We start from the raw sequence: 57,671 nt of genomic DNA, 5'->3' as shown, positions 1-57,671 counted from the left end.
GCCTGGGGCTGGTCGGGGGCATGGGCGGCGCGGCGCGGCTTCGACAGCCTGGTCCAGGCGGCGAGCGGCATCGCCGTGATCGAGGCCGGGGCCGACGGCCGTCCCGGTGCGCTGCCGGCGCAGGCGCTGGACCACGGAACCGGATATCTGCTGGCCGCCGCAGTCCTGCGGGCGTTGAGCGACCGGCAGGTCACCGGCGGTGGGCGCTCGTTACGGCTCTCCCTCGCGGGCACCGCCTCCTGGTTGCTGCACGGCATCCGTCCCGCGCCGGTCGAGGGCGGCGGCTATGACGCCAGGCCCTGGCTGGCGCGGACCGCCTCGCCGTACGGGACGCTCCGCCACGCCCTTCCCCCGATCCACTACGAGGGTGCGCCCCGGACGTGGCGCCGCCCGCCAAGCCTCTGGGGCACGGACCGTCCCGCGTGGGCGGGCCACCGCCGCCGTCGCGCCGATGCGTGACTTCGTCCCGTAGTCGTGTGATGGGCTCCCACGACGCGCGGTGAAACACTTGCCCGTCCATCGGCGAAGGAGGGCGACCGTTCAAGCTACGGAAGGCACACGATGACACGAATTATCGGGATATGGCCGCAGTGACCCGGGCGCTTCCGGTCGAGGATGTCAGCGACGCGGCGATCATCGAGCAATCCCGGCGAGACCCGGAACGCTTCGCCGCGGTCTTCGACCGCTACTACTTTCAGATCCACGGGTTCGCCGCACAGCGGTTAGGACCGAGCCTGGCCGATGACGTGGCCGCGGAGACGTTCCTGGTCGCGTTCGACCGACGCGACCGCTACGACGTGTCTCGTGAGGATGCCCGGCCCTGGCTGTACGGGATCGTCGCCAACCTCATCGCCCGGCATCACCGGGCGGAGGCCCGATGGTACCGGGCGCTTTCCCGGACACCTCTCGCGCAGGCCGACGACGGCCACGCCGACCAGGTCGCGGGCCGGGTCGACGCCCAAGCGCATCGGGCGCCCCTCATGGCCGCGCTGACCAAGATTCCCAGCTCCTACCGGGAGGTGCTCCTGCTCGTCGCGTGGGGCGGGCTGAACTCGGAGGAGGCGGCCGAGGCGCTCGGCATCACCGGCGCGGCCGTCCGCGCCCGCGGGCGGCTGGCGCGGTGGGCACTGATCCCAGCGGTCGCCGCGGCCGTCGCCGCCGCACTCGTGATCGTGCCGGGTCGTTTCGGCGACCCCCGGCCGCCGATCACGAGTTCGCGGGACGTCCTGCTCGTCGCCGCCGACACCGCGGAGCGCACCCCTGAGGGCACTGGGACGTACTGGCACATCACCATCACCAAGAAGGGGTCGCCGACCCAGGAGTACTGGTACCGGCGCGACGGTCATTTCTGGATCAAAGGCAAGGGGATGAAAGGTGAGGGCAAGCTCCTCGAGTGGCCCTCGGAGCCTCAGCCTTTCGCGGTGGGGCCGTTGCGCATGAGCTTCGAAGAGCTGAGGTCGCTGCCCGCCGACGAGGACGCTTTGTACACCCGGCTCCGGGCGGATGTTCCCGAAAGTGGCGTGCGTATCAATGCGGGACAACCGATGACGGCCGCCGAACAGGACAGCCTCGCCACGATGGCGCTGCTCTCACTGATCGGTGAGGCGCCGGTCTCGCCCGAGGTCCGTGCCGCCGCCTATCGAGCGCTCGCCTCCCGGCCGGGAGTCGTCGACCTCGGCGAGACCGACGGCGGGCGACGCCTGCAGATCCCGGTGGCCGTCGGCAACGGCACCATGGTCGTCGACCAGGACACCGGGCGGATCCGCGAGACCTCCGTATGGGCTCCGCTCACCGGCGGACTGGCTCATACCCAGGACGGCGGCATGGTGACGATCGACGCCAGATGGACGGACCGGCTCCCGCCCGGGTGACGGCCCTGGACTCCCGTACGCTTGCGGCCGGGCGACGCCGACTCGGCGAGTCGGGCCAAGTGGGCGTGGACCGGCACGCGGGCGGGGCGGCTTCGCGTCAGGCCCGGCCGAGGACGCAGAACTCGTTGCCCTCCGGGTCGGCGAGGACGACCCAAGGGACGTCGCCCTGGCCGACGTCGGCGAGCGTCGCACCGAGGGTCTGCAGCCGGGCCACCTCCGCCGCCTTGTCGTCACCGCGGTACGGCAGCAGGTCGAGATGGACGCGGGTCCACACGGTCTTCTCGCCGGCCGTGCGGATGAACTCCAGATACGGCCCGACACCCTTGGCGGAGCGCAGCCGCGCGTGGTCGTCGCTCACCTCGTGCAGGGTCCAGTCCATCGCCTCGTCCCAGAACCTGGCCATGGCCCGTGGGTCCGCGCAGTCGACCACCACCGCGGCGATCGGCCCGGTGTCCTGGTAGATCGGCCGGGGCTCCAGCACGCAGAACACGTTGCCCTCCGGGTCGGCCAGCACCGTCCACGGGACGTCGCCCTGGCCCACGTCGGCGGGCGTCGCGCCCAGCTCTTTCAGGCGCGCGACCAACTCCGCCTGATGTGCCGCGGAGGTGGTGGCGAGATCGAGGTGCGCGCGGTACTTCACCGTTTCGGGGTCAGGGACGGTGACGACGTCGACGCAGACGGCGGTGGGGTCCGGCCAGTCGAAGCCCACGGGTTCGACGTTGGTCACACCGGGCCCCTCGCTGGAGACGCCCCAGCCGAGCGCCTCCGCCCAGAACCGGCCGAGCGCCGAGTCGTCCCGAGCCTTGAAATTCACCTGAACAAGCCGCAGCGCCATGCGGCCAATCCTAACCACCCGGCGTTCGGTCATGTCGATCTCGGTCATGGCGTCGACCCCGCCGGGCGGTGCGGTCCGCCGATCACCGTCCGCGTGTGCTCGGGGCGGGCTGGAGGCGGCGTTCGACTGTCTCGGCGAGTTCGAGGCCGTAGGGGTGGGGGTCGAAGCCGGGATCGCGGGTGAGACGTTCGGCGGCGGCGTCGATGGCGCCTCGGACGACCATCGCCAGGGTGTCGGGGTCGAAGTCGCTGAGTTTCGAGGCGTGTCGTTCCCGGGTGAGCAGGGCGGCCAGGTCGAGTGAGGCGAACTCGTCCCGTACGGGGTCGGCGGTCGCCATCAGATCTTTGAGACGGCGGCGGTCGCGGCTGCGGTAGGTGGCGCCGAGTTCGATGACGGCGGCGATGTCCGAGGGGTTGTCGGCCAGGAAGTCGATGTTGGCGCGGATGTAGGCGCGGATCCGGCCGATCGAGGTGGACTCGGCGGCGACGGCGGCGCTGACGGCGTCGGCCAGCCGGCTGTGGATGTCGAACGCCAGCGCCCCGACGAGGGCTTCCTTGTCGGGAAAGTAGTGCAGGATGGTGCCCTTGCTGGCCCCGATCCGTTCGGCGATGCGCGCCAGCGAGCTTTGCGCCCAGCCCAGCTCGACGATGGTGTCGATCGCGCCGCGCAGGATCTGGGCACGTCGGCCACGTTCGGTGAAAGTCATGCTCTCGGTGTCCGGCTGCTGCCACATGAGTGTGCGTGAGTCCTTCCGGTGTCATCGTGCGGGTGTCGCGGTGAGCTGCCGCACGGCGGCGTGAAGCCTATCTCCGCGTGCCCGGCGCCACCCGCCTCATGCCACTCTCCCGCATACCGACTAGACTATTCATTGACCATCTGGTCAAATCTCAGACCAGTCGGAATGCCGACGGGACTCCAGACGGCCGCCCATGACGACCGGCCGATCCCGACCGAGGAAGGACGTACGGCATGGATGTGACCGTCCGGACAGAATGCGGTGCAGTGCGAGGCGTCACGGAGACCGAGGTCACAGCGTTCCTGGGCCTCCCCTACGCCGCGCCGTTGCACGGCCCCCTGCGCTTCCTGGCACCGGCCCCGCCACCGCCCTGGGAGGGCGTACGGAACGCGCGGGCCTTCGGAGCGTCCGTTCCCCAGCCGGAGCATCCACAGGCGCCTGCGGCCGGAGCCGACCCCGAGTGCCTCACCCTCAACATCTGGACCCCGCAGCCCGGGGACGGCGGCCTGCCGGTCATGGTGTGGTTCCACGGCGGCGGATTCGTGGCCGGATCCGCGAACAGCCCCGACTTCGACGGAACCGCCCTGGCCCGCGACGGGGTCGTGCTGGTGACGGTCAACTACCGCGTCGGCTACGAGGGCTTCGGCTGGGTGGAGGACGCGCCCTGCAACCGCGGCGTGCTCGACCAGATCGCCGCGCTGCGCTGGATCCAGGACAACATCGCCGCGTTCGGCGGGAACCCGGGCTCGGTCACGGTGTTCGGCCAGTCCGCCGGGGCGACCTCGATCGCCGCGCTGGTCACGGCCGACGCGGCGAGCGGCCTGTTCCACCGGGCGATCGCGCAGAGCCCCGGCAACGTGTACGTGCCCTCGGACGAGGCCCGCGCCGTCTCAACCATGATCGTCGAAGAGTTGGGCGTCCGGCCGAGAGCCGACACGTTGGCGCGCCTGTCACCGGCGGCGATCCACGCGGTGCAGTGGAACCCCGTGGCGGTGATGTCCGCCGATCCGGGCGACTGGACCCACCCGCACAGCCCCTACGCCCTGGTCCTCGACGGAGAGCTGATCAGCGGGCCGCCCTGGGCCGCGATGCGGCACACCGGCAACGCCCACACCATCGACCTCATCTGCGGATACACCGCCGACGAGGCCCGCGCCTTCACCGCCGGGCTCGACCCCGCCGAGGCCGACCCCGTCCGCGCCGTACGCGGCCTCGGGCTCGCCCCCGAGGCCGTCGCGGCCTACCGGCGCGCCCAACCCGGCGTGACCGACCACGACCTGCTGACCCGGCTCCTCACCGATGCGATGTTCCGAATGCCCGCGCGCTGGTGCGCCCAGGCACACGCGGCCTTCGGCGCCCGCACCTACTTCTACGAGTTCGCGTGGACCGGCCATCACACGCCAGGGGCCTGCCACGGCCTCGACGTCCCCTTCGTCTTCGACACCCCGAACGGCCCCGTCGGCACCGAACTGATCGGACCGACCACGCCCCCCGAATTCGCGGGGCTCTCCGCCGCGATGCGAGGAGCCTGGACCTCCTTCGCCGCGACCGGAGACCCCGGCTGGCCCCGCTACCGGCCCGACGACGGGCCGACCCGCATCTGGACCACCCCGCCCGAGGTACGCACAGACCCGACGGCCACTTCGGCGGCGATCTGGGCACGACACGGCCTCCGCCGAATGACAGCGGACCGATGAACGGCGCGCTCCCCGGGGTGAGTCCAGCGGTGTGCGATCACACGGTCCGGACCCCGGTACGGATCGTCGGTCAGCCACGCATGTCGAGCGGCAGGTGCACCGTGAGGTGCGCGGACAGCGCGCGCAGGAAGTCGGGGGCGTCGAAGATCGCACCCGCGGAGGCGACGCCGGTGGTCCTGGTCCGGCCGGTGAGGATGCGGTCGACGGCCTCGACCGCGAGCGGCGCGCTGATGGCGTAGATGTCCTGACCAGCAGCGGCCACACGGCGCTCCGTATCACCGGACCGGACGAGGACGTCGACCACGAAGGTCTGCTCGGAACGACCCCGCTCGTCAACCGCGGTCGGCGCCGAGGGGTCGGGAGCGAACAGGTCCGCGGCCGCCTTGGCGGTCATGTAGGTACGCACCTCCGGAACCGCCAGATGACTGGGAACGGTGACGACGTCGGCCATGGAGAACTCGCCGATGACACTCTGCGGACCCAGCGGAGCCGGGAAGGGCCACTCCAGCGTCGGCAGAGCGTCATCGTGGTACTCCAGTTGCCCACCGGAGTAGCGGACCCGGCGACCACCCCGCCGCTGCGACGAGACCGTGCCCGAGGCGAGCGTTCCCGCGGTGGGGTGCCAACTGCTCAGGCCGTAGGCGACGTGCACCTCGTCCGCCGCCGTCCAGTCGCCCATCGCGGTGGTGACCAGCAGGTCGCCGAGACCGCCGTAGAAGGCCATCGCCGGCACCACCGCGATGCCCGCGGCACCGGCACGCTCGGCGAAGTGCGCGAACGTGTCGACGTTCGCCTCGATCTCGGCCGCCACGTCGACATACGGGATACCGGCCCGCAGCGCCGCCTCGACCAGCGGGCCGGCGGTCGAGGCGAAGGGCCCGGCGGTGTTGATCACGGCATCGGCGCCCTTCAGCGCGCGGTCGAGCGCGGCCGGGTCGTCGGCCGACGCCTGCCACGTCTCGAGCCCCGGCTGAGCCTGCGCCAGCGCCGTCAACTTGCCCTGGTCACGGCCGAGCAGCAGCGGAACGTACCCACGCGCACGCAACTCCGCGACCACGAACCGCCCGGTGTGCCCATAGGCCCCGAACACCGCCACGTTCCGACCCGATCCCATAGCCCTGCTCCCACCCGCTCGAAGTGACTTATGAGGGAAATCCTCTCCCCGGCGGCGCGACGGTGCCAGCGTCCGGAATGACATGAACCGTACAATTCCCGACATGAGTTCTGTCCCACGCTCCGTCGCGGTCGCCGCCACCGACGGGATGCTGCACTTCGAGCTGGCCCTGGCCTACGAGGTCTTCGGCTCCGCCCCGGACGCCCTGTCAGGCCCCTGGTACGACGTCACGGTGTGCGGCACGCACGCCGTCCGGGTCGGCCGGTTCCTGCTGGAGCCGGACCACGGGCTCGACCGGCTGGCGCAGGCCGACACCGTGATCGTCCCCGCCTTGGCGGACGTCGACGAGGACCCGCCGGCCGACCTGGTCGAGGCGGTGCGCGCCGCCCACGAGTCGGGCGCGCGGGTGGTCTCCCTGTGCACGGGCGTGTTCGTGCTCGCCGCCGCCGGCCTGCTGGACGGGCTGCGCGCGACCACGCACTGGGCCCACACCGCGGACCTGGCCGCGCGCTATCCCCGGGTGCAGGTCGACCCCGACGTGCTCTACGTCGACAACGGCAGCGTGCTCACGTCCGCGGGCAAGGCCGCGGCGATGGACCTGTGCCTGCACCTGATCCGCCGCGACCAGGGCGCGGTGGTCGCCAACGTGGTCGCTCGCCGCCTGGTGGTGCCGCCCCACCGGGCCGGCGGCCAGGCCCAGTTCGTCACCACACCGGTGCCCGCCCAGGACGGCCATCCCCTGGCCGAACTGCTCACTTGGGTGATGCGGCGGCTGGACCAGCCGCTCACCGTGGAGGACCTGGCCCGCCAGGCGAACATGAGCTCGCGCCACCTGGCCCGCCACTTCCGCTCGGTAACCGGCACCACGCCGCTGCAGTGGCTGGCGACGCAGCGGTTCCGCCGCGCGCAGGAGCTGCTGGAGACCACGGACGACAGCGTCGACACCATCGCCTCGGCCGCGGGCATGGGCACGGCGACGACGATGCGCCGCCACTTCCACCGCACGATCGGCGTGCCGCCGGACGCCTACCGCCGCACGTTCCGGGCGTGAGGCCGCGAATGACGCTCAGGGCACAAGTGCCGATCCGTCCGGGGTCCAGGGCTTGGACGCGCGAGCGCGTCGTCGGCCGCCGACCAGATCGGCGTGGCTTGGACGTGACGAAGCCCGGGTGCCGGACCACCCGGGCCTCGTCACGTGCGTTTCAGTACGGACGCTGGAGGTAGCGGCCGAGCGCCGGGTCGTACACGCGGCCCGACACCAGGACCCAGCCGTTCAGCAGGGTCGGATGGTACGCCCCGCCGAGCCAGCCGTACCGGGCCGGCTGGGAGGGCACGCCGAACTCGTCGTACCCGACCACCGTGGCCAGGCCGGTGCCGAGCTCCAGCTCGGTCCCGACGCTCCCGCCGTTGGTGAGCAACTGCAGGCGCACCGATCCGGTCGCGCCGGTGTGCGCGGCCAGTTCCCCGCCGATCCCGGCGACGTTGCGGACGATCGTGCCGTTCGCGGTGGTCCAGGAGGGCTTGTCGCCGTCCGTGCCATAGTGGTGGACGGTGACCGCGCCCGCCTCGTCCGTCTCCGAGCGGATCCGGCCCGCCGGGTCGCGGGTCCAGGCCAGGCTCTGCTCGCCGGAGGTCGTCTTGGCCGGCAGCCCGTCGGCGAAGTAGTCGATGGTACGCCCGCCGGGCAGCGACGTGGTCCGGCCCGCCGCGTCGTAGGCGTAGCCGTCGCCGGTCAGCCTGCCGTCGGAGGCGTAGCCGTAGCTGGTGATCGACGCGGCCGAGTCGTCGGCCACCGGGCAGTCCTCGTCCGACGCCTGCACCGCCAGCCGGGTCCTGTTGCCCGCGCCGTCGTGGTCGTACCGGCGCAGGGTGCACACCGGGAACGCCATGTCCAGCGCCGACGCGAGCCCGCCCGCCTTGTCGTAGCCGAGCTGCCGCTCGGCCATGAGGTCGGTCCGCATGCTCAGCAGTTCCTGGCCGTGGACGTTCCGGCCGACCTGGTCGATCATCACCGGGGCCTCCAGGCCGTCCCGGGTGTAGATCCGGGCGTAGCTCTGGCCGCGCTCGTCGTAACCAACCTGCAGGTGCAGGCCGCCCGGCAGGTCGCCCTCGGTCTGGCGGCCCTCGGCGTCGTAGCGCGCGGTGAACGTGCCCGCGACCGAGTCGGTCACCGAGGTGGCCAGGCCGCGCGGCTCGACCCTGGCGTCGTAGGCGTAGGTCCTGGTGGACGGGGACGAGTCCGTGACCTTGACCGGGCGGTTGAGGTCGTCGTACTCGGTGCGGGTCAGGCCGCCGTCGGCGTCGGTGTGGGAGATCGCCCGGCCGAGCTTGTCGTAGGCCGTGACGACCTTCTCCGTGCCGCGCCAGCGCTGGGTGGGCCGGCCGGTCGCGGAGTCGTACCCGAGGCCGATCTCGGCCTCCCCGCCCGCCTTGGTGGCGGTGAGGCGGCCGGCGGTGTCGCGCTTGAGGGTGGTGACCGTGCCGCCCTCGGTCACGGTGGCGGCCAGGCCGGCGGCGTCGTAGGTGTACGTGCGCCCGCCTTCCTGGCACACCAGGCCCGCCCAGTCGGACCGTCCGCCGCACGGCGCGCCGCCGGTCGCGGTGTAGAGCACGGGGTTGGCGGCCGTGGTGGTGACCGCCTCGCCGCCGGGGTCGCGGACCGTCTTGACCTGCTGCCCCGTGGCCCAGTCGTAGGTGATGGCGGTGGTGCGGACGTCCGCGTCCGGCCTGGTCTCGCGCCCGACGATCACCGCACCGGTCTTGACGGTGGTCGGCAGGTCGCGGGCCACCGCACCGGCCGGCCGGCCTTCGTCGTACGTGCGGACCGTGCGCGTCCTGGCGCCGATGGCGTACCCGGCGGGCAGGTCGTCCACGTCGGACTCCAGGTTGACGATGTGGACCGGGCTCAGCTCCGTCAGCTCGCGCCGCCCGGACGTGTCATAGACGGAACGGGTGGACAGCAGCTCGGCGCGCTCCTCGGGCTCGTAGCCGGTGATGGCCAGCTCGGCGAGGCGGAAGTCGGTCATGTCGCGCTGCGACAGCTCCCGGTTCGCGGCGGTGAGCTCCCGCACGACGTGGCCGAACCGGTCGTAGTCGGTGGCGGACAGGTGCCCGCCGGGCGTCAGGACGTTGACCGCCCTACCCGACTCGTCCAGGTACGTCACCGTGGCGGCGAGCTCCGGCGGCTGCACCGACGTCGCAGTCACGGGCGCCACGGCCTGGCCCCAGGCGGCCACCTCCCTGGCCGTCACGTCGGCCGGGCCGCCGGCCGCCTTCGTGAGCGGCACCCCGTACGCGACGGTGGTCTTCGCCTCGCCGGCGACCTGGTCCGCGGTGCCGGCCTTGAGCGTGGCCCGGGAGACCGTGCGCAGCCTCCCGTCGGTCTCGTACGCGAAGGTCCACGGCAGCTCGCCGGGCGGGGTGAGCGTGGCGACGCGGCCGGCGGAGTCGTACCCGTAGACGCTCTTCAGTGCCGGGCTGATCCGCGGGTCCCACGCCTCGGCGAGCCGTCCCGCGCTGTCGTAGCCGTACTGGGTGATCACCGTGCCCTGCAGAGAGACCGTGGTGAGGCGTCCCGCGGTGTCGTAACCGAGGTCCAGCGTGTGCCCCGACTTGGTGATCGACTTCAGCCGGCCCTGGTCGTAGACGTGGCCCTCGGGGGCGTACAGGTCGCCTTGCCTGGTGAAGGTGGTGACCTCGCCGCGCGCGTCGGTCAGCGTGTACGTGCCGGTGAGGGTCAGGTTCTCGGCCCCGGGCTCCGGCTTCCAGCCGTCCGCGGTCCTGGTGAACTGCACCGGCCTGCCGTCGGCCCGCGTCACCTCGACCGAGGTCGCCGAGGTCTCCTTGAGCACGGGCACAGGAAGCGACCAGCCGGCTTCGCGGGAGGAGGCGGTGCGGGTGAGCGTCAGGCCGAAGGGCCCGCCCGCGGTGGTCTGGAGGCGGTAGTCGCCGGTCTGGAGGTTGAGCACGCCCGGCCCGGCCTCCTTCGTGGCGGCCTGGGTGGCGCGGCGGTCCACCACGACCTCGACCGGCTGGGACTCCGCCGTGGTCGTGCCCGTGACGACCGCGCGCACCTGCACCGCGGCGTCGCCGAGCTGCGTGCCCGCGTCCCAGGTCAGGCCGGACAGCCTGCCGGGGGCGGCGACGGGCCACGCGGTCAGCGGCTTGCCGTCGGCGCCGGTGACGTTCGCGACGGGCAGGTCCGCCCAGGCGTCGGTCTCTGCGCGCCGGTACTGGAACTTGACCTGCGTGAACGCCGTGCCGGTGACGGCGAGGGGCACCTTGCCGGTGCTGCGCAGGCCGTTCACGGGCGCGGTGAGCGAGGCCACGGCCGCGCCGGTCCCGACGTTGAAGGTGTAGGCGGTCGTCGGGGAGGCGTTGCCGGCCTTGTCGATGGTGTAGACGCTGAGCGTGTGGGCGCCCGTCGTGGCCGGGGTGAGCTTGGCGGTGACGGCCGCGCCGGTGGTGAGCACCTTGGTGACGGCGCCGCTGTCGAGCTTGTACGCGATCCACCCGGCGTCCGTGCCGGCCGGGGTGAGGGTGAACGTGCCGGCCTTGCCGGCGTCGCCGTGGTAGGTGCCGTCGTTCGGGTAGTCGGCGGAGGTGACCGTGGGCGCGGGCGGCTTGACGGTGTCGACGGAGAAGTACGCCGTCTGCCAGAGCTTCGAGGTCAGCGAGCCGTCGTGGGCCCACGACCGGAACATGTACGACTTGCCGTTGGCCAGCTTGCCCGCCGGCACGTTCGCGCCGGAGAAGCCGTTGCTGGCCACGTACGCGCCGTAGAGGTCGTCGATCAGCATCGTCGAGCCCTGGTACAGGTCGAACTTGCCGCGGACGTTGCCCCCGTCGGGGTCGCGCACGTGGGCGCGGAGCTGCGGGGTGAGCGTGTTGGTCCAGCGGACGCCGTCATAGTCGCTGTACGGCGAGAGCCACGTGGAGACCGGGGTGCTCGGGTAGGAGTTGTAGGTCAGCGAGATGACCGGCACGTGCGCGGAGGCGTTGCCCGAGTTGAACCGCTTCCAGGCGTACTCGTCCGACTCGCTGGTGGCCCGCAGGCCCATGCCGGATTCCTTGTACTCCTCGTTGGCCCAGAACTGCGCCAGCGAGGTGACGTTGGCGGTGACCCAGCCGTCGGCGCAGCCGCTGCCGTAGCCCTTGGTCTCGCTGGAGGAGGCGTACTTGGTCAGCAGCGCCGGGCCCGGCCAGCGCGAGGACGTGGAGGCGCGGTTGGCCGACCAGACCTCCCACGAGCGGGTGTTGCAGGACCACGAGTGGAAGTTCCACAGCTTCAGCGTGGCCGAGATGATCTTCTTGCCCGCGATGCCGGGGGTCTTCCACGTGATGAACGACCGGGCGACCTGCCCGCTGCCGTTGTTGCCGATCTTGAGTTCGGTGGCGCCCGACTGGTCGGTCCCGTAGCCCTCCTGGACGAACGTGTCGAAGACCTGGCCCAGGTTGAGCGCGGGGTCCACGGTGACGGGATACGTCGTGGCGGGGTCGTTGAGGAAGGCCGCGTCGGGGGTGAAGACGAGGTCGTTGCCGGAGACCTTCATCCCCACCGGAGCCCGGCGCAGGCGTTCGCCGGAGATCGGGTGTGTGGTGGCGTCCCACATCTCCGGCGCGGGGATGGTGACGGCGACCTTGCCCTTGGCGTCGACCAGCTCCGCCCCGCCGTCCTTGGCCTCGCGCGGCTTCAGGCCCGGCGCCTTGAGCGTCAGCGTGTACGACAGCGGCGCGGCCGGGCGCGACCGGAGCAGCAGGAACTGCTCGGCGCCGGTCCTGGTGGCGGTGACGACCAGGTCGGCGCCCGGCATGGCCTGCGCGTACGTGGCCGTCTCACCGGACAGGCTCGGCGCCGGCAGGGCGCCCTTCCACTGCAAGGTGACCTTGGTGGCGCCCTCCCCGATCGTGATCAGGTCGGTCGCCGCGGTGTCCGCGGCGGCCCGCCGGGCGCCGAGCCCGGCGCTCCCGCCGCCGAAGCGCAGCTTGCGGCCGTGACCGCGCGGCACGATCTCGCCCGACGCGGTCTTGGTGAGCGCGATGTCCACCGGGGCCCATCCGCCGTCGCCGCGGTAGCGCACCGGACCGGCGAACGAGTCGACCGTCAGCGTGCCGTCCGGGTTGGCGTAGGTGGTGGTGGTCTCGGTACGGGCGTCCTCGACCTCGACGCGGCGGTCCGTCAGGCGGGCGGACAGGCGGGCGGACGCCTCGTCGGGCGCGCTCGGCTCGGCGGCGACCCTGGCCGGGTCACTGGGGTCGTCCACGGCCTGGACGGCGGCGGGCGGCTCGGCGGCGGCGGGAGGTTCCGCGGCGGCCGGTAAGGAGGGCACGCCCAGAGGAAGGAGTAAGAAGGCGAGGCCACCGGCGAGGGCCCGTGGCAGGAGGGCAGACATGGGTGCTCCGAGGTAGGGCGACGCCCCCGCCGGATTGACGGGGGCGTCGGTTGTCACAGGGGGATCTACTTGCTCTGGCAGCTCTTCTTGCGGACCTCGCCCCAGACGATCGGGCCCGGCCACTGCACCCGCAGCGCGAAGCACTGCTTCTTGTTGGCGGCTTCCCGAATCTTGTAGATGTACTGGGCGATGCCCGCCGCGAACATCACCTTGCAGGCCAGCTTGATCTTGCTGTTCTTCGACTTGTCGCAGGCCGCGTCGGCGACCTTGACCGCGCCCGCCGCCCCGGCGTACAGCCAGGAGCTGTGGATCTGGGCCGTGAGCTTCTTCGAGAAGATCACCCGGCACATGGCCTTCCACCACTCGCACTGCAGCTTGAGCGCGGGGTCGGCGACCACGGGGTAGGCGGCGCCCGCGTGGTTGACCGTCTGGATGAGCGTCATGCCCTCCACCCGGTACGAGGTCGGCACCGGGTTGCCGTTGGCGTCCTTGGCCCAGGGCAGGTCGATCTCGGCGAGGTAGAAGTCGTTGTTGTAGATCAGGACCGTGCCGTCGTCCTCCTCGACCTCCAGCATCGAGCCCTCGGGCGCGCTGATCGGGAAGCGGTACTCGGTCGGCGCGGAGGCGTCGTGGATGACGGTCAGCGCGCGGGCGATCTGACCGGTGCGCTGGTGGGCGAAGGTGACGCTGGGCTGCTTGGCGGCGTAGGTGACCAGGCCGGGCAGCGGCTGGTTGCCGGCACCGGTGGCGTCCGGCATGCCGATGCCGACCTCGTTCTCGCTGACCGACACCGACAGCGTGTGGTTCACGTCGGTGGCGGCGGCGAAGGGACGCTGGACGTCACCCTCGGGGATCACGGTCGGCGGGACGGCCTTGGCCTCCTCGACGATCTCGGGGACGACCTTGGTGAGGGCCGTCAGCGTGGGGTCGTCGTTCGCGAAGGCCGGGGCACCGGCCACGTTCGCGCCGCTGATCGTCAGAGCGGTCGCTAACGCGACGATCATCGCCCGAGCGGAAACGCGCATGAATGTCCTTCCACATGCGGAGAGAGATGCACAAACGCCGCAAACGTAAAGATCGTCCGCGTCCAATCGGGTGATCTTGGATTGATGATCCGTAAACGTTTCCTGTCTGACAGATTTCACCCTCCGTCCAGTGCGGAGGTTCCGGGTAAGCTGCCTCGGATGTGCTGAGCGCGCCGACGGTCGAGGGATCGCCCGGTGGGGGCGCGATGGGTCGTTCAGAGGCGGGTGCTGACTCCGCGCAGGAGCTTTCGCAGCATCCAGGTGCCCAGGCCGTCGGGTATGGCGACGGCGCCGCGCAGCGCCCACTCGCTCTGGGTCAGGGCCCGTGGCCCGCCGGTCGCGACGGCCTGGGTGGCCATCACGGAGGCCAGCGTGGCCTGCCGTCGCCGGCTCCGCTCGTACGCGCCCAGCGCCGCGACCGGGTCCGGCTCGGCGGCCAGGGCGCGCAGCAGCGCCGACACGTCCTCCAGCGCCTGGCCCGTCCCCTGGGCCAGCATCGGAGGCATGGCGTGCACCGCATCGCCGATCAGCACGCTCCGGCCGTGCCGCCAGCGGAGCGGGGCGCGGTGGCGGCGGTGCGGGAAGAGCTGGAGGTCCTTCTCCGACAGCGCCGCCAGCAGTTCGGGAACGGGCGAGCCCCACGAGCCGTACCGCTGCCTGAGGGCGGCGAGCGCGAGGTCGGGGCGTTCCGGGCCGTCGCCGGGGCGCCGGCGCAGGTCGATGAGCCATTGCAGCATGCCGTCGCCCGCGGGGTTCATGCCGACGTCGCCCTGCGGGCCGAGGAACAGCAGGGCGCGCGAGCCGGGGTCGAACGGCGCCCGGATCAGGCCCTGCCAGGTGGCGGTGCCGGTCGGGCGGGCGGGGTGGGAGCCGAAGAGCGCCGTACGGACCTGGGAGTTCACGCCGTCGGCCCCGATGAGCAGGTCGCCCGTGTACCGGGCGCCGTCCTCGGTCTCGACACGTACCGAGCGGCCGTCGTCGTGCAGGGCGGTGAAGCGGGCGCCGAAGCGGTAGATGTCCTGCGGCAGGCCCTCGGCGAGCCTGTCCAGCAGGACGCGGCGGGGCAGCGACACCACCGGGGCGCCGAACTCGTCCGCCAGCCGCGCGACGTCCATCACCATCACCCGGCGGCCCCGGGAGCTGCGGAGCTCCAGGGTGTCCACGCGCTGCCCGGCCCCGTCCATGCGGACGCCGAGGTCGTTCAGCACGGTCGTGCCGTTGTGCCAGATCAGGATCGCGCAGCCGGTCTCGCGTAAGGAGGGCGAGCGTTCCAGCACGGTGACCTCGTGCCCCGCGGCGAGAAAGCCCCTGGCCGCCGCCACGCCCGCGAGCCCGGCCCCCACGATCAGCACCCGCATGCAGTCATCCTCTACCGGAAGTAGTACTACTTTTTGTAGAGGCTAGCTGGGAGGCCCGCCGGGCCTGGATCCGGGTGGGGGCGGTCGTGCGCGCGACGCGCTAGTCGGAGCGCCGCGCCCGTTCAACGAGCTTGGCGAACTCCTCATCGGACGTGGCGAACTCCACGGTGCCGCGCTTCTGGTCGGTGAGCACGAAGTAGAGCCAGGTGCCCGCGGCCGGGTTGAGCGCGGCTTTGAGCGCGGCCTCACCGGGGTTGGAGATGGGGCCAGGAGGCAGGCCGAGATGGCGGTAGGTGTTGTACGGCGAACGCAGCTTCGTGTCCTCGACCGTGACCTCGCCGCGGTCCTTGCCGAGGCCATAGCGGACGGTGCTGTCGAGCTGCAGCATCATGTCGCGGGCCAGGCGGTTGTGGATGACGCGGGCCACCTTCGGCATGTCGGCCTCGGTGGGCGACTCGGCCTGGACGAGGCTGGCGATGATGACGACGTCCAAGGGGGCACGCCGGGAGGCCAGGCCGAGCTCGTCCGCCGTCTCGCGGAACCTGGTCACCATGGCGGCCAGGATCTGGGCGGGGGTGGCGGCGTCGGTGAACGTGTACGTGCCGGGGTGGGCGAAGCCCTCCAGCCTGCCCTTGGCGTACGGAGGCAGGCCCAGCGCCCGGCCGTCCTCCGCGGCCCGCGCGAACGACTCCGCGGGCTCGCCGGTCATGCGGGAGAGGTTGTCGAACAGGCGGGAGGTCCGCCATCCCTCGTTGATGGTCGCCTTGCGCATCCGCTCCGGCACGGGAGGCGGGGTCACCGGTGCCTGCGGCCCGCCAGGCTCTGGCGAGAGGGTCCTGACGGCGATCGTGCCGCCCACGGCCAGGGCGACGACGGTGACCGCGGCCGCCAGGACGGCGCCTCTCCGGCGGGCGGGACGGTGTGGGAGGAAGCGGGCCGGGGGCGGCGGCGGCTGCTCGTCCGCCATCTCGGCGAGGGTCTCACGCAGCAGGTTCTCGACGTTCAACGGAGCTCCCTCACAGTGCTCAGCTCGGGGGCGGACTTCTTCAGCCGCTCCAGCGATCGGTAGATCTGGCTGCGGACCGAACCCACCCGCACGCCCAGCAGGCTCGCGATCTCGGTCTCCGACTTGTCCTCGAAATAGCGCAGGACGAGCATGGTCCGCTGCCGGGGCGTCAGCCGGGACAGCGCCGCCCGCATCGTCATCCGCAGGTCCGCCGCCTCGGCGTGCCCGTCGCCGGCCCGGTCGAGCCGCTCGTCCGTGCTCACCTCCACCACCCGCGAACGGCGGCGCCACCAGCTCACCTGCTCGTGGTACATGGTGCGGCGGACGTATCCCTCGATGGCCTCGGGGTCGCGCAGGCCGCGCCACCGCGCGGCCGTCTTCGCCAGGGCCGACTGGACGAGGTCCTCGGCGGCGTGCCGGTCGCCGGTCAGCAGGTACGCCGTGCGGAACAGCGCGCCCGACCTGTCGATGACGAACTGCCGCAAAGCCGCCTCAAAGCCTGGATCCACCCGTCCTCCTCCTGATGTCACCCACCAAGGACGAGCGGGCACCACGGAACTATGCCGGACGCCGGAAAAATGGGCTCTGACTCACTCTCGGTGATCTCGGTGATCTCGGTGATCTCGGTGACAGAGCGCGCAGGGTGTCAGGACCAGCGCAGGACGCGAGCTCATAGAAGGTTGAAGTCGGCATGGCCGGACGCCTGCCGCTGCAAGAGGCCCTGCTCCCGCAGCGCGCCTCCAGTCGGAGAACCGCGCCGCAGGGCTGGGATGAACGCCGGGGCCTGCGGGGCTCGCCTGAATCGCATATTCGAGCCCTGCAGGCAATGTCGAGCCGCCGGTTATACGTTGATGTACAACGCGTACTTCCTGCCGTTCTTTCTCTCGACAACGTCGCACCGGTAAGCCGAGCCCGACGACTTACCCGCGGCATCGCGGCACCGCCGACGCCGACGACCAGGGCAAGCCCCATCGCTCCGAAAACTCGCTTGATCATGATTTCGGCCCTTTCTTCAGGTGAGGGCCTGGCTCGCGGGCTCACGATGTCGTACGCCGGTTGTCTTCGAGCCCTTCAGGTGTCCGGTGAACGGGGTTCAGTGGCAGGGTGGTGTGCCGGGGAAGCCGCTGAGCGCGTGATCCCATTCGCTGGGCGTGACGAGGTCCTTGACGCGGCAGATCGTGCCGGCGGCGCGGCGCGGGTCGAGGTCCCAGGTCAGGATGCGCTGGTCCTTGCCGCCGGAGGCGAGTGTGCCGCTGTCGGGGCTGAAGGCCAGCGTGGTGACGAGGTCGTCGTGGCCGGACAGCTCGGCCACGATCGCGTGGGTGCGGGCGTTCCACAACTGGACCGTCTGGTCCTGCCCGCCGGAGGCGATCAGGCGGCCGTCCGGGCTGAAGGCCACCGCCTGCACGGGTGCGCGGTGCCCCTGCAGTACGGCGGCCTGGGTCCGACGCGGCACGTCCCACAGCCGGACGGTGCCGTCGTCGCCGGCGGAGACCAGGCGCTGCCCGTCCGGGCTGAAGTCCAGGGAGGTGACCGCTGCGGCGTGCCCGGCGAGGTCGGCGACGAGCCGCCTTCTGTGGGGGTCCCACAGCCGGATGGCACCGTCGTTTCCCGAGCTGGCCAGCAGGCTGCCGTCCGGGCTGAAGACCAGGTCGGTGACCGTGCCGACGTGGCCGCGGAACCCGGCCGCGCGGCGGCGGCCGGGCACGTCCCACAACACGATGGCGCCGCCGACGCCGGCCGTGGCCAGGGTGTCGCCGTCCGGGCTGAAGGCCACACCGATGACGCTGTCGTCGAGGCGGCCCAGGAGGGTGGCGGCGCGGGTGGCGGCGTTCCAGACGACGACGGCGCTGTCTTCGCCGCCCGTGGCCAGCCACCTGCCGTCGGGGCTGAACGTCACGGCCCTGACCTTGCCGGTGTGCCGCTGGAGCGGGTCGCCGAGCGGGCTGCCCGTTCTCCGGCTCCACAGGCGGACGGTCCGGTCGTTGCTCGCCGAGGCCAGCAGCAGGCCGTCGGGGCTGAACGCGAGGCCGCCGACCGTGTCGGTGTGCCCGGTGAAGCCGGGCAGGGCGGGGCTGCGCAGCGCGACGCCGCCGCTGCCCCCGGACGAGGCGACGCTGTGGCCGTCCGGGTTGAACGCCACGGCGGACACCTTGTCGGAGAAGTCGTTGAACGTGGCGATTCGTGCGTGCCGTGGGACGTCCCAGAAGATGAGGGAACTGTCGTCCCCGCCGGAGGCCAGGTGCCGTCCGTCGGGGCTGAACGCCAGCGCGCCCACCGCGTCGACGTGCCCGGCCAGCTCGGCGACGACCGTACCGTCGTCGGCGTCGCGCAGTTCCACGCGGTTGTCCTCACCGGCGAGGGCGTACGTGGTGCCGTCGGCGTTGACGGCCACCGCCCGGATCGGAGCGCCGTGCCGGGCGAGCACCGAGCCGCGACGGGTACGCGTGTCCCACAGCCGGGCGCTGTGATCGTCGCCGGCCGAGATCAGGCCCTGGCCGCCGGGGGTGAAGGCCAGGGCGCGGATCGGCCCGGCATGGCCGCGCAGCGCCGCCACGCTCGTCCGGCGGGCGACGTCCCACAACCGGATGACTCCCTCGTCTCCGGCGGCGGCCAGGCTCCGGCCGTCCGGGCTGAAGGCCACGGAGTGCAGGATGCCCTGCCCGGCTTCGAGGGTGGCGAGTCTCGCGCGCCGGGCGACGTCCCACAGGACGACGTTCCCGTCCCGGTGGGCGGAGGCGAGCAGGCGGCCGTCGGGGCTGAAGGCGGCGGCGCGGATGGGGGCGGTGTGCGCGCGGAGCGCGGCGAGCTGCGCGCGGCGCCGCACGTCCCAGAGCCTGACGGTGCGGTCCTCCCCCGCTGTCACCAGCAGCCGCCCGTCGGGGCTGAACACCGTGGCGCTGACCGTGCCGTGGTGGCCGCTCAGCAGGGCTCTGTCGAGAGGCGGGCCGGACACGCTGAGCAGGCTGCCGAGCGCCTGCGACGTGGTCGCGGTCCGGTAGGCGTGCAGCGCGAGCAACCGGGCCCGCACCGGTTCTGTCGGTGTCATGGCCATCGCCTGCACGGCCAGTTCCCGCGACAGGGCCGCGTTGCGCTGCCGCAGCGCCGACTGCCGTTCCTGGATCACGGCGACGCCTCCCGTCACGGCGAGGACGAGCAGCACCAGCAACCCCACGACGAGCTGGGTCAGGAGGCGGCCGCGGCGTCGTTCGGCGTTGCGCTCGGCGTCGTCGAGGGCGAGGCCGGCGTCGAGGAATTCGCGTTCCGCCTGGGACAGGGTGGCACGCTGGACGGGAGAGCCGAACGCCTCGCGGGCCGTGCCCAGGCGGGTGCCCCGGTACAGGGTGCCGGGGTCGCGGCCGAACTCCTCCCAGATCTGGGTGGCCTCGGTGAGGCGGCGATGCAGGCGCAGCCGCTCGCGTTCCTCCTCGATCCAGCCGGTCAGGCGCGGCCACCCGGTGATGAGCGCCTCGTGGGCCAGCTCGACCGTCGAGTCGTGCAGGGTGACGAGCCGGGCGCAGGCCAGCTTGTCGAGCACCAGGTCGACGTCCGGGGACTCGCCGAGGTCCAGCTCGGCGCGGTCGGCGGGGCGCCGCGTGTCCGGCCCGCCCTCTCCAGGGGCGACGAGGCGCAGCAGAATGCGACAGGCGACCCCGGCCTGCGCCGGGGTGAGTGAGGTGTGGACGTCCTCGGCGGTACGCGCGATCGCCCCGCGAATGCCTCCCGCGGCCTGGTAGGAGTCCAGCGTGAGCACCCGGCCGGACCGGCGCCGCCACGTCTCCAGCAGCACGTGTGACAACAGCGGGAGACCGCCCGGCTCGTCGGTCACCTCGGCGATGACGCGTGCGGTCAGCGCGCGTTCGACGATGAGCCCTGCCGCGGCGGCGGGCTTGACGATCGCCTCACGGAGTTCGGCCTGGCTCATCGGGCCGACCAGCACGGTCGACCGGCTGAGCGCGTGTGCCAGGTCGCGGTGCCCGGCGCAGCGGCCGTAGAAGTCCGCTCTGATCGCCAGCACCACCCGCATACGGCTCTGTGGCCGCAGCGCCTCGGTGAGCAGGCCGATGAACGTCCGGCGCTGGGCGGCGTCGCACAGCGTGAAGACCTCCTCGAACTGGTCGACGATCACGATCGTGTCCGAGCCGGAGCCGGAGCCGGAGTCTGGGCCGGGGCCGGAGGTCAGCAGCCAGGCGTGCGTACGCGCCGGGTACCGGCCGGGCGTGATGAGACGGACCGAGGCCGTGGGCTCGTCGCGATCCGGTGCGCCGCGGAGCGCCGGGATCAGGCCGGCACGCAGCAGGGAGGACTTGCCGCTCCCCGAAGGGCCGACCACGGCGACCATGTCCCGCCGGCGCACCAGCCCCATGAGTTCGCCGAGGACCTGCGCGCGGCCGAAGAACCGTTCGTGGTCTTCCGGCTCGAACCGGGCCAGCCCCTGGTAGGGCGCGGGGGCGTCGCGCTCGGCCGCCGCCTGGAGGGCCCCCTGCTCCGTGGCGGCTTCGTGCCAGCGCCGCTCCCAGGCCGCGCTCTCCCCGCCGCACGCCTGGACGTAGGCCAGCGTGACCGGTAACGAGGGAAGGTTGTCGCCCGCCGCCGCCTGCGACAGGGTGGTGGCCGAGTAGGAGGTGCGCTGTGCCATCGCGCGGTAGGTGACGCCTCCGGCCTCGCGGCGTAACGCCCGCAGGTCGGCGGCGAAGCGCTGGATCGGCCCGGCTGCGGGGTCCAGCGTGTTCTCGCGACGTCCCATCGGTCCAGTCCCCCCGGCAACGAGCCTAATCTCGAATGGGTTTGTTCGACACACCCCCGCCAGGGCCGATCAATCAAAAAAGGGATGTCGCGAGCGCGCCCCCGAGGAATCCGGCCCTACGGAGTCTGCGCCGTGGCGGGCAGAGGGGTTTACCTCACGGGCATGGCGGGAACCGACCGCAGGGTGACGACAGGCCCCCGCAGGACGCTCCGCTCCGTGGGCCTGAGGAATATCCTGTGGCGCTCGGCGCCGGCCGTGCTGGCCGTCGCGGCGGCGTTCGGGTGGGCCTACGTCAACGTCTACGGTCCCAGCGGCTGGGTCGGCGTGGTGCTGTGGATCCTCAGCCTGGTCGTGGCGTTGGCGCTGACCGCCCTGGCGTTCTTCTGGTGCAGCCGGGCGTTGCTGAGCCTCGCGGTGGCCGCGCCGCTGGTCCTGTGCCTCAATCTCGCCAACGAGGCCGTGACACGGCAGGCGCTGGCCGAGCGCGGCAGGGTGAGCGAGTGCCTGGTGCGGCAGGAGACCCCGCAGCAGCGTACCGTCACCGAAACCCACCACCGTCCCGGCACCTCTCCCGGCGACCCGGGCAGCACGTGGACCTCCACGCGTACCGAGACCTTCTACGAGTACCGTCTGGCCTGCCCGCAGGCCCGTCCCGACGCGATGACGACCGACACCTCCGTGGCCAAGGCGGGTGCCGTCATCGCCGTCCGCTGGGATCCGGCCGGACGGATCACCCCGCGCCCGGCCGGGAACGACACCCCTGCCACAGGCTTCATGAACGCCGCCCTCATGGGAGGAGTGGCCGTGTTGTTCTCCCTCGTCGACGCCGTGCTCGACGCCACCGGCTTCGGACGTCGCGCCCGGCCGCCCGGACGCCGTCTCTGGGGACGGCTCCGCCGCCGCCCCTGAGCGGTCGCCGGCCGGGCGGCCCGGCCTCGTACCCGGCGCGCAGTCCCCGGCCCTCACCTGTGATCACATGGCTCGTCGTGTGGACGGTCCGTCAGGAAGGGTGAGGTTGGGCTCCTGGAGCCGTACGGGGCCGGGGCCCTGGCCCTCGAGGGCGTCGTCGGGGTTGAGGAGCAGGCACGCCTTCATCGACAGGCAGCCACAGCCGATGCAGCCGGTCAGCTCCTGTTCGAGGATCTCGATGGCTCGGCGGCGCTCCTCGAGTTGCCTCTTCCAGATACGGGAGACCCGCTGCCAGTCCTTGTGGGTGGGGGCCCGATCGGTGGGCAGGGTGGTGAAGACCTCGGCGACGTGCGACAGCGGGATGTTGAGGCGCTTGGCCACGATGATCAAGGAGATCCGGCGAAGCATGTGCCGGGAGAAGATCCGCTGGTTGCCGCTGCCGCGTTCGCTGAAGATCAGGCCCTTGCGTTCGTAGAAGTGCAGGGCGGAGGCGGACACGCCGGTCCGGCGGATGATCTCACCGATCGTGAGGTGGTCGTCCGGACTGGCGCGCACGGTAGCTCTCCTTCGTCGTGATCGAGACAGCGGTGTGGTCAGGCAGTGCCCTGAGACGTCGCGGCGCGGCCCCGGATCAGGAGGGTGACCACGACGACCGACAGCAGGAGGCAGAGTAGCCCGACGCCGAGCTGGGTCAGGTGCCAGGACCACGTGAACGCGTCGAGTTCCGCGGCCTCGGCCCCGCTGGTGAGGCGTCCGGCACCGACCGCGGCGGCGCGGCTCGTGTCGCCGAGCTTCGCGGCGAGCAGACCGACGAGGGAGGCGCTGAACGCGGCGATCACGAGAGCCTCGGCCGCGCCCCGCAGGGTGTTGAGGAATCCGGCCGCCATGCCCACGTCGTCGGCCGGGACCAGGGCCATGGCCTGGCCGTCGGTGATGCCGAAGGAGGCTCCCATGCCGATGCCGATCATCACCAGCGGGGCCGCGACGGCCGCGACCGCGTGGTCGGCGTTCAGCGCCGTCAGCCACAGGTTCCCGGCCACGACCAGCGCCAGAGCGATCACGATCAGCAGGCGGGCCGACACGCCCTTGTTCACCAGGGTCACCGCGACCATGGGCGCGACCAGGACAGGCGCGGTCAGCAGCAGCATCGCCACCCCCGCGGCCGAGGGGGACAGCCCCGCCGCCGCCTGCAGGTAGGTGGGCAGGAAGACCAGAACGCCGAGGAACCCGATCGAGGTGGTCAGGGTCGCCAGGCTCCAGCCCATGAAGCCCCGGTTGGCGACCAGGGCAGGGGCCAGCACCGGAGCGGGGCTGCGCCGCTGCACAACGCCGAACAGGACCAGGGCGGCCAGGCCGACGATCCCGGTGATCAGGATGCCCGGATGGAGCCAGCCGAGCGCGGGCGCCTCCAGGAGCGCGAACATGAGCAGGGACAGCGCGCCGACGAACAAGGCGCTGCCCGCCCAGTCGACCGGGCCGCTGACGTTCGCCCGGGACTCGCGGGCCCGGGTGGCGCCCAGGGCCACCAGCAGGCCGACGGCGGTGAAGACCGCGAAACCGCCCTGCCAGCCCGTGGCGTCGATCAGCAGCCCCGACAGGGTGGGGCCGATGGCGATGCCGATTCCGGCCATGGTGCCCATCAGGGCGAAGGCCCGGTTGCGGGCCGCGCCGTCGTAGCTGGAGGCGAGTATGGCGCCGCCGGCGGCCATGATCCCGGCACCGCCGGCGCCGGAGACGATGCGGGCGATGTCGATGACGATGATCGACGGGCCCAGCGCCGTCGCGAGGAATCCGGCCGCGAAGACCAGCGCCGCGCCGATGAACACCCGCCGGCGGCCGATCCGGTCGGCGGCCGACCCCGCGATGAGTGTCATGGCCGCGAAGGCCAGGTTGTATCCGGCGACGACCCAGTTCAGCGGCGCCCCCGAGGTGTCGAGATCGCGGCCGATGCTCGGCAGCGCGACCGCGGTCCCGGAGATGGACATCGCCACGAGGACGACGCCGACCAGGACCACCGGGAGTGTCAGCGGAGACGGCCGGTCGGCTGTGGGCGGGGGCTGGGACGTGTCTGTGGTGGTGTTCAACTCTGCTCGCCTTCTCTGGTCCTCGGACTCTGGCGAACAGCCCATCAGCTCAACTGCGGTTGAGGTCAAATCCGCTGGTCAAGAGGGATCTGGCCGCCGTCTCAGCCCATCCCGAAGTCACCTTCCACAACCCGTGACATGACGGCTGTCATACGAACCTGGTGACGGAGCGGACTTACCCCGCCCGCCCGGTTCGATCATGATGTCGGCCATGACTCAACGCCGATTCAGCAAATTCGTAGCGGCCGGCGCGGGCGCGCTGCTCGCCGTGGCAACGCTGACCGGGCCGGCCGGCGCCCGGACCGCCGACGTCACCACGACGTCCCGAGCCGGAGGGCTGGACCGGCAGGCGTTGCGGGAGTCCCTGGACGCGGTCCACGAGGCGGGCCTGTACGGCATCTACTCGGAGGTACGCGACCAGGACCAGACGTGGCGGGGCGCATCCGGCGTGGCCGACGTGGACACCAACCGCCCGGTACGCCCCGACATGGTGCACCGCGTCGGCAGCATCAGCAAGACGTTCGCCGCGGTGGCCATCCTGCAGCAGGTCGCCCGCGGCACCGTCGAGCTCGACGCCCCGATCGGCCGCTACCTGCCCGACCTGGTCCCTGGCGAGCGCGGACAGCAGGTCACCGTCCGCATGCTGCTCAACCACACCAGCCATCTCGGCGACTACGTGGGCCCGGCGTTCCCCTCGCTGCTGGAGGGCTCCACCAGGAGCCTGGACGACGAGCGCCTGCGCGACATCGCTCCAGAGGAGCTGGTGAAGCTCGGCCTGGCGGCAGCCCCGACCGGGCAGCCGGGCGCCACGCCCGGTTCGTACTCCAACACCAACTACGTCCTGATCGGGCTGCTGCTGGAGAAGGTGACCGGGACCGACGCCGAGCAGTACATCACCCGCAACGTCATCCGCAAGGCCGGCCTCCGGCACACGTCCTTCCCGCGCACGCCGCACATCCCTGGGCCGCACTCCAAGGCGTACGAGTCGTGGTACGGCCTCATCGACCCGCCCCGCGACTACAGCGTCTACAACATGTCATGGGCCTACACGGCCGGCGCCGTCACCTCCACGATGGACGACCTCAACCGCTTCTACCGCGCCCTGCTGGGCGGCCGGCTGATCGAACCGGCGCAGTTGGCCGAGATGCAGAAGACGGTGCCGGTGCTCGCGGGCGGCGGGGCGATGGCGTACGGCCTGGGCCTCTACTCCCTCGATCTGCCGTGCGGCCGGTTCTGGGGGCACGACGGAGCCGTGTTCGGGATGACCACGCTGTCGCTGTCCACGCCGGACGGCAAGCGGCAACTGTCGCTCGGGATGAACCTCACCAAGTACCAGCGCGTCGACGAGAACGGCCAGATCGAGCCCAGCCCGATCGACGCCGCGCTGAACCGCTACGCCCTGGTGGCGGCGTGCGGGCCGGGCGACGCCCGGACCAAGGCGGCGCAGCCCGCGCTCACCCTCTTCCCCTCGGACGGCATGCGCGGCCTGGCCCGGTAGAGGTGCCCGAGCACCGCGACTTCGGCGTGCCTACCCGTGGTCCTGGTCCCAGCCGCTGCGGGCGGCGGCGATGGCGTCCTTGTGGTCGCGGGACCAGTCGGCCAGGGCGGACACCATGCCGGCCAGGCTGCCGCCCATCGGAGTGAGCCGGTAGTCGGTCTGCGGCGGGGTGGTCGGATAGACGGTCCTTTCGACCAGCCCGTCGCGGCACAGCCGTTTGGTGGTCAGGGTGAGCATTCGCTGGGAGATGCCCGGGATCGCCCGTTCGAGCTCCCGGAAACGGCGCGTTCCCTTGGACAGCTCGACCAGGACCAGCACCGTCCATCGGTCACCGAGCCGGTCGAGCACGTCGCGGATCCCGCAGTCGTCATCGCCACAGGGTCCGCTGGGAGCAGCGCCGTTGACCTGTGGGCTTACCGCCGTGTTCGTGACTGACACGAGAGTGCCTCCTTACGGCGCCGCGGTCCGGCGCGGATGATCGGTGATGTTCCCACCTGCGTCAACATCAAGGAGCATCAGATGATTCTCGTGACCGGCGTCTCCGGCGGGCTCGGCGGCTTGATCTTCCGTGGCCTGTCCGGCGAGGACGGCCTTGACGTGGTCGGCGGCACCCGCTCGGGTGACGGGGTGAGCGCACGCAGGATCGACTTCGACGACCCGGCCTCGCTCGCCGCCGGCTTTCGAGGCGTGGACGTCCTGGTGTTCGTCTCGGCCGGATACGCCGAGGACGACGTGGTCCTCGCCCGCCATGGCGCCGTGGTGGACGCGGCCGAGGCCGCGGGCGTGCGGCATGTCGTCTACACGAGCCTGGCGGGCTCGGGCAGCCTGATGACCATCGCGCTGCCGCATCGCTGGACCGAGGCGCGCCTGGCCGAGGCCGCGTTCGAGGTGACGGTGCTGCGCAACGGGCTCTATGCCGAGGTTCCGCTCGGGTTGGCCGCCGTCGCCGCCGCGTCAGCCGCCGGGACCGGCGTCTTCGCCGCCGCGTTCGGCGCGGGACGGGTTTCCGTCGTGGCGAAGGAGGACCTGGCGGACGTCGCGGTCCGGGTAGTGGCGGAGATCCAGAACGACCTCGTCGCGGGCCGCCGCAACCGCCACGCGGGCAGGACCTACGAGCTGGAAGGCGTGGAGGCGTTCGGCGGTCAGGACCTCGCCGAGGTGCTGGGCGAGGCGCTGGGCCGTCCGGTCGGATACCAGCCGATCTCCCTGTTCAGCACGCGCGAGACACTGGCCGGCAGCGGCCTGGAGCCGTACCGGATCACGCACACGCTCTCGCTGTTCGCCAATCTCAACGCCGGATACCTGCACGCCCCCGACACCGATCTGACCGCCCTCCTGCCGACCGGGCCCCGCCTCGTACGCGACCAGATCATCCAGGCCGTCAAGGCTGCTCACGGTGGTCTCATGCCCGGCCGCCCGGCGCGCGACGAGCCGGGCAGCGGGCGGTCAGCCCCGGTGGTCAGGTAGCCGCTATCCTGCGGCGCAGGTGTCGCGGACGTGCCAGAACCAGGTGAGGTACTGCTGGTGGACATCGCGGCCGGCGATGCGTACGAGGGAGTCGTCGGAGTTCTCCAGGTGCGTGAAGTTCGCACTGCCCGTGTACACGCGCGGCGTGATGTCGTCGTCGTAGTACCCGTCGATCATCATCACCTTGCTGTGCACGCCCACGCTGCGCGAGCCGGCCGGGATGCGGCAGGGCGTCACCTGGATCCTGCGCCCGTTCACCGTCCTGCCCAGCACCTCGCGGACGGTGGCGTCCACGCTCTTGGTGGCGTCTGTGGGGTCGTCCTCGTAGTGGACGACGTCCACCCAGCAGTTCTCGCCGCGCAGCCGGAGCAGCTCGTTGGCGATCGCCACCCGGTGCTTGTTGAAGTTCAGCATCACCAGCCGGATGTCGGTCTGCCGGCGGACGCCGCCGTCGTCGTAGCCGCACTCGATGAGCTTCAGCACGTTGACGATGGGATCGGGGTCCGTGGCCCGCCGCGGGAAGAACGTGGCCCGATGCTTGGTCCCGGTGGGTGTGGTCCACGAATAGCCGGGATCGACCGCCTTGCGGCGGCCCGCCTGAAGGTCGGAGAAGTACTGCCGGTACGCGCCGTAGACGGCGGCGTCGGTGAACGTGTACGCGTCCTGGAACGCGCTGTACATGTCCCAGTCGGCCAGGTTCGAGGAGGTCTGGAACACCACGTTCGCGTGGGCGGCGCCGTCCACCGTGAGGCGGGAGAACAGCGCGAACTTGCTGTGCAGGTAGTCTCTGGCGATGCAGCCGCGCTCGACGGCGCTCTCGTCCGGATACTCGCAGCGGATCACCCAGGAGCCCGCCGACTCCGACGTGCCGAGCGCCGCCTTCAGCGTGCCGGTCACCGCGTCGTTGTACGGCAGCTCGTCGGCGCCGAGCTTCTCCATGCTGTCGAGGATCACCTTGACCCGTACGCCTCGCGCGTGCGCGGCGACGAGCTGCTCCGCCACCTCCGTGGAACGCTGGCCGTTCGCGAAGGCGTACCAGGCGAAGTGGATGTCGCTGCCCGGCTCGGCGGCCCGGATCAGCCGGATCAACTGGTCGAGGATGGCCGACTGCCCGGCGCTCGGCGTGCCCGGCACGCCCGACTCGGCCAGCGGGTCGTTGAAGACGGGCGCGTTCAGCACAGGCGGGCCGGTGACGTCCGCCGCGGCCGGCCGGGGCACGGCCAGCATGGCGGCGATCAGGCATAAGGAGGCGAGGATACGGCGTCGGATCGTCATGGGCATACGGCCTCTTCCGCGGGTCTGTTGCGGTTGCATGGGTCGCCGTCGCGGACCCCGTGGCCGTCGGCGTGATCTCTCATGAAGGCGTACGCCGGTTACGGCACCCGCTCACGACGCGGCCGACTCAGAACCCCCGACCAGCCCTGTCTAACGCACCCGTCATTGATTGGCAGCCCGCCGCGCCACGCCGAACAATCCTTTTCCCGCGCCTCCGCCAAGGGCGCGCCCCGGTGTGTTCACAGCTCGCGCAGGAAGTCCAGCAGCGCGTCCGTGACGACCTCGGGCCGCTCCTGCTGGGTCCAGTGGCCGCACCCCGGCACGTCGATGACCGCGCGCAGGTTGGGCACGATCGCCCGCGCGGCGTCGTCCATCGCGTAGAAGTGGCGTACGACGTCGTTCTCGCCGCTGATGTAGAGCGACGGCGGGGTGATCGGGGCGTCCTGCCAGGCGGCGGTCAGCTCCCAGTTGCGGTCGATGTTGCGGTACCAGTTCAGGCCGCCGGTGAAGCCGCTCTCGGTGAACTGCTCGACGAAGGTCGCCAGGTCCTCCTCGGTGAGCCAGGCCGGCAGCGTCTCGGGTTCGGCGAACAGGCCGAGGAACCCGCCGGAGGGCTCGGGATCGGGGACGCCGCCGTAGGTCAGGCGCAGGGTGGCGGCGACGTCCTTGCCCAGTTCGGCTTCCGCGACCCCCGGCCGCTGGAAGTGGTTCTGGTAGAAGCCGTCGCCGAAACGTCGCCTGCTGACGGTCAGCGGCGGCAGCGGCCCGCGCGGCAGCGGTGGCACGCTGATGCCGACGACGCCGCGCACGACCCCGGGGCGCAGCAGCGCGGTGTTCCACGCGACCATGGCTCCCCAATCGTGACCGACGACGACGGCCCGCTCCTCGCCTAGCTCACGGATGAGCGCGACGACGTCGCCGACGAGGTGGAGGATCGAGTACTGGTCGACGCCGCCGGGACGGTCGCTGGCGCCGTAACCACGCTGGTCGGGCGCGACCACGCGGTAGCCGGCGTCCGCGAGCGCGCCGAGCTGGTGCCGCCAGGCGTACCACGTCTCAGGAAAGCCGTGCAGCAGCAGGACGAGCGGCCCCTCTCCCTGCTCGGCGACGTGCAGGTCGATGCCGTTGAGTCGGACGTGACGGTGGTGCGGCACGAGGTGTCCCCTCTAGTCCTCACGTTTGCCGATGGAGTCCAGCAGTACGTCCCGCTTGGCCGCTATCGCGGTCAGGGCCGCCTCGGCGGTGGCCTGGACGTCGCCGTGGCCGGGCGTTTCCGGCCCGAGCAGCGCGGTCACCGCCGCGGCGCTCACACGGGCCGGGTCGGCCACGGACACCACGGGCAGCACCCGCTCCCCGGTGGCCGCGATGAGCAGCCCCGACAGCAGGGCGTCCAGCGCGTACGCCTGGTCGTCGAGCGTCCAGTCGGTGCGGGCGAGATGGTGCTCGCGCCACACCGGGAGCGCGATGTACATCAGCGCGGCCGGGCCGAGGTCCTCGCGGAGCCTGGTGGTGCGGGGGTGCCGGGTGAGCGCGCCCAGCAGGTCGGCGTCCTCGATCTGGAGCGCGCGGACGAACGGGTGCTCGACCGTGTGCCGGACCAGCAGCGGCAGCAGGCGGCTGGGACGAGCCGCGTCGGGGTCGGCGGCGATCGCCTCGGTGAAGGCGTCGAGCATGGCGAGGAAGTCTCGGGCGAACATGCCGACCAGCAGGTCTTCACGGGTGCTCCAGTGCAGGTACACGGTGCCCTTGGCGACGTGGGCCCGTTCGGCGATCTCCGCGACGGTCAGCCCTTTGATGCCGCGCTTGAGCACCAGCTCCCTCGCCGCGGCGAGGATGCGTGCCGCGCTGCCGGAATCCTGTTCAGCCAGTGCCGCCATGATCATCCCTTCGTCGGCGCGCCCGCGCCAGCCTGAGATTATGCCCGCGCGATGTCGGTTTCCTTCATTCGGCCGGACTTGTTGTGCGTTTGCAGCAACCGCAGCAGCGTCGAGGCCACCGGCATCGTCGACCCCCGCATCATCACCCGGCGCATCCTGATCTGCTTGCGGTTGGGCGTGAAGATCGCGCTCTGCCGTACGCCCATCCGCTGGTAGTAGTCCAGGTACGGCCGCAGCCGGCGCTCCCACTCGGTCAGCGCGCGCTCGACGTTGCCGTGGCGGCCGAGCATCGTGCCCAGCAGGTCGGCCCCGGCCAGCCCGGCGGACACGCCCATGCCCGCGTACAGGGTGACGCACCAGGCCGCGTCGCCGGCCAGCACGACCCGGCCCTTGTGCCAGCGGTCCATGTGCACCTGCTCCACCGAGTCGAACAGCACCTCGTCGGTGGTCTCCAGCGCTTCCAGCGCCGCGCCGAGCATGTCGCCGGTGGGCCCGGGTCCGAACGCCTTGCGCACCCGGACGGCCGGCGGCTCGGTGAACTCGGCGTCCACGTCGTCGGTCCGGTACCCCATCAGGACCGTCGGCGGGTGGTCGGCGAACGAGAACACCCACAGCGACCGATCGGGCTCCAGCAGCGTGCAGCCGTCGCGCAGGGCGAGGTCGCCGACCCGGCCGGGCGGCTGGAACGCGGCGATCATGTAGTTCAGCCGGTGCAGGTAGCGTTCGTCCGGGCCGAAGGCCAGCCTGCGCACCGTGGACCGCAGGCCGTCGGCGCCGACGACCAGGTCGAACCGCTCGGTGACGGTGCCGCCGTCAGCGGTGTTCGTCAGCGTGACGTCCACGCCGCCGGCGTCCTGCTCGATCTTGGTGGGCACGGTCGAGTAGCGGATCTCCACGTCGCCGGGCAGCGCATGGAACGCGGCCTGCTCGACGTCGCCGCGCAGCATCAGCCACGGCTCGCCAGGGATGTCGCGGAAACCGAGACCGCGCCGCCACTCGCCGAAGCGGTCGATGTCGTGGGTGACCCCGTCGAACGCGGTCCTGTCGTGCAGTCCGTGAAGGATGCCGAGCCGTTGGGCGGCGGACTTGCCCGCGCCGAACAGGCCGACGAAATAGCCGCCGGGGCGCCGCCGCGCCGCCTTCTCGATCAGGACCGGAGTCCAGCCGGCGCGCTTGAGCCCCAGTGCCGTCGAGATGCCGCTCACGCCGAGCCCGACGACAAGCGCCCGGCGGCCTCGTTCCGTCTTGGTGGTCATGCCCCGATGCTAGACGCACTGACCAGATTCGTCATTTCGTCTATTCGGTGAGGTGTGTCACTCCCGCCGAGGAGCCGCAACGGCTGAATCCGGGACCGCTCGGGAGGTCGGGCACCCCTGGCGCCGGGCATCTCGCCCGGTCGCCGGGTACGCCGCCCCGACGCACGGCACACGGGTGTCGGCATAATTGCCCACACGTGTCAAGACCCCTAGATCCACGGAACTGATGGGAAACATGCTGCAACGCGCGATTCTTCGGCGAACCTTGAGGCGTGGGAGCGCGGTCCTGGGTTGCGTCCTTCTCGCCGGGAGCACGGCCTGCGCGGCCCTCCGGCCCCCGCCCGCCGCCTCCCCCAGCCCTCCGGCCGCCGAGACCCAGCCTGACACCGGGACCGCGCCGTCCGAGCCGGAACCGACCCCTGACCAGGACCCGAGGAGCGTCTTCCTGGAGTCGCTGCGCCGCCAGGCCGTCCAGCCGGTGATCGCCACGGTCCAGGAGCACTACAACCGCAAGGACTTCTACCCGGGCGGCAGCAGGCAGGTGGTCGTCTCCGCCTTCGACTACCGGTCCAAGGCCATCAAGCTGGAGGAGACCAAGGTCACGGAATCCGGCGGGCGCTCCTGGGTGTCCTGGGCCACCCGCTGCGCCGACGGCACGGAGCGGTTCTGGACCGACCCGAAAGAGCCCTGGGAGGACAGGGGCAGCAAGTGCCCCAGCCTCATCGACCCGGTGTGGATCAACGACGGCCTCGGCATCGGCGGGCTCACCGAGGAGCAGGCCGGCATCATGGTCGACACGCTCGCCGAGTACAAGGGGCTGATCCGCGGCGACGCCCTGACCACCGTACAGCGCGACGGCAAGCCGTACCTCCGCCTGGACGTCACGGTGCGGCAGATAGAGCTGCCCGGCGGCTCGGAGGTCGGCGCGGCCCTGTTCGGCGACGCGGTCAAGACCGCCGACGTGGACGTGGCCACCCATCCGTACGGCTGGCTCGGCGGCGACCCCGCGCTGAAGATCGTCCGCCTCGTCGACCCGGACACGCTGCTTCCCGTCTACTCCCAGTTGGAGGAGACCGCCCCCGGATGGGCCATGCGCCGGGTGCAGTACGCCTTCGACGGCCCGGTCGGCACGAGCGATCTGCCGAAGGTTCCCGAGATCGCCCGCCTGACCTGGGAGCCGGAGAAGTCCTCATAGCGCATTGCCGCCGGTGGAGTGGTCATTCGGCGGGGCAGGTGGTGCCCGGCTCGGGGAGCCTCAGCTCGGTCAGGTACGTGGTGGCGTGTTCGATGGGGCACTTCTTGCCCGACAGGTACAGGGCATGGCCGGGCCCGTCGTAGGCGACGGTCACGGATCCCGGGATCATCCTGGTGAAGCTCTTGGTCCATACGTAGTCGCCCCACGTGCTGCCGGCTCCCAGGAACGGCGGCAGCCCGCGAGCCGGCAGCGGGCGCGACGGGTTGGCGACCGGCAGCGGCCAGCCGGCGCATCCGAGCGCGTCGAAGGCGGCCGTCCCGAAGCTCGGCGATACCTCGCGCGCCTGACGGCGTACCTTCTCGAGCTGGGCGTATCCGGTGTAGCCGCGATCATCCGCGCACGTCATCGCCAGTGCCCCGGGCGTGGCCCAGACGCGCGCGTTGCCGAGGGCGAAGGAGGCGAAACCGGACCCGTCGCCGTTGCGGGCCTTGTCCACCGCCTCGGCGAAGGACAGCCAGCGCGCGTTGCCCGGCCCGGGGTCGAGGCTGAAGCCGAAGCTCCGCAGGTGCCACCCGGTCAGCTTCCCCTCGCCGAACTCGGGCGTCGTGACCGGGATCGGCGTGCGATCGGCGTCTCGCAGGAGCTTGCGCCAGACCGCCCCGGCGTCCTCACCGTACAACGCGCAGGCGGGGGTGGCCGCGCACCAGGTGGTGAACCTGGTGAAGACCTGCTCCACGACGGGCAGGGTCCGCAGCCCCTGATCGGGCCAGCCGTCGGCCTGGTTGAGCGTTCCGTCGAGGTACGTGGCGCGGATGCGCTGCGGGAACAGCCGGGCGTAGGCGGCGGCGGGCACTCCGCCGTAGGAGTTGGCCATGATGCTCAGCCGTTGCTCGCCCAGGGCCTTGCGGACCGCGTCCATGTCCCTGGCCACCGACAGCGAGTCCATATGGGCGAACAGGCCGGTCGTGTCCGCGGCCTGGCACGCCTTGAACGCCTTGGTCATCGCCGCGACCAGCGTCCGGTACTCCTTCTGGGTGTGCGGCTCGGACAGCGACGTCCCCGGCCGCATACAGGACGCGGGCATCTTGTCGCGCCATACGGTGTTCCTGGGGTTGTAGGCGACCAGGTCGAACCTGCGCCGCAGCTCGGTGAGGTCGCCGGCGGTGTGCTTCAGGTCGTCGATCCCCTTGGCGCCGGGGCCGCCGGGGACGCCCAGCACGCTGCCGATCCTGCGCGCCGGCTCGGTGGCGGGCAGCCGGGCCAGGTCCAGCCTCACTTTGGGGCCGTCCGGCTTCGCCCAGTTCACGGGCACCTCGATGGCCGCGCACTGCATGCCCTCGGGGATCTCCTGGCCCGAACAGTCCCGCCAGGCCGGTCGCGCGTCGCTGCCGGCGGTCGCCGCCGGGGTCAGGCCCGCCAGCGCCGCCACCGCCACACCGCTGACCAGCCATCCGGCCCTGCCTCGCCCGCGCCGCTGCTTGTTCGTCTTGTAGGTCGTCATGGCGACCACTGTGGCGACGCCGCCCACGCGCACACCACCGGGACGTCCTCCGTGCCGGTTCGGGATGTCCCCCGGTGGCTGTCCGGCTGTTCCTACGAGTGAGCGTCCGTCAGGCTGTCGGCAGGTGACCGTGATCGACGTCAGGCGCCACCGGGCGAGGAGGAACATGGGCGGACGGGCGGAGGGCGGCTTCGGCCGGTGGCGTGCGCTGATCACGGCCCCGTGGGAGCGGCGGGCCCGGCGTGAGATCGCCTACACGCTGCTGCTGCCGGCGATGGCGGGGATCGGCCTGGCCCATCTCGTCCTCGTGCTGCTGAGCGTTCTCTTGACGGCCAACCTCGTCGGAGTGCCGATGCTGGCCCTGAGCGTGCGGGCGGCCAGAGGCGTCGGCGCGGCCAACCGGCGGCTGGCGCGCACGCTGGCGGGGGTCCGGGTGGCCGATCCCGCCGCGTTCCGCTCCGGCCCGGGTCTGGCGAACTGGCTCGCCGCGGCGCTCGGCGACGTGACGGGATGGCGTGCCGTCATCCACGGCCTGCTCCGGCTGCCGGCGGCCGGGGCCGCCTGCGCCGCTGCCGCCGGGTCGTGGGGAGGCGGCCTGCTCCTGCTCGGCCACCCCTGGTGGGGGCAGTCCTCCGTCCTGGCGGCCCTGTCCCCTTCCGGCCTGCCGGGGGCGGTGCTGATGAGCGTGGCCGGGCTGGCGCTGCTGCTGCTCGCCCCGTGGGGCCTGCACCTCGCCCTGGCTCCAGAACGCCTGCTCACCCGGGCACTGCTCGGGCCGGCGCCGGGCGACGTACGGATCCGCCGTCTGGAGCAGGCACGGGCCCTGGCCGTCGACGACGCCGTCGCCCGGCTCCGCCAGATCGAGCGCGACCTGCACGACGGCACCGCGGCCCGGCTGGTGACGCTGGCCATGAGCCTGGGCCTGGCCAAGGAGGAGCTCGAGCACGCCCACGACCCCGAACGGCTCGAACGCGCCCGCACTCTCGTCGACAGCGCGCACCGCGGCGCCAAGGAGACCGTGGCAGAACTGCGCGACCTGATCCGCGGCATCCACCCGCCCGCGCTCGACCAGGGGCTGGAGACCGCCCTGGCCACGCTCACCGCACGAAGCCCGATCCCCGCCCGGTTCGACGCCGACCTGCCCGAGCGGCCCGCGCCCGCCATCGAGGCCATCGCCTACTACTGCACGGCGGAGCTGCTCGCCAACGTGATCAAGCACAGCGGCGCCGGCCAGGCCACGGTCGGCGCGCGGGTGTCGGACGGGCGGCTGTCCCTGCTGGTGCGCGACGACGGCGTCGGCGGCGCGGCGATCAGGGCCGGATCCGGGCTGCACGGCCTGGCCGCCCGGATCCGCACGGTGGACGGCACGATCGGCGTTCACAGCCCGGCGGGAGGGCCTACCGTGATCACTGTCGAGCTTCCCCTGCACCTGTGAACGGACCCCACATGCGCATCGTGATAGCCGAAGACGCCGTGCTGCTCAGGGAGGGCCTGCGCATGCTGCTCACCTCCCGCGGCCAGGAGGTGGTGGCCGCCGTCGGCGACGGCGACGCGCTGCGGGCGGCCGTCGCCGAACACCGTCCCGACATCGCCGTGGTCGACGTGCGCATGCCGCCTGCGCACACCGACGAGGGCCTGCGCGCGGCGATCCAGCTCCGCCGTGACCATCCCGAGGTCGGCGTGCTCGTGTTCTCCCAGTACATCGAGACGCGCTACGCCGCCCAGTTGCTCGCCGGCGGCGCCCAGGGGGTGGGATACCTGCTGAAGGAACGCGTCGCCGACGTCAAGGACTTCCTGGCCGCGCTCGACAGGATCGCGGCCGGGCAGACCGTCCTCGACCCCGAGGTCGTCACCCAGATCATGGGCGCCAGCAGGCGAACACAGGCCCTGGGCACGCTCACCCCCAGGGAACGCGAAGTGCTCGCCCTGATGGCGGAGGGACGCTCCAACAGCGCGATCGCCGAGGCGCTGTTCCTGTCGTACGGCTCGGTGGAGAAGCACGTGACGCAGATCTTCACCAAGCTCGGCCTGTCCCCATCGGACAACGACCACCGCCGGGTACTCGCCGTCCTGCACTACTTGCAGGCCTGAGCGCGGCGGCCCGCCGACCGGAGCCCCGGATCAGTCGGCGGCGGTGTCCCAGCCGTAGTCGGGCAGGTCGAAGAAGGCGTCACCGTCCAGGGAGTCGACGCTGCCGGAGGCCAGTCCGGTCATCAGCGACTCGATCCCGGTCCGCACCGCGTTGACGAACATGCCCTTGTGCCGCTGGCCCAGATCGTCCTGCTGGCCGCGTACCTCGAACAGGACGGTGCCGGTGCCGTTCAGGGCGAACGCCGATCGGCCCTGCCCGGCGTACTCGCGCGCGTCCGGGTGGAAGTAGCGGCCGACGGCGGCGAGCGGCGACTGCGAGCCGTACTTCTCGACCAGCCCGTTGAAGACGGAAAGCGCGTACCGGCGGGACTTGTCCTGGTCCAGGGCCGGCCATGCCGCCTGGTAGGCGGCGCCGTCCTGAACGCCGAGGGGCGGGTAGTCCAGCGAGAACGTGATGAGGTCGCCGTCCTGGGGCCCGCCGGTGACGCGGTCGCACGGGCCCATGTGGTGCAGGTCGATGTAGGCGTCCACGGCGCCCTTCTCCTGGCGCAGGCCGACGTACACGTCACGGATCGCGCGCGACTCGGGGGACAGGAAGAAACCGGCGCCGGTCTGCTCGCCCGGCAGGTCCGCCGCCCGCGGCACGTAGCCGAGATCGGGGTTGAAGTCGCGGTTGAGGTCGTAGCCCGGCAGGTCGATGCCGTCGCCGCTCAGGCTGTGGTACCAGGCCCGCGGGGCGTCCCGCAGTTGCGGGAACGCGGCCACGGTGTCGGCCCACGACAGTACGTTGACGCGCCGGTTGAGCTCGCCGCCGTCGGGGTTGACCATCGGCATGGCGACCAGCGTGATGTCCTCGAGGAGCTGACGCGTCCGCGCGTCGCCGCCGCTGCCGAGGTCCTTGAGTATCGCCAGCAGCGCCTCGGTGCCGGTGCGCTCGTTGCCGTGGATCGCCGAGGTCACCAGCAGCACCCGGTCGCCGGTCCCGGCGCGGGCCGCCCACAGCGGCCGGCCCTGCGGGGAACGGCCCGCGACCTCGACGTCGACCCGTCCGCCGCTGGTCTGCTCGATCTGCGCCAGCGCCTTGCCCACCTGCTCGTGATCGGACCAGCCGGACCAGGAGGGATCCTCCTGGGTCTTGCAGCTTCCCGGCCCTTCCTGGTCGAGCGCCCGCGCGGGCGACGTGACGGCGATCGACGCGGTCAAGGCCATCGTGACGGCGGCGGCGAGCATGCTCGTCCGGCGGTCGAAGAATCTCGGTAACGGGTTTCCCGCGTTCGCTTCGGCTTTTCCTGGAAACTGTTTGCGCAGACGCACTGCTGCTCCTCGCATAAATTAGCCAGACGCCCGCCAGGGGATGTTCGGCAGGTCCCTGACGGAAAGTCACCATTGACGTTTCCACGGTGATCGGCGCGGAACAAGTCCGGAATGCTGTCAGTTTCCTGAGTGTTCGGCGGGCTCCTGCGCCCGGCGGCAGGTCCCGGTTTTTCCGGGACACTTGCCAGCCTCGTACGGGTTTGTTACAAGGGTCATGGCGAAGCACGCAGGAAGGACGACCCATTCCGCCCCGCCGGGGCAGCCCTCTGCCTTGTTCGGCGTACATATCCCATGGGCGGCCACCGGCCACGGCGCGCCGGCATTCGTTCACCAACCCTCCCCCTTTGACGCCATATCGGGATCGGGAAAACCGCGGCCTCATATGGCGGTGACGCGCGCCCTGAAACCGCTTCGCCGGCGTAAATCGAAAGGAGACTGGTCTTGTTCTCGAAACGACGGGCAGCGATTGTCCTGGCCACTGTCATGAGCCTCACGACCTGGGGCACGACCCCGGCCTCGGCCGATCGTCCGACGCCTGGAGGCCCCTGGGTCCAGGACGCGCAGCAGGTCTCTCTCCAACGTCTGCACACCTACGACGAGCTCACCGCCGCGCTCCAGCGCCTGGAGCATCGCTCCAAGGGCGCGATCGAGGTGGAGTCGATCGGGAGAACGCACGAAGGCCGCGACATCTGGGCCGCGACCGTCGGCACCGGACCGGCCAAGGTGCTCTACATCACGCAGCAGCACGGCAACGAGCCCCTGGGCACGGAGGCGGCCCTGCAACTCCTGCAGCGGATCGGCGCATCTCAGGCCGGGTGGGCCGCTGACGTGCTCGACGACGTGACGCTGCGCATCGTCGTACGCGCGAACCCCGACGGCACCGAACGGTTCCAGCGGCAGAACGTCGACCCGGACTGCTCCGGCCCCTTCTGCCGGACCGGAGTGGGCTTCGACATCAACCGCTACCACGACCCCGCGATGTCCCCCGAGGCCAACCCGGTGCCGGAGTCGGCCGCGATCCAGCGGATGGTGCGCTCGTGGCGGCCCGACATCACCGTGGACTACCACCACCAGGGCAGCTACCGCCAGCCCGACGGCTCCCTGGACACCACCTCGATCCTGTGGCCCACCAACCCCGGGGTGACGCCGCAGGTCCTCGCCGACAGCAAGCGGGTCGCGGCCCTGATGCACACCTCGCTGGAGCAGTACGGCTTCGCCAACGTCAGCCTCTACCCCGGCGACTCCCTCCCCGGCATCGCCCGCAACTCCTTCGGCCTGCAGGGCAGCGCCAGCCTGCTGGTCGAGCTGCGCGGCGACCTCGGCCAGAAGTCCGCCGGGTACCTGATCCGCACCGCCTACGCCTCCATGTCCGCGCTGCTCCAAGCCGTCGCCGACGGCAGCCTCGCCACCGTGGACCCGGCGCTGGCCGACACCATCCCCGAGCGCGGCGAGCCGGTCGACCCGGACGACGAGGAGTGACCCGGCAACCGGCCGGAGACCGGACGCGGGCCTGCTGTCGTCTGACCCAGGCGAACCACGCCCGGAGCCGACACACGTGAGAAATCGCCACACACATGGCACAGTCCACACTGTGCTGACCAACGATCTGCCGGACTGGCTGCCCGCCTGGTGCCTCGACCACCTGGGCGGCGAACCCGCCCACGTGCTGTTCCTTCTCCGACAGACCTCGACCGTGTACGGTCTCCGGCTGACCGACGGCACGGAAGCCGTCGTCAAGGCCCGCACCGACGACGGCCGCGCCACGTCATGCGTCGCGGCACAGGCCCGGCTGGCCGAACGCGGGTTCTCGTGCGCCCGGCCGCTCACGCCCGTGGCCGGCGTCGGTTCGCTGGCCGTGCACGCCGAGGAGCACCGCCCCGGCGGCCACGTGCTGCACGGGGACTCGCCGGACGTCGCCGTACGCTACGCGGAGGTGTTCGCCCGGCTGATGACCGCGCTGGCCGACGACGTGACCGTCGCGCCGCCGCTGCCGAATCCGCGCTGGGTCCGCTGGGACCACACCGGCCCTGGGGTGTGGTCGGCGATCCGGCTCCTCGACGAGCGGGACCAGAGCGTCGTGCCCGCGTACGTCGTCGACACGGCCCGCCGGGCCCGCACGCGGATCCTGGCCGCCGGCCTGCCGTGCGTACTGGGCCACGCCGACTTCGAGGCCCAGAACCTCCGATGGCACGGCCTGGAGGTGTGGGCCGTGCACGACTGGGACAGCCTGGCCTGGCTACCCGAGGCGGCGCTGGCGGGAGCGGCGAGCGGGGCCTTCGCCAACGCAGGACCGCCCACACTGGCGCCCATCGAGAGCTCCGCGGCCTTCCTCGCGGCCTACCAGGACATCCGAGGACGCCCGTTCACCACCGCGGAACAGCAGATCGCATGGGCGGCCAGCCTCTGGCCGGCAGCGCACAACGCCCGATGGGAAGCACTGCACGGCCACACCCCGGTGGCCGGCGACGCGCTGCGAGCACAGGCACCCGAACGCCTGCGCCGAGCGAACGCCTGACACCAGCCCACCGAACACCCGCCCACGTCCGCCCTCTTCAGGATCGGACGCGCTCACCCTCGCCGAGCGGCAGGATGTTGTGGTTGATCCGGAAAAGCCGACCCGGGTCGTAACCCGCCTTCAACGCGCCCAGCCGCCGGTAATCCGCCTCACCGTAGGCCCGCCGAACCCGCTCGGGCGCCGAGTCGTGGTCGAACAGGAACCCCGGCAGCATGGCACCGGTGTCCCACCGCCCCAGCCGCTCCAGCACCCCATCGGCGATCTCGCGCACATCGACCCCCTCGGCCAGAGCCGGCAACCGCATCCACAGCAGGAAGGCCGCCCCCTGCGTACTGACCGCGTGCGGGCGGCCGGGCGACCGGTCCAGCGCCCCGCCCAGGTGACGCAGCTCGATACCCGGGAACGGCCCCTCCGACACCGAAGGATCGATGAACGAGACCAGCTCCGCCACCGCCTCCTCATCCAGCTCGCCCAGCAACGCGCTGCGCAGGTGCGTCCTGACCGGGCCCTTGGGGTCCTGGTAGATCTCGGTGATCCCCGTGTACGGCACGACGCCGCAGGTGTCCTTCTCCGGACCGAGCGCACGCAACGGCTCCACCAGCCGCGCACCCTGCTCCGCCTCCCCCACATAAACCACCCGCACCTGCACGAACGCACGCCCACGGAACTCCCCGGGCAGTTGCGGCACGTCAGGGAAGCGCACCAGCGTCACGGACGACGACATCTCCTCCGGCAGCCCCTTGGCCCAGGCCAGATAGGAGCCGAGCACACGGGCCGCCCGCACGGGATCCTCACCCGGATAGAAAAGCTCACCCCCGTAGACCGTACGCAGTGGCAGCAACTCGATCTCGGCCGCCACCACGACACCGAAGTTGCCCTTGCCACCCCGCACCGCCCAGAACAGATCAGGCTCCCGATCAGGCGAAACGGTACGGAGCACGCCATCGGCAGTGACGACGTCCAGCGAGCGGACGTGCCCAGCGGCGAAACCGTACGTACGGCAGACCAGCGGAAGCCCGCCACCGGTCAGGAAGCCCATCACCCCCACCTGACCGGAGGAGCCGCACAAAGGCGCAAGGCCGTGCTCGGCCGCCGCGGCGAGCACCTCACCCCACCGCAGCCCGGCCCCGATCCTCGCGGTACCGGCCCGCGCGTCCACCGACAACTCACGCAACTCCCCGGTGGCGATGAACACGGCCCCATCCGCGGGCACCGACTTGCCGTGCCCGGTCGACTGCACCGCGACCGGGCGTCCCACCCGCGCCGCGAACCGGACGGCGGCGACCACGTCCTCGGCGTCCGCGGCGACCACGACCGCCGCCGGCCGGTGCTCGACCGTCAGCAACCACCCGGAGCACGCCGCCGCGAAGCCCTCCTCACCCGGATACAGCGTGCGCCCCCGAACCACCGTGCCCAGACCCGCCACATCGTCGGCCGCGGCGGAGTCCGTGTCCAGCATGTCCGTCATCTCACTCACCTCAGTCATCCGCGTTTCCCACCGTCAGTTGTGCGCCTCGTCGAGAGGCCTCGCCGCCTCGTCACCCTCCACCGCAGGCGGCGGAGCGCCCGGCGTCCGCGCGTTGCGCAGCAGGAACGCCGCAGCGGCGGCCAGCAGCACGGCCAGCACCGCACCGACGATCGCGGTCGTCCGCAGGCCGTGCACGAACGCCTCACGAGCCACCGCCAGCAGCGCGGAGCCCTGAACGGCCGGCAGCTCCCGGGCCACGGTGACCGCGGCGGCGAGGGTGTTCCTGGCCGTCTCGGCAACGGCGGCGGGGAGCCCGTCGGGCAGCCCCCCGACCAGGTTCGCCCGGTACACCGCGAAGCCGACGCTGCCGATCACCGCGACACCCAGCGCGGCTCCGAGCTCGGTGCCGGTCGAGGCCATCGCGGACGCGGCACCGGCCCGCTCGGGCGGCGCGGCACCCACGATCAGCCCGGTGCCCAGCGAGATCATCGGCCCGAGCCCGAGCCCGATGACCGCCGCCCCCGCCACCGCCACATACAGATCGGACGGACCACCCACCCAGGCCAGCGCCGCCATGCCCACCGCGGCGACCAGCAGGCCACCGGCGAGCAGCGTGCTCAGCTTCATGCGGCTCACCAGGGCAGGAGCCCCCATGGCGCCGATCATGACCGCGACCGTGGTGGGCAACGACCAGAGTCCGGCCTGGAACGGGGGCAGCCCGCGTACCAACTGCAAGTACTGCATGACGAAGAACTGCGAGGCCGCGGAGAGCAAGGTGGCCAGCACGAGCATCCCGAGCGCAGTGCCGAACACGCCGCCGCGAAACAGCGAGAGGTCGACCAGCGGCTGCCGGAGCCGTCCCTGACGACGGACGAACAGCACCGCCAGCACCAACCCGGCGACGACGGCGACGCCCGAATCGGGGCGCAGGCCGTCCTCGGCGATCCGCTTGAGACCGAAGACCAACGCGAGGACTCCGGCGATCGACATGATCGCGCTGATGAGATCCGGGCGGGCGACCGACTCGTCCCGGTACTCCGGCAGCACCAACGGACCGAACACGACCAGCAGCAACATCACCGGCACGCCCAGCAGGAAGACCGAACCCCACCCGAACGCCTCCAGGAACGCACCGCCGACCAGCGGCCCGATCACCGTGCCGAGACCGAAGAACCCGGTCCAGGCCCCGATCGCCGCGCCCTGCTGCCCGGGATCCCGAAACATGATCCGGATCAGCGAGAGGGTGGAAGGCATCAGCGTGGAACCCGCGATGCCCAGCAACGCCCGCGCCGCGATGAGCATCGCCACGTTGACCGCGAACGCCGACAGCACCGAGGCCACCCCGAACGCGACCGCGCCGATCAGCAGCAGCCGCCGGCGGCCGACCCTGTCGCCGATCGCGCCCATGGTGATGAGACAGCCCGCGATGAGGAACCCGTAGACGTCCACGATCCACAACAACTCGGTGCTACCGGGCCGCAGGTCGGCGGTGAGCGCGGGCAGCGCCAGATGCAGCACGGTCAGGTCCATGGCGATGAGCATGGTGGGCAGCGCGAGGACCGCCAGCCCCAGCCATTCCCGCCGGGTCGCCCTACCGGCCCCGGCACTCAACGGAACCTCCTGGCCGCGCGGCGGCGTGGTGAAGGCGGCACACGATCCCCCGCCTCGAGGGTGGTTGTGCTCACGAGAGATCACACCTCTACACGATCGAAAATGTTGGGCCAACCAACGTTGGCATAACCAACAATACACACAACCGTGGGTACGGCCAACAACTTGCTAAATTGCCCCCATGCCCACCACAGACGGCACACCACCGCCACAGCGCATGCGCACACTGCCCAGCAGACTGACCAACCAGGCAGCCCAAATCGCCAACCGAATCGTCGACCAGGCACTCGCCCAAGCCGACGTACGCCGCTACCACTACTTCCTGCTCGCCACACTGGAGGAGTACGGCCCAGCCAGCCAAGCCACCCTCGGCCGCCGCACCGGCATCGACCGCAGCGACATGGTCGCCATCGTCAACGACCTCGCCGAACGACAACTCCTCCAACGCACACCCGACCCACAAGACCGCCGACGCAACATCATCACCATCACCCCGGCAGGCCGCACCCAACTCACCCACCTCGACCGACTACTCGCCACCGCCCAGGACGAATACCTCGCCCCACTCCCCCCAACCGACCGGCAGCACCTGATCGACCTCCTCATCCGCATCACCGACCACCACGACGACAGCCGAAAACACACCACCCCCTCATGACCACGAGTGCGAGCCCACCCGAAACCTGACCACCGAACACCCGACCGAGCGGCCACCCGACCTGGACCACACCTCGCCCCGCCCGACCGACGCTGCGACGCGGTTCAAGCAATGAGCAGGCGAAGGCCGAGATCAGCCGCCTCAAGGTCAGCGAGGTCACCATTGCGCTCGACCCACCGACCGGAGGCGAGATCGTCACCCAGGCTTCGCACCGCCCGCCGCTCAGCCTCCGGCCCGACCCGCGTCCACACCGACATCGCACGGCGCACCCGATCCTCCAGATACGCCGCCGGCCGACGCCAGTACGCCTCGAACAACCCATCAGCGCAATCCCACGGAATCGGCACCGGCTCAACACGGGCACCGATCGCGCCGGCCATCCCAGCAAGCGAGGGAAACTCTGCGAGGACGACGGCGAACTCGGGCAGATAATCGCGCGTCAGCCAGAACCGGTCCCGCCAACCGGGCTCATCAGTGTCGAACGTCAGCACCACCACCCGGCGAGCCACGCGCCGCATCTCACGCAGCCCCGCAATCGGATCCCGCCAGTGATGAACGGTCGAAACGGCCATCGCAACGTCGAAAGACCGATCCCCGAACGGCAGACTCTCCGCAGCGGCCGCCACGCACGGCGCCGACCCCGCAGGCCGCTGCCCCCGCATCACCGCCGACGGCTCCACCGCGGTCACGTCCCGATCAGCAGGCTCGTAGGAGCCGGTACCGGCCCCCACATTCAGCACCGTCCGCGCGTCCCCGAGCGCGTCCCAGATCTGCGCCGCGATCCGCGGCTCGGTACGCCGCGTCGCAGGGTAAGCACCGCCGATCACGTCGTACAACCGCGCACCGAGCATCTCCAGTTGCTCCTCCGGCGTCACCTCGACTCCCTTCGCCCGCGCCGCAAGCTCCCTGTCGATGGCCGCCACCATGGCGTCAGCACGATCACGCCGCTCCAGCAGCAGACCGCGCAGCCGGCGCAGATGCGCGACCGCGTCGGCGGACGGGTCGCCGACCAGCTCCGCAACCTCCCGCAGCCCGAAACCCAACCGCCGATAGGCCAGCACCTCCCGCAACCGCTCCACATCACCCGCCGAATAGGCCCGGTACCCGACCGCCGTCCGCGCCGACGGCCGAACGAGCCCGATCTCGTCATAGTGATGCAGCGTGCGGACGCTCACACCGGCCAACCCGGCCACGTGTCCCACGGTCCAGTGATCCTCCACCCCACCGACTATGCAGCCTGACGCCACGTAAGGGTCAACAACCCCACGATCATCCGGCACACGTGCTTCACCTCGGCCGCCGTCGTCGCCGGCTGACCTCAAGCCAGCCTCCACTCCGGAGTCAGCACCTCCAATTTGACCGACTACTGAGTAGCGGCCGATCTATCCAGCTCGGCGAGGAGACCTCCGCCCGCATCACCGCCGAAGCCCACCTCACCCAGCGGCGTTCGGAGACCTCATCAGCGCAGGTCAGCGAAGTCCAACCGACAACTCCCCGAGACCGCACTCGCTTTGGAAGATGGACGGGCGAAGCCCGTGCCGTTTGGGTTTCGAGAGTGGAATTCGCTCGAACCCGCGCCCTTTACATTGTAGATTTCTAAGGTCATGGTAGGAACACTCGGCATGGAGTTCTTCTGCTATCACCGTGATCGGCCCGACTCGGCGGAGCTGCGTGGCACGCTGGTCGAAGCGCACTGGTCCTACATGGACCGGTACGCGGCGGAGCTGATCGCCCGTGGCCCGACCCTCGTCCGCGGCAGTGAGACGGCCAGCGGCAGCGTCCACATCGTCGACCTGCCGGATCTCGCCGCCGCGCGCGCTTTCGTCTTCGACGAGCCCAACTACCAGGCCGGTGTGTACCGGGACGTGCTGTTGCGGCGATGGCGCAACGTGTTGGGGCGCACCATGTGGGATTTCCCCGGCGGGCGAGAGGGCGGCAACCGGTATCTGGTGCTGGGCTTCGGCTCGGGGCAGCCGGCCGACCTCGTCCCGGCGGCCGACCGGGACGAGCTGATCGCGTACGGGCCGCTGCTGTCCGACGACGGCAGCACCTGGCTGGGTACGGCGCTGCTGGTCCGGGCGCCGGACCCGGATGCGGCGCGTGCCGTCCTGACCCTGGACCGGTACGCCGACGTCGAGGTCCACGACTGGGAGTTCGGCGGGCGACGGTAGTGAGCCCTCTCCCCCGCCCTCCCTGTGCAACCCGCGGTCGCCCTCCCGCGTCAGGCCGATGAAAGCGTGACGACATGGGGAGCTGCGAGGGTCGGTCAGCGTCCGAAGACCGTGCTCTGCCCGGGTGACCTGGAGGCGACGGCGGGGGCCAGCCTGCGGTGTCAGCTCGAAGCCGACGACGGGACCAGGTTCGGCCTGAGGGCGACCGTCAAGTCCGCCGAGGGGCAGCCGGTGAAGTTTGACATCAAGGTCGACGATCGACCGGCGACCGGTTCCTGACCTGTCTGTGCTGTTCGAGCGGTTTCGCCCGCCTCCTCCAGAGAGCACGCCACCGCGGCCGATCAGGCGCGATCGGCCGCGGCGGCGTGCGTCTACGGATGGAGGTCGACCGCGAGGTACTTGGTCGACAGGTACTCCTCGATCCCCTCGAAACCGCCCTCCCGGCCCAGGCCCGACTGCTTGACGCCGCCGAAGGGGGCCGCGGCGTTGGACACCAGGCCGCGGTTGATCCCCACCATCCCGGTCTCCAGGCGCTCCCCGACGCGTACGGCGCGGGCCAGGTCCCGGGTGTAGAGGTAGGCGACGAGGCCGTAGGGGGTGTCGTTGGCCATGGCCAGCGCGGTCGGCTCGTCCTCGAAGACGCTGATGGGCGCGACCGGGCCGAAGATCTCCTCGCGGTGGAGGCGGGCGGCCTCGGGCACGTCGGCCAGAACCGTGGCCGGATAGTACGGCCCCGTGGCCTTGCCCCCGGCCAGCACGCGGGCGCCGTGGGCCACCGCGTCGTCGACGAGGGCGGCCACCCGGTCCAGTTGCCGCCGGTTGATCAGCGGGCCGAGCTGGGACCCGGGGTCGTCGCCGGGGCCGAGCCGTACCGACTCCATGCGTTCGGCGAGCCGGGCGGCGAACTCGTCGGCCACCGGCGCCTCGACCAGGAACCGGTTGGCGGCCACGCAGGACTGGCCGCCGTTGCGGAGCTTGGCCAGGACGGCGCCGTCGACCGCCGCCTCCAGGTCGGCGTCGGCGAAGACCAGGAAGGGGGCGTTGCCGCCGAGCTCCATCGAGGTGCGCAGCACGCCGTCCGCGGCCTGCGCCAGCAGCAGGCGGCCGACCTGGGTGGAGCCGGTGAACGAGAGCTTGCGCAGCCGCCCGTCGGCCAGCAGGCGTTCGACGACCGGCGCCGGGCGGCTGGTGGTGACCACGTTCAGCACCCCGGGCGGGAGCCCGGCGTCGGCGAACACCCGCGCCAGGAGCAGGCACGACAGGGGTGTGTCCTCGGCCGGTTTCAGCACCGCCGTGCATCCGGCGGCCAGCGCGGGCCCGACCTTCCTGGTGATCATCGCCAGCGGGAAGTTCCACGGCGAGATGAGCAGGCAGGGGCCGACCGGCTGGCGGGTGGTGACGATGCGGAAGTCGCCGCCGGGGCTGGCCCGGTACTCCCCCGAGACGCGTACGGCCTCCTCCGCGAACCACAGCAGGAAGTCCGCCGCGTAGTGCACCTCCGCCCGTGACTCGGCCAGCGGCTTGCCCATCTCGCGGGTGATGAGCAGCGCGAACTCCTCGATCCGGGAGAGCAGCCCGGCCCGCGCGGCACGCAGGACCTCGGCTCGTTCCCGCGGCGGGGTGCCGGCCCAGGCCGCCTGAGCGGCCACGGCGGCGTCGAGCGCGGCGACCGCGTCCTCGGGGCCCGCGTCGTGGACCTCCTCGATCACCTCGCCGGTCGCCGGGTCCAGTACGGGGAAACGGCCGGTCACCAGGTCACCGTCCGTGCCGCAGGGCCCGCGTCGGGCCTTGGGGAGGAGCCGGGTCGACAGCTTGATCCGGTGGTCATCGCGCCTCCAGCAGGTTTCGCAGCTCGTCCTCGGTCGGCAGGCGGGGGGTGTTGGCGGTGACGGGGTCGGCGAGCGCGGCGGCGGCGATCTCCCCGGTCATGCCGGGCGTGCACCCGAGCGCGGCCGGGGTCGTCGCGACGCCGACCGCCTCGACGAAGTCGCGGACGGCCGCCACGGTCGCGCGCCCGTCGGCCCGTCCCAGCCCCAGGTCCAGCGCGACCTCCCCGTACGCCTCCCCGCAGGCGGGCAGGTTGAACTCCAGCACCTCGCCCAGGACGGACGCCAGCGCGAGCCCGTGCGCCGCGCCCGTCCGCGCGGTGATCGCATGGGCGAGGCCGTGGACGAGACCCAGCCCGGAGATGCTCAGCGCGAGCCCCGCCAGGTGGGCGCCGAGCAGCAGTTGCCCGCGTGCCTCCAGGTCGGAGCCGTCCTTGACGGCCACGGGCAGCCACCGGTGGACGAGGCGGACCGCGTGGTGGGCGTACGCCTCGGAGATCGGGTTGCGGCTGCGGGAGGTGAGCGACTCGATGCCGTGCACGAGCGCGTCCACGCCGGTGGCCGCGGTGACCCGGGCGGGCAGGCCGACGGTCAGCTCGGGGTCGAGGATGGAGACGATCGGCTGGGTGGTGGAGTTGCCCAGGTAGATCTTGCGACCGGCCTCCTCGATCACGCCGAAGCCGTTGGTCTCCGCGCCGGTGCCCGCGGTCGTGGGGATCGCGACGATCGGCAGGCCGGGACGCAGCCCCTCGGCGCGGTAGTCGAGGGCCGAGGCGGGCACGCCGGGGTTGGCCGCGCCGAGCGCCACGGCCTTGGCCGCGTCGAGGCTGGACCCGCCGCCGAGCGCCACGATCAGCTCGGCCCCTCCGGCGGCGGCGATGGCCTTGGCGACGGTGTCCACCGACGGGTTCGGCTCGACCTCGGTGAACGCCTGCGCGTCCGGCAGTACGGCGCGTACCCGGTCGAGGAGGCCCGCGGCGACGATGCCCGGGTCGGTGACCACGAGGACCCGGGCGGAACCGGCCGCCTCGGGGAGCCTGGCCAGGGAGCCGGGCCCGAAGTGCATGGTGCCCGTGGGGGTGAGCGTGAACGTCATGCCGCGTCTCCGATGCGCAGGTCGAGTCCGGCCAGTTCCTCGTACAGCCGCATGGGCGTCATCTCGCCCGCGAGGTCGCCGTAGCGGGCCCTGGCCCGCCGGAAGATCTGCTCCACCAGCGCCGACAACTCCACCGGGACCCCGACGTCGCGGCCGAGATCGACGGCCAGGCCGAGGTCCTTGCAGGCCAGCGCCATGGCGAAGGACTCGTCGTAGTCGCCGTCGCGCAGCACGCTGAGCACGTCCCGCTCCAGGAACGTGCTGTTGGCGGGGCTGGCGACCAGGGCATCGCGCAGGACGCCCAGGTCCACTCCGGCCTTCGCGCCCATGGTGAGCACCTCGGTCGTGGCCACGAGATGGGCGAACCAGAGGAGGTTGAGCATGAGCTTGACGGTGTATCCGGCGCCGTGCGGGCCGACGTGCAGGATCGTCGACCCCATGGCCTGGAGCACCGGCAGATGCCGCTCGTAGAGTGCAGGCGGGCCGCCGACGAAGATCTGCAGCGTGCCGTTCCTGGCGCCCTTGGCCATGCCGCTGACCGGCGCGTCCAGCCGGTCCTGGGTGAAGGGCCTGGCGGCCTCCGGTGTGGAGGTGGACATGTCGATCCAGGTCGCGCCGGGCTTGAGCGTCACCCGGCTCAGCACGGCGGTGACCTGCTTGGGGCCGGGGAGCATGGTGATCAGCACGTCGGCGTCCGCGACGGCCTCGCCCACCGAGTCCGCCCAGCGCGCCCCCAGGTCGAGGTGCTCGGCGGCGGACTCGCGGCGCAGGTCGTGCACGGTCAGGTGATGTCCGGCTCTGAGGAGGTTGCGGGCCATGGGCCCGCCCATGTGGCCCAGTCCGACGAACGCGATGTTCACGGCGTCGTTCGCGGCGTCGTTCGCGGTGGTGTCCTCGGTGGTGTTCACGGTGGTGTTCACAGCGCGATCCAGGTGGTCTTGAGAGCTGAGTAGGCGTCCAGGGCGTGCAGGCTCTTGTCGCGGCCGGTGCCGGTGTCCTTGAACCCGCCGAACGGGGTGATGACGTCGCTGGCGTCGAAGGTGTTGACCCAGACGGTGCCCGCGCGCAACTGCCGGGCGACGCGGTGGGCGCGGCCGACGTCGCTGGTCCACACGCTCGCGGCCAGGCCGTAGCGGGTGTCGTTGGCCAGTCGTACGGCTTCGGCCTCGGAGGAGCAGGTGATCACGGACAGGACCGGGCCGAAGATCTCCTCCTGGGCGATGCGCATGTCGTTGCGGACACCGTCAAAGATCGTCGGCTGGACGTAGAGGCCGTCGGCGTGGCCACCCGCGACCAGGCGGGCGCCTTCGGCCAGCCCGAGGTCGATGTAGCCGAGCACGCGGTCGGCCTGGGCCCGGTCGACGAGGGGGCCCATGGTGGTGGCGGGGTCGAGCGGGTCTCCGACGGTGAAGGTGACCTTCAGCATCGCCTCCACCAGCTCGTCCTTGATCCGCTCGGACACGATCACGCGGGATCCGGCGTTGCAGGTCTGGCCCGCGTTGTAGAAGATGCCCCAGGCGATGGCCGAGGCGGCGGCCTCCAGGTCGCCGACGTCGTCCAGGACGACCTGCGGGGACTTGCCGCCGGCCTCGATCGACACGCTCTTGCCGTTCGACTCGGCCGAGTACCTGAGGAAGTGGCGGGCCACCTCAGGCGAGCCGGTGAAGGCGATCTTGTCCACGTCGGGATGGCGGCCCAGGGCGGCCCCGGCGGTCTCGCCGAAGCCGGTGACCACGTTGAACACGCCGTCCGGGATCCCGGCCTCGGCGGCCAGCCTGGCCATCAGCAGCGCCGACAGCGGCGACTGCTCGGCGGGCTTGAGCACGACGCTGTTGCCCATGGCCAGCGCGGGCGCGATCTTCCACGAGCTGATGATCATCGGGTAGTTCCACGGCACCACGGCGCCCACCACGCCCAGGGGTTCCCGGGTGACCAGGGCGAGCGCGTCCCGTCCCGTGGGGGCGATCTCGTCGTAGGTCTTGTCGACGGCCTCGCCGTACCACTGGAGACAGGTCGCGGCGCCCTCGACGTCCACCCGGCGCGACTCGCCGATGGGCTTGCCGACGTCGAGGGTCTCGAGCTGCGCCAGCTCCTCGCGGTGCTCGCGCAGCAGGTCGGCGAAGCGCAGCAGGACCCGCTTGCGTTCGCGGGGCGGCAGGTCGCGCCAGCGTCCGTCGTCGAAGGCGCGCCGCGCCGCGGCCACCGCCCGGTCGACGTCGGGCGCGTCACCGGCGGCGACGTGGGCCAGCACGGACCCGTCGCGCGGCGTGCGGTCCTCGAACGTCTTCCCGTCGGCCGCCTCGACGAACGCGCCGTCGATGAACATCAGATTCTCCAACGTTCCACTTCTTCCTCGTCCAGCACGGCGCCGATGCCGGGCACCTGCGGCACCTCGACGTAGCCGTCGGCGGTCACGTTCACGGGCTCAGCGAGCATGAAGTCCCGCCGCTCGGGTGTCCAGCCGGGCGGGTCGTACGGGAACTCGAAGTACGGCCCGCCCCCCACCCCCGCCGCGACGTGCAGGTTGGCCAGCACGCCGATGCCGTTGGTCCAACTGTGCGGGGTGAACATGCGGTGCCGCAGTTGGGCGACCTCGGCGATGGTACGGGCGCGCTGCATGCCGACGGCCAGCACCACGTCCATCTGGTACACGTCGAGCGCGTCGTGCTCCAGGTAGGACAGCAGGTCGCTGGTGGAGGGCAGCATCTCCCCCGCCGCGATCCGCATCCCCGTCTCGGCCCGCAGCGTCCGCAGCCCGGCCATGTCCTGGTACGGCAGCGGCTCCTCCACCCAGAAGACGCCCAGGTCGCGCAGCCTCTCCACGACGGAGCGGACGGCGGCGAAGTCGAGGGCGGGCTCGACGTCCCCGGCCATGCGCCACGCCTGGTTGAGGTCCACCATGATCTCGAAGCCGTCGCCGAGCGCCTCCCGCACCCGGCGGACGGTCTGGACGCCCTCCTCGATGCCGTTGCGGTCGATGCGGATCTTCATGGCGGAGAACCCGCGCTCCCGGGCGGCCAGCGCCGACTCCACGCGCTGACCGGGAGACTGGAGCTCACCGCTGGAGGCGTAGGCGCGCAGCCGCTTGTGCACGTTGCCGAAGATGGTGGCCACGGGCAGCCCGGCGACCTTGCCGACGATGTCCCAGAGGGCGACCTCCAGCGGCCAGTAGCGGCCGGCGTGGAAGTTCATCGTCTCGATGGCCCGCACGTGGCGGGTGATGTCGAGCGGGTCGGTGCCGAGGAAGAGGTGCTCGAACGCCTCGAAGCCGTCCATCGTGTCGCCGGAGCCGATGCCGGTCACGCCCTCGTCGGTCTCGACGCGCACGATGGTGGCGTCGAAGTGCCGGCGCGGCACGGGGTCCCAGGCCGCGTGGAACGGCGGGTCGAGCCGGAGCCTGAGCCGGTCGAGCCGGATGGCGGTGATCTTCATGCGGTGTAGAAGGGGTTGGCCGGGTTGTGCCGGGCGGCGAGCACCTCGTCCAGGGCGGGTGCGCCGGAGGCTCCGGCGGCCAGGGCCCGGCGGGTGGCGGTCCGGTTGTTGGCGTAGACGGCGTCGGCGTCCTCGGCGTCGGGGTTCACCCATACCGCGGCGATCAGGACGAGTCCCTGGGGGTCGTCGATGACTCCGTCCGCCACCGCGTCGGCCACTCCCGCAGCCACTCCGGCCTGTGCCGGGCCCCAGGTGAGGTTGCCGTGCGAAGGTCCGGCGATGGCCGCCTTGTTGACGAACAGGGTCATCGGCTGGACGGGCAGCGACGGCCTCAGCACGGCCACGAACGGCGCGTGCCCCTGGCTCGGCGTGGCCAGCGCGGTGGCCCAGGCAGTGCCCACCGGGCCGGAGCGGGCGCCGAGCACGGTGTTGACGTGCGCGGCCTCCGCCCCCTCTCCGACGAAGCTCTCCCCGATCTGCATCACTTGAGCAGCCCTTCCTTTTCCAGCCAGTCCTTGGCCACGTCGGCCGCGTCCTCGCCGTCGACGTCCACCTGGGCGTTGAGCCCCTGCATGACCTCGGTGGTGAGCTTCTGGCCGAGCGGGGCGAGGATCTGGGCGATCTGCGGATACTTGGTCAGCGTCTCCGTCTTGAGCGTGGGGGCGCCCTGGTAGACGGGGAAGAACTTCTTGTCGTCCTGAAGGACGGTCAGGCCGAGCGCCTTGATCCGGCCGTCGGTGGTGAACACCTCGCCGAACGTGCAGGTCTGGCCCTTGTCGGTCTCGGTGTAGATGACGCCGGTGTCCAGGAGCTTGACGTCGTCCTTGGGAACGGTCAGGCCGTAGGCGGACAGCAGGCCCGGCAGGCCGTCGTTGCGGTTGGCGAACTCGCTCTCCACGCAGATCGTCGGCTTGTCGACGCCGGTCAGGTCCGACAGCTTGGTGACGCCGAGCTGGGTGGCCTTCTCGCTGGCCAGAGCGAGCGCGTACGTGTTGTTGAAGCCGGAGGCGGGCAGCCAGGTGACGCCGTTCTTGTCCTTGTCGGCCTTGGCCACCGCGTCGTACTGCTGGGCCGGGTCGGGGATCGGCTTGTCGTTGCCCAGGTAGGTGATCCAGGCGGTGCCGGTGTACTCCCAGTACAACTGGATCTCGCCGGCCTCCAGGGCCTTGCGGGTGTTGGCCGAGCCCTTGATCTCCTTCGCCTCCGCGTCGGCGCCGTGCGCCCTGAGCAGTTCGGCGGTGAGGTTGGCCAGGATGTTCTGCTCGGCGAAGTCCTTGGCGCCCACCACCAGCGTGGCGCCCTCCAGCTCGCCTCCCGTGCCGGAGGCCGGTTCTGGGCCGCCGCCGCAGGCGGTGAGGGTCAGCAGCGTGGCGGCCGCGAGGACGAGTGGTTTGAACATGAAGTGCTCCATCAGATGCCGTGGGGGCGGACGTACTTCTCGGCCAGCCCGGCCAGCCAGTCCAGGCCGAGGGCGATCACGGCGGTCAGCACGCCGCCGGTGACGAGGATGGGGGTGCGCTGCAGCTTGATCCCGGCGACGATGATGTCGCCGAGGCCGCCCGCGTTGATGAACGTGGCGACGGTGGCCAGGCCGACGCAGATGACGATCGTGGTGCGCAGCCCGGCCATCACGATCGGCACCGCCATCGGCAGCTCCAGCCTGCGCAGGATCTGCCCGCGGCTCATGCCCATGCCGCGCCCGGCCTCCAGCAGCGCGGGATCCACCTGCTGGATGCCCACGATGGTGTTGCGCAGCACGGGCAGCGCGGCGCTGAAGACCAGGGTGACGATCGCGATCGTGGTGCCGATGCCGTACAGGATCGACAGCAGCACCATCACGCCGAGCGCCGGGGCGGCCTGGCCCACGTTGGCGATCGCCATGACCACCGGTGTGAGCGGGCGGGCGAAGGGCCGGGTGAGCAGCACGCCGAGCGGGATCGAGACCAGCACGACCAGCGTCGTCGCCACCGCGGTCAGCAGCAGGTGCGACAGGGCGGCGTCGCGGATGAAGTCGGCGTTCAGCACGCGCGCCTCCATGCTGTCGAGCTGCCGCGACGACACCCACAGGTAGGTCGCGGCCAGCGCCGCCAGCAGCAGCAGGGGCAGGCCGAGCTGTCTCCTAACGTTCATGCCCGCCTCCGAGCAGGGCGCTGATCGCCGCGAAGTCCACGGTCCCGTCCCCGATCCGCACACGGGAGGTGCCGTGGCGGATCATCAGGTCCAGCGCGTCGCGGGCCGTCGCGTCCGGCGGCACGGCGGGCAGCCCGTCCGCCGAGCCCGGCTCGGTGGTCAGCTTGGCGACCGGGATGAGCGCCAGCCGCTTGAGCGCCGCCGCGGAGCCGACGAATCCGGCCACGTAGTCGTCGACCGGGTTGGCCAGGATCGCCTCCGGCGTGTCGTACTGCGCGATGCGCGAGCGCTCCCTCAGCACGGCGATCCGGTCGCCCAGCTTGACGGCCTCGTCGAAGTCGTGGGTGACGAAGACGATGGTCTTGCGCAGCTCGGCCTGCAGCCGCAGGAACTCGTTCTGCAGCCGTTCCCTGGTGATCGGGTCGGTGGCGCCGAACGGCTCGTCCATCAGCATCACCGGCGGGTCGGCCGCCAGCGCCCTGGCCACGCCCACCCGCTGCTGCTGGCCTCCGGACAACTGCCGGGGATAGCGGTCGCGGTAGCTCGACGGGTCGAGCCCGACCAGGTCGAGCAGCTCGTCGGAACGTTTGCGCGAGCGTTCCGCGCTCCAGCCGAGCAGGCCGGGCACGAGCGTGATGTTCTCCGCGATCGTCAGGTGCGGGAACAGCCCGATCTGCTGGATCACGTAGCCGATGTGGCGGCGCAGCTCGTTGGGCTCCCTGGCCAGCACGTCCTCGCCGCCCAGCAGGATCTGCCCGCTGGTCGGCTCGATCAGCCGGTTGATCATCTTCATCGTGGTGGTCTTGCCGCACCCCGACGGGCCGACGAAGACCACCAGCTCGCCCGCCGGGATGTCGAGGCTGACGGAGTCGACGGCGGGCTGCGACTGGCCGTCGTACTGTTTGGTCACCTGGATGAGCTTGATGTCAGACACGGAGCCCCCTGGGGGTGGTGGCGCGGCGGAGGCCGACGAAGGCCAGGTCGAAGAGGAGCGCCAGCAGCACCACGCCGAGGGTGCCCGCTACCGCCTGGTTGAGCGCGTTGGCGGAGCCGAGCCTGGCCAGCCCGGACAGGATCTCGTTGCCCAGGCCGGGACCCGCCACGTAGGCGGCGATCGTGGCGATCGCGAACAGCATCTGGGTCGAGACCCGGACCCCGGTGATGATCACCGGCCAGGCCAGCGGTAGCTGGATCCTGGCCACCACCTGCCGGTCGGTCAGCCCCATGCCCCTCGCCGACTCCAGGATGGCCGGGTCCACGCTGCGCAGCCCGGCGATGGTGTTGCGGACGATCGGCAGCAGGCTGTAGATGACCAGCGCCACCACCGTCGGCGCCCAGCCCAGCCCCAGCAGCGGGATCAGCAACGCCAGCAGTGCCAGCGAGGGAATGGTCAGCAGGGTCGCCGCCGTGGACACGGCGATCGTCCCGGCGCGGTCGCTGCGCCAGGTCAGCACTCCGACCGCGACACCGATCACGGTGGCGAGCAGGACGGAAAGCGTCACCACCGCGGCATGCTGAACGGCCAGCTCCAGGAGGTCGTCCCAACGACGTTCCAGATATCTGGAGAAGTCCATATCTCCTCCGTTTCAGGTGACGAAGACGTTAAATGTGTGTAAGCCTAGGGCGCAACACCTGTTGTTCATATGGCACCTGGAGGACGGATGGTCCGGACCAACGCCTCGGGCCTGCGCCGAGACCTCGAACTGCTCGACGTCCTCGCCACGTACGGCGGGACCGGGGGCGGGGTCGGGGTCGTGCGCGTGGCCGAGCTGGTCGGGCGGGAGAAGACGCAGGTCTCCAGGGCGCTGGCCTCCCTGGCCGAGGAGGGCCTGGTCGAGCGCGACCCCGACACCCTGGGCTACAGATTAGGGTGGCGGCTGTACGCGCTGGCCGCCCGCACCAGCGAGACCCGGCTCGTCGCCATCGCGGGGCCCTACCTGCGGCGGCTGGTCGCGCAGATCCACGAGACCGTCCACCTGTGCGTGCTGCGCGGCGGTGACGTGCTCACCCTGCTCAGCGAGTCGCCCTCGCACGCCTTTCGCGGGGTGGGCTGGGAGGGGATCAGCGTCGCCGTACCGGCCACCTCCGCCGGCCGGGTGCTGATCTCCGACTGGGAGCCGGACGCCGTACGCGACTGGTTCACCCCGGAACGGCTGGCCGCGGCGGGCGCCCTGCGGCTCGGCGGCACGGAGGCGCTGCTGGAGGAGCTCGCCAGGATCAGGATCCGCGGTTACGCGACCGTGGACGAGGAGTTCGAGGTGGGCGTCGTGGGCTGCTCCGCACCCGTACGCGATTTCCGGGGCCGCGTCGTGGCGGCACTCAACATCGCGGCGCCCAAGGGCCGCCTCGGCGACAAGCTCGACCTCGCGGGCCGCATCACCGCGAAGATCGCCGACGAGCTGACCGCCCGCCTCTCCAGCCCACCCGCCCAGCCCACCCAGGAACGCGGACGGTGATCCCCTGAGTGGTCGGGTGGGGCCGGGCTGGATGGCCGGGCCCCACCGCTGGGCGACAAGGGCGGGTCAAAGACGCGGGGCGAATGGCACGAGCGTCATGGGGTCGAAACCGTTGACGGTGAGGAAGACCAGTGCTGCCAGGAATGCGAGGAACGCGACCAGCTTGACGAGCGTTCGCAGGGCCTCGTTCGGGACCACGATCTGAGTGGCCTCGGTCTTCTTCTCCGGTTGCCCGGAGGGGATGTTGTGCTGCACGCAGAACTCTCCTTTGAGCTCAGCCCTTATGAGGCAGCCAGTCCCGGGAGAAGACTGTGGCGCGCAACTCGTGTGGCGGTTCACACCCACTCTGTTGCGTGCCCACGCACGCACTAAGTACGGTGTAGAGGAAGTTTTGCATGTACTTAGCGCTGGTTCCTCTCCTGCGGAGTCAGTTTCATGCGGGAACACGGGTCGCCGCGGCAACGGCGGCCCTTGTTCTTTTTTGCGGAGGTGCGGAGGGAGATCCCTCTTTGCCGTCGCATAACCAAGCGTAATTGGCCCGCCGCCGCTCCGCATCCGCAGGAATCCGAAGATCTCGTCAAGTTTCCACCTGTCCGGAGTCAGAGCTTCGCCAAGCCTTTTACGCGGCCTCCGCCGGGCGAAGTGAAAACACCGGCTAAATGCGAACGAAATACTCGAAACAATTACCGTGCACCGAATGCGCGTCCTTTGCGTGCGCGCCACATGTCGGCCCCGCAAAGTGGATTGTCCGGAGACGTCGCCGGGTTGTCACCGGCGTTCTTCCGCGCTCCGGCGAAGCACGACCGCGCCCGCCGCGACCCTCGGATAGAGCAGGGCCGCCGCCAGCACCAGCCCCGCCGCGGCGTACCAGGCCGTCGAGGTGCCGGAGGCGACGGCCAGCCAGCCGAACAGGACGGCGCCGCCCACGTTGCCCAACTGCTGGATCAGGGAGTCCATGGAGAGCACGGTGGCGCGCTCGGCCGACGAGACGCGGTTGTGCAGCAGGTCCATCCGCAGCGGGTCGATCAGGCCGATCCCGGTGTAGAGGCACCAGTATCCG

General features: G+C 71.4%; 49 protein-coding genes (1 of these 49 running past the window's edge). 16 read left to right on the top strand and 33 right to left on the bottom strand.

The genetic code is table 11. The features are described from left to right. Both ABD844_RS25390 and ABD844_RS25385 read left to right on the top strand, forming a co-directional pair. Positions 1-459, top strand: partial view of a CoA transferase gene (locus tag ABD844_RS25390; protein ID WP_344882791.1) — the final stretch only. 921 nt of this gene lie to the left of the window's left edge; only the last 459 of its 1,380 coding nucleotides appear in the window; its start codon lies beyond the left edge, outside the window; it ends in the stop codon at positions 457-459. Between the two features lie 122 nt (positions 460-581). Further along, positions 582-1,871 (top strand): sigma-70 family RNA polymerase sigma factor, encoded by a 1,290-nt coding sequence (locus ABD844_RS25385; protein ID WP_344882788.1) that lies wholly within the window; start codon positions 582-584, stop codon positions 1,869-1,871. Positions 1,872-1,968: 97 nt separating this feature from the next. Here the strand turns inward: ABD844_RS25385 and ABD844_RS25380 are convergent, their stop codons facing one another. Together ABD844_RS25380 and ABD844_RS25375 are read right to left on the bottom strand one after the other, a co-directional pair. Next, on the bottom strand, positions 1,969-2,706 hold the full coding sequence (locus tag ABD844_RS25380) for a VOC family protein (protein ID WP_344882785.1): 738 nt from the start codon (positions 2,704-2,706) through the stop codon (positions 1,969-1,971). An 82-nt stretch (positions 2,707-2,788) separates the two neighbouring features. Continuing rightward, the gene (locus ABD844_RS25375) at positions 2,789-3,412 is read right to left on the bottom strand and encodes a TetR/AcrR family transcriptional regulator (RefSeq protein WP_344882782.1); all 624 of its coding nucleotides are present in this window, start codon (positions 3,410-3,412) and stop codon (positions 2,789-2,791) included. A 263-nt stretch (positions 3,413-3,675) separates the two neighbouring features. Between ABD844_RS25375 and ABD844_RS25370 the strand changes: the two genes are divergently transcribed. Next, positions 3,676-5,139 carry a carboxylesterase/lipase family protein gene (locus tag ABD844_RS25370; RefSeq protein ID WP_344882779.1) on the top strand — a complete coding sequence of 488 codons (1,464 nt, stop codon included), beginning with the start codon at positions 3,676-3,678 and terminating at the stop codon, positions 5,137-5,139. Positions 5,140-5,209: 70 nt separating this feature from the next. On the opposite strand, the gene ABD844_RS25365 is transcribed toward ABD844_RS25370, so the two are convergent. After that, complete coding sequence (locus ABD844_RS25365) at positions 5,210-6,253, bottom strand: saccharopine dehydrogenase family protein (protein WP_344882775.1); 1,044 nt, start codon at positions 6,251-6,253, stop codon at positions 5,210-5,212. 103 nt (positions 6,254-6,356) lie between these two features. Between ABD844_RS25365 and ABD844_RS25360 the strand changes: the two genes are divergently transcribed. Further along, positions 6,357-7,304, top strand: a complete 948-nt coding sequence (locus ABD844_RS25360) for a helix-turn-helix domain-containing protein (protein ID WP_344882772.1) — start codon at positions 6,357-6,359, stop codon at positions 7,302-7,304. Between the two features lie 151 nt (positions 7,305-7,455). On the opposite strand, the gene ABD844_RS25355 is transcribed toward ABD844_RS25360, so the two are convergent. The 6 genes from ABD844_RS25355 to ABD844_RS25330 all read right to left on the bottom strand — a co-directional run bounded on the left by ABD844_RS25355 (position 7,456) and on the right by ABD844_RS25330 (position 20,781). Beyond that, positions 7,456-12,645, bottom strand: a complete 5,190-nt coding sequence (locus ABD844_RS25355; protein ID WP_344882769.1) for a DNRLRE domain-containing protein — start codon at positions 12,643-12,645, stop codon at positions 7,456-7,458. A 65-nt stretch (positions 12,646-12,710) separates the two neighbouring features. Next, positions 12,711-13,670, bottom strand: coding sequence for a hypothetical protein (locus ABD844_RS25350; protein ID WP_344882766.1), 960 nt, complete (start codon positions 13,668-13,670; stop codon positions 12,711-12,713). Between the two features lie 215 nt (positions 13,671-13,885). Then, positions 13,886-15,028 (bottom strand): FAD-dependent oxidoreductase, encoded by a 1,143-nt coding sequence (locus ABD844_RS25345; protein ID WP_344882763.1) that lies wholly within the window; start codon positions 15,026-15,028, stop codon positions 13,886-13,888. Positions 15,029-15,128: 100 nt separating this feature from the next. Further along, on the bottom strand, positions 15,129-16,034 hold the full coding sequence (gene mltG, locus ABD844_RS25340) for an endolytic transglycosylase MltG (RefSeq protein WP_344882760.1): 906 nt from the start codon (positions 16,032-16,034) through the stop codon (positions 15,129-15,131). Continuing rightward, positions 16,031-16,543 carry a SigE family RNA polymerase sigma factor gene (locus ABD844_RS25335; RefSeq protein ID WP_344882757.1) on the bottom strand — a complete coding sequence of 171 codons (513 nt, stop codon included), beginning with the start codon at positions 16,541-16,543 and terminating at the stop codon, positions 16,031-16,033. The genes mltG and ABD844_RS25335 overlap by 4 nt, the downstream gene beginning before the upstream one ends. Before the next feature lie 584 nt (positions 16,544-17,127). Further along, positions 17,128-20,781 (bottom strand): nSTAND1 domain-containing NTPase, encoded by a 3,654-nt coding sequence (locus ABD844_RS25330; protein WP_344882754.1) that lies wholly within the window; start codon positions 20,779-20,781, stop codon positions 17,128-17,130. Positions 20,782-20,997: 216 nt separating this feature from the next. On the opposite strand from ABD844_RS25330, the gene ABD844_RS25325 reads away from it, so the two are divergent. After that, on the top strand, positions 20,998-21,690 hold the full coding sequence (locus ABD844_RS25325; protein ID WP_344882751.1) for a hypothetical protein: 693 nt from the start codon (positions 20,998-21,000) through the stop codon (positions 21,688-21,690). A gap of 63 nt (positions 21,691-21,753) precedes the next feature. On the opposite strand, the gene soxR is transcribed toward ABD844_RS25325, so the two are convergent. Together soxR and ABD844_RS25315 are read right to left on the bottom strand one after the other, a co-directional pair. Further along, positions 21,754-22,245 carry a redox-sensitive transcriptional activator SoxR gene (gene soxR, locus ABD844_RS25320; RefSeq protein WP_344882748.1) on the bottom strand — a complete coding sequence of 164 codons (492 nt, stop codon included), beginning with the start codon at positions 22,243-22,245 and terminating at the stop codon, positions 21,754-21,756. Between the two features lie 38 nt (positions 22,246-22,283). Further along, positions 22,284-23,774: an MFS transporter gene (locus tag ABD844_RS25315; RefSeq protein ID WP_344882745.1), complete on the bottom strand. Its 1,491-nt coding sequence runs from the start codon at positions 23,772-23,774 to the stop codon at positions 22,284-22,286. 211 nt (positions 23,775-23,985) lie between these two features. On the opposite strand from ABD844_RS25315, the gene ABD844_RS25310 reads away from it, so the two are divergent. Continuing rightward, positions 23,986-25,272, top strand: a complete 1,287-nt coding sequence (locus ABD844_RS25310) for a serine hydrolase domain-containing protein (protein ID WP_344882742.1) — start codon at positions 23,986-23,988, stop codon at positions 25,270-25,272. A gap of 30 nt (positions 25,273-25,302) precedes the next feature. On the opposite strand, the gene ABD844_RS25305 is transcribed toward ABD844_RS25310, so the two are convergent. After that, positions 25,303-25,710 (bottom strand): winged helix-turn-helix transcriptional regulator, encoded by a 408-nt coding sequence (locus ABD844_RS25305; RefSeq protein WP_344882739.1) that lies wholly within the window; start codon positions 25,708-25,710, stop codon positions 25,303-25,305. Between the two features lie 81 nt (positions 25,711-25,791). Between ABD844_RS25305 and ABD844_RS25300 the strand changes: the two genes are divergently transcribed. Beyond that, entirely contained in the window at positions 25,792-26,739 is a 948-nt protein-coding gene (locus tag ABD844_RS25300; RefSeq protein WP_344882736.1) for an NmrA family NAD(P)-binding protein, read from the top strand. A gap of 3 nt (positions 26,740-26,742) precedes the next feature. On the opposite strand, the gene ABD844_RS25295 is transcribed toward ABD844_RS25300, so the two are convergent. From ABD844_RS25295 to ABD844_RS25280, 4 genes are all read right to left on the bottom strand, one after another. Then, complete coding sequence (locus ABD844_RS25295) at positions 26,743-28,014, bottom strand: phospholipase D-like domain-containing protein (RefSeq protein ID WP_344882733.1); 1,272 nt, start codon at positions 28,012-28,014, stop codon at positions 26,743-26,745. Between the two features lie 239 nt (positions 28,015-28,253). Continuing rightward, the gene (locus ABD844_RS25290) at positions 28,254-29,168 is read right to left on the bottom strand and encodes an alpha/beta fold hydrolase (RefSeq protein WP_344882730.1); all 915 of its coding nucleotides are present in this window, start codon (positions 29,166-29,168) and stop codon (positions 28,254-28,256) included. Between the two features lie 12 nt (positions 29,169-29,180). Next, positions 29,181-29,891, bottom strand: a complete 711-nt coding sequence (locus ABD844_RS25285; protein ID WP_344882727.1) for a TetR/AcrR family transcriptional regulator — start codon at positions 29,889-29,891, stop codon at positions 29,181-29,183. Positions 29,892-29,929: 38 nt separating this feature from the next. Further along, positions 29,930-31,147: an FAD-dependent monooxygenase gene (locus ABD844_RS25280; RefSeq protein WP_344882724.1), complete on the bottom strand. Its 1,218-nt coding sequence runs from the start codon at positions 31,145-31,147 to the stop codon at positions 29,930-29,932. Positions 31,148-31,412: 265 nt separating this feature from the next. Between ABD844_RS25280 and ABD844_RS25275 the strand changes: the two genes are divergently transcribed. Continuing rightward, a complete protein-coding gene (locus ABD844_RS25275; protein ID WP_344882721.1) occupies positions 31,413-32,342 on the top strand; it encodes a hypothetical protein in 930 nt (309 codons plus the stop codon). A 22-nt stretch (positions 32,343-32,364) separates the two neighbouring features. Here the strand turns inward: ABD844_RS25275 and ABD844_RS25270 are convergent, their stop codons facing one another. Further along, entirely contained in the window at positions 32,365-33,843 is a 1,479-nt protein-coding gene (locus ABD844_RS25270; RefSeq protein ID WP_344882718.1) for an alpha/beta fold hydrolase, read from the bottom strand. Positions 33,844-33,967: 124 nt separating this feature from the next. On the opposite strand from ABD844_RS25270, the gene ABD844_RS25265 reads away from it, so the two are divergent. Both ABD844_RS25265 and ABD844_RS25260 read left to right on the top strand, forming a co-directional pair. After that, positions 33,968-35,278 (top strand): sensor histidine kinase, encoded by a 1,311-nt coding sequence (locus tag ABD844_RS25265; RefSeq protein ID WP_344882715.1) that lies wholly within the window; start codon positions 33,968-33,970, stop codon positions 35,276-35,278. A gap of 11 nt (positions 35,279-35,289) precedes the next feature. After that, complete coding sequence (locus tag ABD844_RS25260; protein ID WP_344882712.1) at positions 35,290-35,934, top strand: response regulator; 645 nt, start codon at positions 35,290-35,292, stop codon at positions 35,932-35,934. Between the two features lie 30 nt (positions 35,935-35,964). On the opposite strand, the gene ABD844_RS25255 is transcribed toward ABD844_RS25260, so the two are convergent. Then, positions 35,965-37,248, bottom strand: a complete 1,284-nt coding sequence (locus ABD844_RS25255; RefSeq protein WP_344882709.1) for a M14 family zinc carboxypeptidase — start codon at positions 37,246-37,248, stop codon at positions 35,965-35,967. Between the two features lie 483 nt (positions 37,249-37,731). On the opposite strand from ABD844_RS25255, the gene ABD844_RS25250 reads away from it, so the two are divergent. Together ABD844_RS25250 and ABD844_RS25245 are read left to right on the top strand one after the other, a co-directional pair. Then, complete coding sequence (locus ABD844_RS25250; protein WP_344882706.1) at positions 37,732-38,727, top strand: M14 family zinc carboxypeptidase; 996 nt, start codon at positions 37,732-37,734, stop codon at positions 38,725-38,727. A 112-nt stretch (positions 38,728-38,839) separates the two neighbouring features. Next, positions 38,840-39,763 carry an aminoglycoside phosphotransferase/kinase family protein gene (locus tag ABD844_RS25245; protein ID WP_344882703.1) on the top strand — a complete coding sequence of 308 codons (924 nt, stop codon included), beginning with the start codon at positions 38,840-38,842 and terminating at the stop codon, positions 39,761-39,763. A 37-nt stretch (positions 39,764-39,800) separates the two neighbouring features. Here ABD844_RS25245 and ABD844_RS25240 read toward each other — a convergent pair whose 3' ends face one another. Beyond that, complete coding sequence (locus ABD844_RS25240; RefSeq protein WP_344882700.1) at positions 39,801-41,231, bottom strand: FAD-binding oxidoreductase; 1,431 nt, start codon at positions 41,229-41,231, stop codon at positions 39,801-39,803. Between the two features lie 33 nt (positions 41,232-41,264). Continuing rightward, complete coding sequence (locus ABD844_RS25235; RefSeq protein WP_425568649.1) at positions 41,265-42,773, bottom strand: MFS transporter; 1,509 nt, start codon at positions 42,771-42,773, stop codon at positions 41,265-41,267. 250 nt (positions 42,774-43,023) lie between these two features. Between ABD844_RS25235 and ABD844_RS25230 the strand changes: the two genes are divergently transcribed. Beyond that, positions 43,024-43,500 carry a MarR family winged helix-turn-helix transcriptional regulator gene (locus ABD844_RS25230; RefSeq protein WP_344882694.1) on the top strand — a complete coding sequence of 159 codons (477 nt, stop codon included), beginning with the start codon at positions 43,024-43,026 and terminating at the stop codon, positions 43,498-43,500. A 104-nt stretch (positions 43,501-43,604) separates the two neighbouring features. Here ABD844_RS25230 and ABD844_RS25225 read toward each other — a convergent pair whose 3' ends face one another. Next, complete coding sequence (locus tag ABD844_RS25225; protein WP_344882691.1) at positions 43,605-44,720, bottom strand: MerR family transcriptional regulator; 1,116 nt, start codon at positions 44,718-44,720, stop codon at positions 43,605-43,607. Positions 44,721-45,104: 384 nt separating this feature from the next. Between ABD844_RS25225 and ABD844_RS25220 the strand changes: the two genes are divergently transcribed. Beyond that, entirely contained in the window at positions 45,105-45,671 is a 567-nt protein-coding gene (locus tag ABD844_RS25220) for a YciI family protein (protein WP_344882688.1), read from the top strand. 24 nt (positions 45,672-45,695) lie between these two features. Further along, positions 45,696-45,950, top strand: a complete 255-nt coding sequence (locus tag ABD844_RS53240; RefSeq protein ID WP_425568646.1) for a DUF4333 domain-containing protein — start codon at positions 45,696-45,698, stop codon at positions 45,948-45,950. A 92-nt stretch (positions 45,951-46,042) separates the two neighbouring features. Here the strand turns inward: ABD844_RS53240 and ABD844_RS25215 are convergent, their stop codons facing one another. From ABD844_RS25215 to ABD844_RS25170, 10 genes are all read right to left on the bottom strand, one after another. Continuing rightward, entirely contained in the window at positions 46,043-47,422 is a 1,380-nt protein-coding gene (locus tag ABD844_RS25215; RefSeq protein WP_344882685.1) for an NAD-dependent succinate-semialdehyde dehydrogenase, read from the bottom strand. A gap of 73 nt (positions 47,423-47,495) precedes the next feature. Then, positions 47,496-48,593: an iron-containing alcohol dehydrogenase family protein gene (locus tag ABD844_RS25210; RefSeq protein WP_344882682.1), complete on the bottom strand. Its 1,098-nt coding sequence runs from the start codon at positions 48,591-48,593 to the stop codon at positions 47,496-47,498. Next, entirely contained in the window at positions 48,590-49,513 is a 924-nt protein-coding gene (locus ABD844_RS25205) for an NAD(P)-dependent oxidoreductase (RefSeq protein ID WP_344882679.1), read from the bottom strand. The genes ABD844_RS25210 and ABD844_RS25205 overlap by 4 nt, the downstream gene beginning before the upstream one ends. Further along, the gene (locus tag ABD844_RS25200) at positions 49,510-50,931 is read right to left on the bottom strand and encodes an aldehyde dehydrogenase (RefSeq protein ID WP_344882676.1); all 1,422 of its coding nucleotides are present in this window, start codon (positions 50,929-50,931) and stop codon (positions 49,510-49,512) included. Before ABD844_RS25200 ends, ABD844_RS25205 begins: the two co-directional genes overlap by 4 nt. Further along, positions 50,919-52,025, bottom strand: a complete 1,107-nt coding sequence (locus ABD844_RS25195; RefSeq protein ID WP_344882673.1) for a mandelate racemase/muconate lactonizing enzyme family protein — start codon at positions 52,023-52,025, stop codon at positions 50,919-50,921. Before ABD844_RS25195 ends, ABD844_RS25200 begins: the two co-directional genes overlap by 13 nt. Beyond that, entirely contained in the window at positions 52,022-52,507 is a 486-nt protein-coding gene (fae, locus tag ABD844_RS25190; protein WP_344882887.1) for a formaldehyde-activating enzyme, read from the bottom strand. Before fae ends, ABD844_RS25195 begins: the two co-directional genes overlap by 4 nt. Continuing rightward, the gene (locus ABD844_RS25185; RefSeq protein WP_344882671.1) at positions 52,507-53,424 is read right to left on the bottom strand and encodes a glycine betaine ABC transporter substrate-binding protein; all 918 of its coding nucleotides are present in this window, start codon (positions 53,422-53,424) and stop codon (positions 52,507-52,509) included. Before ABD844_RS25185 ends, fae begins: the two co-directional genes overlap by 1 nt. 11 nt (positions 53,425-53,435) lie before the next feature. Then, on the bottom strand, positions 53,436-54,155 hold the full coding sequence (locus ABD844_RS25180) for an ABC transporter permease (RefSeq protein WP_344882668.1): 720 nt from the start codon (positions 54,153-54,155) through the stop codon (positions 53,436-53,438). After that, positions 54,145-55,089 carry an ABC transporter ATP-binding protein gene (locus tag ABD844_RS25175; protein ID WP_344882665.1) on the bottom strand — a complete coding sequence of 315 codons (945 nt, stop codon included), beginning with the start codon at positions 55,087-55,089 and terminating at the stop codon, positions 54,145-54,147. Before ABD844_RS25175 ends, ABD844_RS25180 begins: the two co-directional genes overlap by 11 nt. Further along, positions 55,082-55,729, bottom strand: a complete 648-nt coding sequence (locus tag ABD844_RS25170) for an ABC transporter permease (protein ID WP_344882662.1) — start codon at positions 55,727-55,729, stop codon at positions 55,082-55,084. The genes ABD844_RS25175 and ABD844_RS25170 overlap by 8 nt, the downstream gene beginning before the upstream one ends. Before the next feature lie 87 nt (positions 55,730-55,816). On the opposite strand from ABD844_RS25170, the gene ABD844_RS25165 reads away from it, so the two are divergent. Continuing rightward, on the top strand, positions 55,817-56,611 hold the full coding sequence (locus tag ABD844_RS25165; protein WP_344882659.1) for an IclR family transcriptional regulator: 795 nt from the start codon (positions 55,817-55,819) through the stop codon (positions 56,609-56,611). Between the two features lie 66 nt (positions 56,612-56,677). Here ABD844_RS25165 and ABD844_RS25160 read toward each other — a convergent pair whose 3' ends face one another. Then, positions 56,678-56,866 (bottom strand): hypothetical protein, encoded by a 189-nt coding sequence (locus ABD844_RS25160; RefSeq protein WP_344882656.1) that lies wholly within the window; start codon positions 56,864-56,866, stop codon positions 56,678-56,680. Between the two features lie 513 nt (positions 56,867-57,379). Continuing rightward, positions 57,380-57,671 (bottom strand): hypothetical protein (locus tag ABD844_RS25155; protein WP_344882653.1); only part of this gene is annotated, 292 nt, incomplete at its 5' end.

Source organism: Nonomuraea antimicrobica, assembly GCF_039536965.1.
Lineage (GTDB): Bacteria > Actinomycetota > Actinomycetes > Streptosporangiales > Streptosporangiaceae > Nonomuraea > Nonomuraea antimicrobica.
Note: the sequence above shows the minus strand (reverse complement) of the source record. Positions and strands in the feature narration are given on the sequence as shown.

Coding starts and splice junctions, on each gene's coding strand:
- ABD844_RS25260 (WP_344882712.1), top strand. CDS start 35,290: ATGCGCATCGTGATAGCCGAAGACGCCGTGCTGCTCAGGGAGGGCCTG.
- ABD844_RS25375 (WP_344882782.1), bottom strand. CDS start 3,412: ATGACTTTCACCGAACGTGGCCGACGTGCCCAGATCCTGCGCGGCGCG.
- ABD844_RS25295 (WP_344882733.1), bottom strand. CDS start 28,014: ATGACGATCCGACGCCGTATCCTCGCCTCCTTATGCCTGATCGCCGCC.
- ABD844_RS25360 (WP_344882772.1), top strand. CDS start 6,357: ATGAGTTCTGTCCCACGCTCCGTCGCGGTCGCCGCCACCGACGGGATG.
- ABD844_RS25235 (WP_425568649.1), bottom strand. CDS start 42,773: ATGCTCATCGCCATGGACCTGACCGTGCTGCATCTGGCGCTGCCCGCG.
- ABD844_RS25330 (WP_344882754.1), bottom strand. CDS start 20,781: ATGGGACGTCGCGAGAACACGCTGGACCCCGCAGCCGGGCCGATCCAG.
- ABD844_RS25370 (WP_344882779.1), top strand. CDS start 3,676: ATGGATGTGACCGTCCGGACAGAATGCGGTGCAGTGCGAGGCGTCACG.
- ABD844_RS25345 (WP_344882763.1), bottom strand. CDS start 15,028: ATGCGGGTGCTGATCGTGGGGGCCGGGCTCGCGGGCGTGGCGGCGGCC.
- ABD844_RS25180 (WP_344882668.1), bottom strand. CDS start 54,155: ATGAACGTTAGGAGACAGCTCGGCCTGCCCCTGCTGCTGCTGGCGGCG.
- ABD844_RS25210 (WP_344882682.1), bottom strand. CDS start 48,593: ATGACGTTCACGCTCACCCCCACGGGCACCATGCACTTCGGGCCCGGC.
- ABD844_RS25385 (WP_344882788.1), top strand. CDS start 582: ATGGCCGCAGTGACCCGGGCGCTTCCGGTCGAGGATGTCAGCGACGCG.
- ABD844_RS25300 (WP_344882736.1), top strand. CDS start 25,792: ATGATTCTCGTGACCGGCGTCTCCGGCGGGCTCGGCGGCTTGATCTTC.
- ABD844_RS25230 (WP_344882694.1), top strand. CDS start 43,024: ATGCCCACCACAGACGGCACACCACCGCCACAGCGCATGCGCACACTG.
- ABD844_RS25195 (WP_344882673.1), bottom strand. CDS start 52,025: ATGAAGATCACCGCCATCCGGCTCGACCGGCTCAGGCTCCGGCTCGAC.
- ABD844_RS25240 (WP_344882700.1), bottom strand. CDS start 41,231: ATGACGGACATGCTGGACACGGACTCCGCCGCGGCCGACGATGTGGCG.
- ABD844_RS25250 (WP_344882706.1), top strand. CDS start 37,732: ATGAGCCTCACGACCTGGGGCACGACCCCGGCCTCGGCCGATCGTCCG.
- ABD844_RS25220 (WP_344882688.1), top strand. CDS start 45,105: ATGGTAGGAACACTCGGCATGGAGTTCTTCTGCTATCACCGTGATCGG.
- ABD844_RS25380 (WP_344882785.1), bottom strand. CDS start 2,706: ATGGCGCTGCGGCTTGTTCAGGTGAATTTCAAGGCTCGGGACGACTCG.
- ABD844_RS25280 (WP_344882724.1), bottom strand. CDS start 31,147: ATGACCACCAAGACGGAACGAGGCCGCCGGGCGCTTGTCGTCGGGCTC.
- ABD844_RS25310 (WP_344882742.1), top strand. CDS start 23,986: ATGACTCAACGCCGATTCAGCAAATTCGTAGCGGCCGGCGCGGGCGCG.
- ABD844_RS25185 (WP_344882671.1), bottom strand. CDS start 53,424: ATGTTCAAACCACTCGTCCTCGCGGCCGCCACGCTGCTGACCCTCACC.
- ABD844_RS25165 (WP_344882659.1), top strand. CDS start 55,817: ATGGTCCGGACCAACGCCTCGGGCCTGCGCCGAGACCTCGAACTGCTC.
- fae (WP_344882887.1), bottom strand. CDS start 52,507: ATGCAGATCGGGGAGAGCTTCGTCGGAGAGGGGGCGGAGGCCGCGCAC.
- ABD844_RS25170 (WP_344882662.1), bottom strand. CDS start 55,729: ATGGACTTCTCCAGATATCTGGAACGTCGTTGGGACGACCTCCTGGAG.
- ABD844_RS25350 (WP_344882766.1), bottom strand. CDS start 13,670: ATGCGCGTTTCCGCTCGGGCGATGATCGTCGCGTTAGCGACCGCTCTG.
- ABD844_RS25355 (WP_344882769.1), bottom strand. CDS start 12,645: ATGTCTGCCCTCCTGCCACGGGCCCTCGCCGGTGGCCTCGCCTTCTTA.
- ABD844_RS25365 (WP_344882775.1), bottom strand. CDS start 6,253: ATGGGATCGGGTCGGAACGTGGCGGTGTTCGGGGCCTATGGGCACACC.
- ABD844_RS25270 (WP_344882718.1), bottom strand. CDS start 33,843: ATGACGACCTACAAGACGAACAAGCAGCGGCGCGGGCGAGGCAGGGCC.
- ABD844_RS25285 (WP_344882727.1), bottom strand. CDS start 29,891: ATGGCGGCACTGGCTGAACAGGATTCCGGCAGCGCGGCACGCATCCTC.